48 protein-coding genes, 9 tRNA genes, 1 other RNA gene and 3 pseudogenes (1 of these 61 running past the window's edge) are annotated in these 56753 nt (G+C 71.2%); 36 read left to right on the forward strand and 25 right to left on the reverse strand.

Going from position 1 to position 56753, the window contains the following annotated elements; genetic code table 11:
- Nucleotides 1–190 carry the final stretch of an IclR family transcriptional regulator gene (locus IA22_RS0108075; protein ID WP_015578018.1) on the forward strand. 572 nt of this gene lie to the left of the window's left edge, so 190 of the gene's 762 nt are visible here — the last part of the coding sequence; the start codon falls outside the window, past its left edge; it ends in the stop codon at nucleotides 188–190.
- A 73-nt stretch (nucleotides 191–263) separates the two neighbouring features.
- On the opposite strand, the pseudogene IA22_RS0108080 reads toward IA22_RS0108075, so the two are convergent.
- A pseudogene (locus IA22_RS0108080) lies at nucleotides 264–599 on the reverse strand (acyl-CoA-like ligand-binding transcription factor); the annotation flags it as partial.
- On the opposite strand from IA22_RS0108080, the pseudogene IA22_RS0108085 reads away from it, so the two are divergent.
- From IA22_RS0108085 to IA22_RS0108100, 4 genes and pseudogenes are all read left to right on the forward strand, one after another.
- Nucleotides 598–1158: pseudogene (locus IA22_RS0108085) on the forward strand (Rossmann-fold NAD(P)-binding domain-containing protein); the annotation flags it as partial. The pseudogenes IA22_RS0108080 and IA22_RS0108085 overlap by 2 nt on opposite strands.
- A gap of 197 nt (nucleotides 1159–1355) precedes the next feature.
- Nucleotides 1356–1970 carry a VOC family protein gene (locus IA22_RS0108090; protein WP_014155078.1) on the forward strand — a complete coding sequence of 205 codons (615 nt, stop codon included), beginning with the start codon at nucleotides 1356–1358 and terminating at the stop codon, nucleotides 1968–1970.
- An 82-nt stretch (nucleotides 1971–2052) separates the two neighbouring features.
- Entirely contained in the window at nucleotides 2053–2502 is a 450-nt protein-coding gene (locus IA22_RS0108095; RefSeq protein ID WP_030123151.1) for a helix-turn-helix transcriptional regulator, read from the forward strand.
- A gap of 5 nt (nucleotides 2503–2507) precedes the next feature.
- Entirely contained in the window at nucleotides 2508–2918 is a 411-nt protein-coding gene (locus tag IA22_RS0108100; protein WP_030123152.1) for a VOC family protein, read from the forward strand.
- A gap of 55 nt (nucleotides 2919–2973) precedes the next feature.
- Here IA22_RS0108100 and IA22_RS0108105 read toward each other — a convergent pair whose 3' ends face one another.
- Nucleotides 2974–4098 carry a hypothetical protein gene (locus IA22_RS0108105; protein ID WP_015578023.1) on the reverse strand — a complete coding sequence of 375 codons (1125 nt, stop codon included), beginning with the start codon at nucleotides 4096–4098 and terminating at the stop codon, nucleotides 2974–2976.
- Nucleotides 4099–4382: 284 nt separating this feature from the next.
- Here IA22_RS0108105 and IA22_RS0108110 point away from each other — a divergent pair, with 284 nt between their 5' ends.
- Nucleotides 4383–4622, forward strand: a complete 240-nt coding sequence (locus tag IA22_RS0108110; RefSeq protein ID WP_015578024.1) for a hypothetical protein — start codon at nucleotides 4383–4385, stop codon at nucleotides 4620–4622.
- A 199-nt stretch (nucleotides 4623–4821) separates the two neighbouring features.
- Nucleotides 4822–5316: a DUF4234 domain-containing protein gene (locus IA22_RS0108115; protein WP_015578025.1), complete on the forward strand. Its 495-nt coding sequence runs from the start codon at nucleotides 4822–4824 to the stop codon at nucleotides 5314–5316.
- Between the two features lie 173 nt (nucleotides 5317–5489).
- On the opposite strand, the gene IA22_RS0108120 is transcribed toward IA22_RS0108115, so the two are convergent.
- Nucleotides 5490–5577: transfer RNA gene (locus IA22_RS0108120), tRNA-Ser, on the reverse strand.
- A gap of 133 nt (nucleotides 5578–5710) precedes the next feature.
- On the opposite strand from IA22_RS0108120, the gene ffs reads away from it, so the two are divergent.
- From ffs to IA22_RS0108145, 6 genes are all read left to right on the forward strand, one after another.
- Nucleotides 5711–5805: signal recognition particle sRNA small type (ffs, locus tag IA22_RS34915), an RNA gene on the forward strand.
- Nucleotides 5806–5884: 79 nt separating this feature from the next.
- On the forward strand, nucleotides 5885–8131 hold the full coding sequence (locus tag IA22_RS0108125) for a DNA polymerase III subunit gamma and tau (RefSeq protein WP_030123153.1): 2247 nt from the start codon (nucleotides 5885–5887) through the stop codon (nucleotides 8129–8131).
- Between the two features lie 173 nt (nucleotides 8132–8304).
- On the forward strand, nucleotides 8305–9558 hold the full coding sequence (gene purD / locus IA22_RS0108130; protein WP_030123154.1) for a phosphoribosylamine--glycine ligase: 1254 nt from the start codon (nucleotides 8305–8307) through the stop codon (nucleotides 9556–9558).
- 476 nt (nucleotides 9559–10034) lie between these two features.
- Entirely contained in the window at nucleotides 10035–11753 is a 1719-nt protein-coding gene (locus tag IA22_RS0108135; protein WP_030123155.1) for a M48 family metalloprotease, read from the forward strand.
- A gap of 217 nt (nucleotides 11754–11970) precedes the next feature.
- Nucleotides 11971–13434 (forward strand): N,N-dimethylformamidase beta subunit family domain-containing protein, encoded by a 1464-nt coding sequence (locus IA22_RS0108140; RefSeq protein ID WP_030123156.1) that lies wholly within the window; start codon nucleotides 11971–11973, stop codon nucleotides 13432–13434.
- Between the two features lie 130 nt (nucleotides 13435–13564).
- Nucleotides 13565–14491, forward strand: coding sequence for a phosphoribosylaminoimidazolesuccinocarboxamide synthase (locus IA22_RS0108145; RefSeq protein WP_030123157.1), 927 nt, complete (start codon nucleotides 13565–13567; stop codon nucleotides 14489–14491).
- Nucleotides 14492–14531: 40 nt separating this feature from the next.
- Here IA22_RS0108145 and IA22_RS0108150 read toward each other — a convergent pair.
- From IA22_RS0108150 to IA22_RS0108170, 5 genes are all read right to left on the reverse strand, one after another.
- Nucleotides 14532–14607, reverse strand: a tRNA-Gly gene (locus IA22_RS0108150).
- 473 nt (nucleotides 14608–15080) lie between these two features.
- Nucleotides 15081–16340, reverse strand: coding sequence for a sensor histidine kinase (locus IA22_RS0108155; protein WP_030123158.1), 1260 nt, complete (start codon nucleotides 16338–16340; stop codon nucleotides 15081–15083).
- A 167-nt stretch (nucleotides 16341–16507) separates the two neighbouring features.
- Nucleotides 16508–16580, reverse strand: a tRNA-Gly gene (locus IA22_RS0108160).
- A gap of 79 nt (nucleotides 16581–16659) precedes the next feature.
- Nucleotides 16660–16731 (reverse strand) — tRNA-Gly (locus tag IA22_RS0108165).
- Between the two features lie 152 nt (nucleotides 16732–16883).
- Nucleotides 16884–17219, reverse strand: a complete 336-nt coding sequence (locus IA22_RS0108170) for a histone-like nucleoid-structuring protein Lsr2 (protein ID WP_015578033.1) — start codon at nucleotides 17217–17219, stop codon at nucleotides 16884–16886.
- 385 nt (nucleotides 17220–17604) lie between these two features.
- Here IA22_RS0108170 and purS point away from each other — a divergent pair, with 385 nt between their 5' ends.
- The 7 genes from purS (at nucleotide 17605) to IA22_RS0108205 (ending at nucleotide 24552) form a co-directional block, all read left to right on the forward strand.
- Nucleotides 17605–17856 (forward strand): phosphoribosylformylglycinamidine synthase subunit PurS, encoded by a 252-nt coding sequence (gene purS, locus IA22_RS0108175; protein WP_014155066.1) that lies wholly within the window; start codon nucleotides 17605–17607, stop codon nucleotides 17854–17856.
- The gene (gene purQ, locus IA22_RS0108180; RefSeq protein ID WP_014155065.1) at nucleotides 17853–18533 is read left to right on the forward strand and encodes a phosphoribosylformylglycinamidine synthase subunit PurQ; all 681 of its coding nucleotides are present in this window, start codon (nucleotides 17853–17855) and stop codon (nucleotides 18531–18533) included. Before purS ends, purQ begins: the two co-directional genes overlap by 4 nt.
- Nucleotides 18530–20779, forward strand: a complete 2250-nt coding sequence (gene purL, locus IA22_RS33995; RefSeq protein WP_014155064.1) for a phosphoribosylformylglycinamidine synthase subunit PurL — start codon at nucleotides 18530–18532, stop codon at nucleotides 20777–20779. Before purQ ends, purL begins: the two co-directional genes overlap by 4 nt.
- 106 nt (nucleotides 20780–20885) lie before the next feature.
- The gene (locus IA22_RS0108190; protein WP_014155063.1) at nucleotides 20886–21410 is read left to right on the forward strand and encodes an ArsR/SmtB family transcription factor; all 525 of its coding nucleotides are present in this window, start codon (nucleotides 20886–20888) and stop codon (nucleotides 21408–21410) included.
- Between the two features lie 149 nt (nucleotides 21411–21559).
- Nucleotides 21560–22819: a hypothetical protein gene (locus IA22_RS37320; RefSeq protein ID WP_245229549.1), complete on the forward strand. Its 1260-nt coding sequence runs from the start codon at nucleotides 21560–21562 to the stop codon at nucleotides 22817–22819.
- Nucleotides 22820–22868: 49 nt separating this feature from the next.
- The gene (locus tag IA22_RS0108200; RefSeq protein ID WP_015578036.1) at nucleotides 22869–23669 is read left to right on the forward strand and encodes a maleylpyruvate isomerase family mycothiol-dependent enzyme; all 801 of its coding nucleotides are present in this window, start codon (nucleotides 22869–22871) and stop codon (nucleotides 23667–23669) included.
- Nucleotides 23670–23700: 31 nt separating this feature from the next.
- Nucleotides 23701–24552, forward strand: coding sequence for an META domain-containing protein (locus IA22_RS0108205; RefSeq protein ID WP_038271944.1), 852 nt, complete (start codon nucleotides 23701–23703; stop codon nucleotides 24550–24552).
- 66 nt (nucleotides 24553–24618) lie between these two features.
- On the opposite strand, the gene IA22_RS0108210 is transcribed toward IA22_RS0108205, so the two are convergent.
- Both IA22_RS0108210 and IA22_RS38205 read right to left on the reverse strand, forming a co-directional pair.
- On the reverse strand, nucleotides 24619–26073 hold the full coding sequence (locus IA22_RS0108210; RefSeq protein ID WP_030123161.1) for a sulfatase family protein: 1455 nt from the start codon (nucleotides 26071–26073) through the stop codon (nucleotides 24619–24621).
- Nucleotides 26074–26269: 196 nt separating this feature from the next.
- Nucleotides 26270–26362 carry a putative leader peptide gene (locus IA22_RS38205; protein ID WP_351329360.1) on the reverse strand — a complete coding sequence of 31 codons (93 nt, stop codon included), beginning with the start codon at nucleotides 26360–26362 and terminating at the stop codon, nucleotides 26270–26272.
- Between the two features lie 522 nt (nucleotides 26363–26884).
- On the opposite strand from IA22_RS38205, the gene purF reads away from it, so the two are divergent.
- Nucleotides 26885–28411, forward strand: a complete 1527-nt coding sequence (gene purF, locus IA22_RS0108215) for an amidophosphoribosyltransferase (protein WP_014155058.1) — start codon at nucleotides 26885–26887, stop codon at nucleotides 28409–28411.
- Nucleotides 28412–28471: 60 nt separating this feature from the next.
- The gene (gene purM / locus IA22_RS0108220) at nucleotides 28472–29545 is read left to right on the forward strand and encodes a phosphoribosylformylglycinamidine cyclo-ligase (RefSeq protein ID WP_015578038.1); all 1074 of its coding nucleotides are present in this window, start codon (nucleotides 28472–28474) and stop codon (nucleotides 29543–29545) included.
- 137 nt (nucleotides 29546–29682) lie between these two features.
- Here the strand turns inward: purM and IA22_RS0108225 are convergent, their stop codons facing one another.
- Both IA22_RS0108225 and IA22_RS0108230 read right to left on the reverse strand, forming a co-directional pair.
- Nucleotides 29683–29940, reverse strand: coding sequence for a DUF3073 domain-containing protein (locus IA22_RS0108225; RefSeq protein WP_014155056.1), 258 nt, complete (start codon nucleotides 29938–29940; stop codon nucleotides 29683–29685).
- Between the two features lie 342 nt (nucleotides 29941–30282).
- Nucleotides 30283–31374, reverse strand: coding sequence for a Leu/Phe/Val dehydrogenase (locus tag IA22_RS0108230; protein WP_014155055.1), 1092 nt, complete (start codon nucleotides 31372–31374; stop codon nucleotides 30283–30285).
- Between the two features lie 177 nt (nucleotides 31375–31551).
- On the opposite strand from IA22_RS0108230, the gene IA22_RS0108235 reads away from it, so the two are divergent.
- Together IA22_RS0108235 and bldC are read left to right on the forward strand one after the other, a co-directional pair.
- On the forward strand, nucleotides 31552–32394 hold the full coding sequence (locus IA22_RS0108235; RefSeq protein ID WP_030123162.1) for a DUF8083 family protein: 843 nt from the start codon (nucleotides 31552–31554) through the stop codon (nucleotides 32392–32394).
- Nucleotides 32395–33055: 661 nt separating this feature from the next.
- Nucleotides 33056–33262 (forward strand): developmental transcriptional regulator BldC, encoded by a 207-nt coding sequence (bldC, locus tag IA22_RS0108240; RefSeq protein WP_003949541.1) that lies wholly within the window; start codon nucleotides 33056–33058, stop codon nucleotides 33260–33262.
- 535 nt (nucleotides 33263–33797) lie between these two features.
- Here bldC and IA22_RS0108245 read toward each other — a convergent pair.
- The 3 genes from IA22_RS0108245 to hrpA all read right to left on the reverse strand — a co-directional run bounded on the left by IA22_RS0108245 (nucleotide 33798) and on the right by hrpA (nucleotide 38461).
- Nucleotides 33798–34169 (reverse strand): DUF6274 family protein, encoded by a 372-nt coding sequence (locus IA22_RS0108245; protein WP_030123163.1) that lies wholly within the window; start codon nucleotides 34167–34169, stop codon nucleotides 33798–33800.
- A gap of 144 nt (nucleotides 34170–34313) precedes the next feature.
- Nucleotides 34314–34388: transfer RNA gene (locus IA22_RS0108250), tRNA-Asp, on the reverse strand.
- A gap of 116 nt (nucleotides 34389–34504) precedes the next feature.
- Nucleotides 34505–38461 (reverse strand): ATP-dependent RNA helicase HrpA, encoded by a 3957-nt coding sequence (hrpA, locus tag IA22_RS0108255; protein ID WP_015578041.1) that lies wholly within the window; start codon nucleotides 38459–38461, stop codon nucleotides 34505–34507.
- A gap of 180 nt (nucleotides 38462–38641) precedes the next feature.
- Here hrpA and IA22_RS0108260 point away from each other — a divergent pair, with 180 nt between their 5' ends.
- Both IA22_RS0108260 and IA22_RS0108265 read left to right on the forward strand, forming a co-directional pair.
- On the forward strand, nucleotides 38642–39433 hold the full coding sequence (locus IA22_RS0108260) for a DsbA family protein (RefSeq protein WP_030123164.1): 792 nt from the start codon (nucleotides 38642–38644) through the stop codon (nucleotides 39431–39433).
- Nucleotides 39430–40272, forward strand: coding sequence for a cytochrome c biogenesis CcdA family protein (locus IA22_RS0108265; protein ID WP_106973243.1), 843 nt, complete (start codon nucleotides 39430–39432; stop codon nucleotides 40270–40272). The genes IA22_RS0108260 and IA22_RS0108265 overlap by 4 nt, the downstream gene beginning before the upstream one ends.
- A gap of 54 nt (nucleotides 40273–40326) precedes the next feature.
- Here IA22_RS0108265 and IA22_RS0108270 read toward each other — a convergent pair.
- The 4 genes from IA22_RS0108270 to IA22_RS0108285 form a co-directional block, all read right to left on the reverse strand.
- Nucleotides 40327–40403: transfer RNA gene (locus IA22_RS0108270), tRNA-Phe, on the reverse strand.
- A 22-nt stretch (nucleotides 40404–40425) separates the two neighbouring features.
- A tRNA-Asp gene (locus IA22_RS0108275) sits at nucleotides 40426–40500 on the reverse strand.
- A 39-nt stretch (nucleotides 40501–40539) separates the two neighbouring features.
- Nucleotides 40540–40612: transfer RNA gene (locus IA22_RS0108280), tRNA-Glu, on the reverse strand.
- A 136-nt stretch (nucleotides 40613–40748) separates the two neighbouring features.
- On the reverse strand, nucleotides 40749–42284 hold the full coding sequence (locus tag IA22_RS0108285) for a metallophosphoesterase family protein (RefSeq protein ID WP_030123166.1): 1536 nt from the start codon (nucleotides 42282–42284) through the stop codon (nucleotides 40749–40751).
- Between the two features lie 124 nt (nucleotides 42285–42408).
- Between IA22_RS0108285 and IA22_RS0108290 the strand changes: the two genes are divergently transcribed.
- The 7 genes and pseudogenes from IA22_RS0108290 (at nucleotide 42409) to IA22_RS0108320 (ending at nucleotide 48284) form a co-directional block, all read left to right on the forward strand.
- Nucleotides 42409–42762, forward strand: coding sequence for a metallopeptidase family protein (locus IA22_RS0108290; RefSeq protein ID WP_015578045.1), 354 nt, complete (start codon nucleotides 42409–42411; stop codon nucleotides 42760–42762).
- Entirely contained in the window at nucleotides 42759–43256 is a 498-nt protein-coding gene (gene crcB, locus IA22_RS0108295) for a fluoride efflux transporter CrcB (RefSeq protein ID WP_030123168.1), read from the forward strand. The genes IA22_RS0108290 and crcB (IA22_RS0108295) overlap by 4 nt, the downstream gene beginning before the upstream one ends.
- Complete coding sequence (gene crcB, locus IA22_RS0108300) at nucleotides 43253–43621, forward strand: fluoride efflux transporter CrcB (protein ID WP_014155046.1); 369 nt, start codon at nucleotides 43253–43255, stop codon at nucleotides 43619–43621. Before crcB (IA22_RS0108295) ends, crcB (IA22_RS0108300) begins: the two co-directional genes overlap by 4 nt.
- Before the next feature lie 135 nt (nucleotides 43622–43756).
- Nucleotides 43757–44314, forward strand: coding sequence for a hypothetical protein (locus IA22_RS0108305; RefSeq protein ID WP_014155045.1), 558 nt, complete (start codon nucleotides 43757–43759; stop codon nucleotides 44312–44314).
- Nucleotides 44315–44543: 229 nt separating this feature from the next.
- Nucleotides 44544–46459 (forward strand): annotated as a pseudogene (locus IA22_RS34005) (DEAD/DEAH box helicase).
- 103 nt (nucleotides 46460–46562) lie between these two features.
- Nucleotides 46563–48119, forward strand: coding sequence for an amino acid permease (locus tag IA22_RS0108315; RefSeq protein WP_014155043.1), 1557 nt, complete (start codon nucleotides 46563–46565; stop codon nucleotides 48117–48119).
- Between the two features lie 91 nt (nucleotides 48120–48210).
- Nucleotides 48211–48284, forward strand: a tRNA-Lys gene (locus IA22_RS0108320).
- A 419-nt stretch (nucleotides 48285–48703) separates the two neighbouring features.
- Here the strand turns inward: IA22_RS0108320 and IA22_RS0108330 are convergent.
- Nucleotides 48704–49021, reverse strand: a complete 318-nt coding sequence (locus IA22_RS0108330) for an SCO4225 family membrane protein (RefSeq protein WP_015578073.1) — start codon at nucleotides 49019–49021, stop codon at nucleotides 48704–48706.
- Nucleotides 49022–49185: 164 nt separating this feature from the next.
- Nucleotides 49186–49584 carry a VOC family protein gene (locus IA22_RS0108335; protein WP_014155016.1) on the reverse strand — a complete coding sequence of 133 codons (399 nt, stop codon included), beginning with the start codon at nucleotides 49582–49584 and terminating at the stop codon, nucleotides 49186–49188.
- Between the two features lie 129 nt (nucleotides 49585–49713).
- Between IA22_RS0108335 and IA22_RS0108340 the strand changes: the two genes are divergently transcribed.
- On the forward strand, nucleotides 49714–50709 hold the full coding sequence (locus IA22_RS0108340) for a helix-turn-helix transcriptional regulator (protein WP_030123169.1): 996 nt from the start codon (nucleotides 49714–49716) through the stop codon (nucleotides 50707–50709).
- 27 nt (nucleotides 50710–50736) lie between these two features.
- On the opposite strand, the gene IA22_RS0108345 is transcribed toward IA22_RS0108340, so the two are convergent.
- Nucleotides 50737–51192, reverse strand: a complete 456-nt coding sequence (locus IA22_RS0108345; protein WP_014155014.1) for a MarR family winged helix-turn-helix transcriptional regulator — start codon at nucleotides 51190–51192, stop codon at nucleotides 50737–50739.
- Between the two features lie 175 nt (nucleotides 51193–51367).
- Between IA22_RS0108345 and IA22_RS0108350 the strand changes: the two genes are divergently transcribed.
- Together IA22_RS0108350 and IA22_RS0108355 are read left to right on the forward strand one after the other, a co-directional pair.
- A complete protein-coding gene (locus IA22_RS0108350; RefSeq protein ID WP_030123171.1) occupies nucleotides 51368–52822 on the forward strand; it encodes an MFS transporter in 1455 nt (484 codons plus the stop codon).
- 427 nt (nucleotides 52823–53249) lie between these two features.
- Nucleotides 53250–54593, forward strand: a complete 1344-nt coding sequence (locus IA22_RS0108355) for an ABC transporter substrate-binding protein (RefSeq protein WP_014155012.1) — start codon at nucleotides 53250–53252, stop codon at nucleotides 54591–54593.
- A 20-nt stretch (nucleotides 54594–54613) separates the two neighbouring features.
- On the opposite strand, the gene IA22_RS0108360 is transcribed toward IA22_RS0108355, so the two are convergent.
- From IA22_RS0108360 to IA22_RS0108370, 3 genes are all read right to left on the reverse strand, one after another.
- Entirely contained in the window at nucleotides 54614–54835 is a 222-nt protein-coding gene (locus IA22_RS0108360) for a hypothetical protein (protein WP_014155011.1), read from the reverse strand.
- Between the two features lie 59 nt (nucleotides 54836–54894).
- Complete coding sequence (locus IA22_RS37080; protein ID WP_014155010.1) at nucleotides 54895–55047, reverse strand: hypothetical protein; 153 nt, start codon at nucleotides 55045–55047, stop codon at nucleotides 54895–54897.
- Nucleotides 55048–55254: 207 nt separating this feature from the next.
- Nucleotides 55255–56640 (reverse strand): FAD-binding oxidoreductase, encoded by a 1386-nt coding sequence (locus tag IA22_RS0108370; protein ID WP_030123173.1) that lies wholly within the window; start codon nucleotides 56638–56640, stop codon nucleotides 55255–55257.
- Nucleotides 56641–56753: the final 113 nt, after the last annotated feature.

Genomic DNA, 56753 nt, shown 5'->3' on the forward strand with positions numbered 1-56753 from the left:
GGTGGTCATGGACCGCGAGGAGTACGACCTCGGCACGGTGTGCATCGCGGTTCCCGTGTACAACGGCGCCACGCTCGGCTCGCTCGGCGTCTCGTTCCGGGCGGACCGGATGTACCGGACCAGTCAGTTCCGCGCGAGCCTGCTGTCGTCGGCGGACCGCGTGACCAGGCGCCTCTCCCTCGGGGGCTGACGCACGTCAGGTGTTACGCGGGCCCGCCCGGCCTCCGCGAGCGCCTGCGGACCGCCGCCTCCCGGGGCCGCGCCTACGAGCCGGGCCCGCCCCCGGCCACGGCCTTGAGTTCGTCCAGCAGCTCCCTCATCACGGGCGCCATCCCGCGTTCCTCGGAATCCTCGAGCCAGCGTTCGAAGCCGACCTTGAAGACGGCGATCCCCGCCTCGGCGGTCAGGCTCGCGGCCGGCTCCGGCACACCCCGTCGGCGCAGCGTCCCGGCGAGTGCGGCCGACAGCGACGCGAGCTTGATCAGCTCGCGTTCCCGGAGTTCCGCGTTCGCCGTGATAACGGCCTGACGCTTCCGCGCGTACGCGCGCCGGCCCTCGAACATCTCGGAGACCGCGTCGAGGCCCACGGCCAGCACCGGACGCGTGATCACCGAACGGGACAGGCCGATGATCGACGGCTCCCCGACCTCGGTACGGGCGGCCACGGCGGAGGCGGTGCTCGCCCTCGCCCCGCGCGACGTCCGCGCCTGTGTGGTGCGGCTCTCCCCCACCTGCCACGGCGAGGGCGACCACGGCTTCCTGGCGAGCCTGGTCGCCATGGCGCGCGCCCACGGAGTCTCCGGCTACCTCGGCGACGGCGCCAACCGCTGGCCGGCGGTCCACCGCCTGGACGCCGCTCGGCTGTTCCGGCTGGCCGTCGAGAAGGCGCCCGCCGGCTCGGTGCTGCACGGCGTCGCGGAGGAGGGCGTCGCGATCCGTGACGTCGCCGAGGTGATCGGCCGCCACCTCGGCGTGCCCGTGTCCTCGGTGGCCCCGGAGGACGCGGCCGGGCACTTCTCCTGGCTGGGCGGGTTCCTCGGGCTCGACGCCCCGGCCTCGCACACCCTGACGGGCGAACTGCTGGACTGGCAGCCGGTACACCCGGGCCTGATCGAGGACCTCGACAAGGGCCACTACTTCGCCGCTCCCGCCGCCTGAGCGGGCCGGCCGCCCGAGCTGCGGTGCGGGGCCGTCCTCCGGGCCGGTCCCGCACGGGCGAGGCCGGGCCCTCGGCCTGGCGGTCGCCCGGTGAGGCACGCCCCCGACGGGACCGTCCCGCCCGGCCCCGGTGCCGCGCCCCCTGACCGGTCAGGAATCGAGAAGCGCGTGACGCGCGGCCGCCATAGCTTCGTCACATGGCTTCCATCGCATCCGTCACCCTCGAGGTGGCCGACCCCACCGCCGCCGAACACTTCTACGCCGCCGCCTTCGGCCTGGGCCCCGAGCTCCGCGTGAGGGCCTCGGAGGCGCCGACGACGGGCTTCCGCGGCTTCACGCTGTCACTCACCGTCTCCCAGCCGTCCACGGTCGACTCCCTCGTCGACTCCGCGCTCGCGGCGGGTGCCTCGTCGGTGAAGCCGGTCAAGAAGTCCTTCTGGGGCTACGGAGGCGTCGTCCAGGCACCCGACGGGACGCTCTGGAAGATCGCCACCTCGGCCAAGAAGGACAAGGGTCCGGCCACCCGGGAGATCGACCGCTTCGTACTCCTCCTGGGAGCCGAGGACGTGCTCGCGAGCAAGCAGTTCTACGTCGACCGGGGCTTCACCGTGGGGAAGAGCTTCGGCCGGAAGTACGTCGAGTTCGACACCCCGTCGAGCCCCGTCACGCTGGCCCTCTACGGCCGTCGCGCCCTGGCCAAGGACGCCGGGGTGCCGCCGGACGGCACCGGATCGCACCGGATCGTGCTCGACAGCGACAACGGCCCCTTCTCCGACCCGGACGGCTTCGAGTGGGAGAAGCCGTCGCACTGACACACCCCGCAGCCGTCGCCCCGCCCCCGCCCGATGAGCGGAACGCACCCGGCGGGGGGAGCGACGTGGCACGATCGCACACGTGACGAGCAGACCGTCCGAGTCCCAGAACCTGCGTGACCTGGCGCTGCTGCGCCGGGTCCGCGACCGAATGGACCGGGAGTACGCCCAGCCCCTGGACGTCGAGGCGCTGGCCCGGGGGGTGAACATGTCGGCAGGGCACCTCAGCCGCCGGTTCCGGGCCGCCTACGGCGAGTCGCCGTACGGCTATCTGATGACGCGGCGCATCGAACGGGCCATGGCACTGCTGCGCAGGGGGGACCTCAGCGTCACCGACGTCTGCTTCGCGGTCGGCTGTTCGTCCCTGGGCACCTTCAGCACCCGCTTCACGGAGCTGGTCGGTATGCCGCCCAGTACGTACCGGCGCCGGGCGGTGAGCGGGACGGCGGGACTGCCGGCGTGCGTGGCGAAACAGGTGACCAGACCGGTCAGGAATCGAGAAGCCCGCGCCGCCGGACCGCCGCTAGCGTGACCTGCATGGACATCACCATTCACACGAGCGTCCTCCCGCACGACGACCCGGACGCCGCACTGGCCTTCTACCGCGACACCCTCGGATTCGAGGTCCGCAAGGACGTCGGGTCCGGCGCGATGCGCTGGATCACGGTCGGCCCCGCCGGTCAGCCCGGCACGTCGATCCTGCTGGCGCCGCCGGCCGTGGACCCCGGCATCACCGAGGACGAACGCCGCACCGTCGCCGAGATGATGGCCAAGGGCACCTACGGCTGGATCCTCCTGGCGACCCCGGACCTCGACGGCACCTTCGAGAAGGTGCAGGCAGGCGACGCCGAGGTCGTCCAGGAACCGACCGAGCAGCCGTACGGTGTCCGCGACTGCGCCTTCCGCGACCCCGCCGGCAACCTGATCCGCATCCAGGAACTGCGCTGAGCCCCCGGCCCCCTCCGCAGCCCGACCGGCTGCGGAGGGGGCCGTCCGGGCCCGGTCAGTCGGAAGCCGTTCCGGTGGGCGTCGTGGACCGCTCGATCAGGCCGTTGACCGTCTGGTCGCCGTGCGAGTCCATGGGCGTGGAGTAGTCGCCGACGGCCCAGAACTCGCCGGAGGCCCCGGCCGGCGCCAGATCGTAGAAGGTGTACGAGGGCCACCGGGTGTCCCCGTCGGGAGCCGGGGCCCCTGCCCCCTTGGTCCAGGTGGTGCCGTCGAAGTGCCAGAAGACCGCTTCGGACACGGCTGGTTCGGCCTGGTCGTTGCCCGTGACCCAGAGGCCGCCCCGCCCGTCGGGAGCGATCGCGTGGAGGTACAGGTCGGAGAGGCCTCCCGTGATGTCCTCCCAGGCGGTGCCGTTCCAGTGCGCGACGCTCGGCACCGGCGAGGCGCCGTCCGGGGCGTCGGCCCACCCGGCGACGTAGACGTCGTCCGGGGCCACGGCGGTGATCTTCGCGGTGTCCGTGCCGGTGCGTACGGGAGGCTGGTCCATCAGCGTCCAGGTCTCGCCGTCCCAGTGGTACGTCACCGGGTGGCCGCCCTTCACCGGGTACCGCATCCCGGTGGCGTAGGCGTCGTCCGCCGAGAGCGCGTCGATGTCCCTGATGTCGACGCCGGCCGGCAGCGCGAAGGTCTGCCATGCGCCGTCCGCGTAGGTGTAGAGCGCGTTGCCGCCCTTGAAGAGGCGGCCGGCGACGGCGTCGAGCGGCACCTCGGGCCAGGAGTCGTCCGCGGGGCCGGCCGCGGTGACGCTGTTCCAGCGCTCGCCGTCGTAGTGCACGAGGGCCTGGCTCCGCCCCACCGTGCCGTAGGCCCAGACGTCGTCGGCCGACACGGCGCTGACGGACGACCACTGCCAGACGTCCGGAAGCCCCGGAGCGGTGTCCTCGCTCCACTGCTCGCCGTCCCAGCGCATGATGACGCCGTAGCCGTCCTTGCGGCCGACCGCCCAGGCGAGATCGTCGTCGACCGAGGACACGGACATCAGGGATCCGGCCGGGCTGTTGCCGGAGAGGGAGACCTCCCAGCCGGAGACCTCGGCCGCACCGGCACCGCCGGCCATGAGAAGGGCGGAGGCGAGAGCGAGTGAGACGGCCGCGGTGCGCGTGAGGTGCCGTACATGCATCGGTGAGCGGTCCTTTGCGGTGAGAGAGCTTCCCCGGACGCCGACGAGGCCCGTGGCCGGCCGGCTAGGGACCAGACTTCCGGCGGCACCCGATGGTTGTAGGGGCCCGCGACCGGATGCGCACCTCCGGGGGACGGCTCACCCGACGACCGAACTGCCCCTGTCAGACGTTGGATCGCGAGGAAACCGGGCGGCCTTCTCCGCATCGGAAACCGAAGCGGATATTCCGGCCGTCGACCGCTACGATCCGCGCATGACCGGCACCCCGACGTGGCCCCTGCTCGGTGGGAGCGGTCGCGTCGGACGCGGCGGTCCACGCCTGGGACATCGCCGTGGCGACCGGCGGGCCCTCGCCGCTCACCGACGAACCGGCACGCCGTCCCGCTCCGGCGGCAGAGGAACTGGTCGAGCCGCTCCGGGGGTTCGCCCACGGCCCCGCCGTCGAGGCGGCTCCGGGTGTGGGTGACGCGACCGCGCTCCTCGACCACCTCGGGCGCGACGCGGGCCGGCGGCCGGGGAACTGACGGGTCCGGTGGGCCCTCGTTCGCCGGATGACCCGAACGTCCGGGCGTGGGAACGGGAGTTGGCCCCGCCTCGATCGTCGACGCATCATCACGTGGCGGATACGAAAGCGCCACGGAATCCACAACTCGCTTCACAATTCCTCCACTTACTGCAACGCTGCTCCGTCCGGAACCAGAACCAGTAGATGGAGCGCCTCACATGGCTGAAATCCAGCCCACCACCACCTCCGGCCCGAGTGCCGCCGCCCAGGCCGGAGGGGTGGTCGCGACCGGAACGCCCGGTACGGTCGGGCTGCCCGGACTGGCCATGAAGCGCCGCGGGCCCGTGGCGGTGTGGCTCGGTCTGCCGCTCGTCACGCTCGGGATCTACCAGCTGGTCTGGTACTACAAGATCCACAAGGAGCTGCAGCAGTTCGACCGGCGCCAGACCCTCAACCCCGGCGGAAGCGTGCTGGTCCTGATCTTCCTCGGATGGACCCTGATCGCTCCGCTGATCTCCTTCCGCAACACCGGCAGGGCCATAGCGGACGCCCAGCGGGCGGCCGGCCTGCAGGTGACGTGCAGCCCCGCCACCAGCATGTGGCTGGTCTTCGTCTTCGGCCTGAACACCTGGTACATGCAGCGCCAGCTCAACCTGGTCACCGACGCCTACCCGGGCGTCTCGGAGGGCACCCAGGTCCCCCTCGCCGCCTGAGAGGCCTGAACCCCGGGGCGGCCCCGCGAAGCGTCGCGGGGCCCCGGGGTGGTCCTGAGGCCCTGGCCCTCGCACCGTCCGGCAAGCGGCGAGCAGCGGTCAGCGGTTGGTCAACGTCGAAGGGCCCCACCGCAAGCGGTGGGGCCCTTCGACGTATTGCCCGGTGAGAGCAATGGCGGAGGATACGAGATTCGAACTCGTGAGGGGTTGCCCCCAACACGCTTTCCAAGCGTGCGCCCTAGGCCACTAGGCGAATCCTCCGCGGCAAACAATACAAGACGTTGGAGGGTGCTCGCGAACACGTTCCCCGGAGATCGTTCCGGACCGTCCTCCGGGGAGGGTCGGGCGGGGGAGCGGGTGGACGGCAGGGGGCTGGGATCGGTTAAGGTGGGCGTCAGCCCCTCACGTGGCGCTATCTGACTGAACTCCCCCAGGGCCGGAAGGCAGCAAGGGTAGGTTGGCTCTGGCGGGTGCGTGGGGGGCCCTTGCGTGTCCGGGGTGGGTCTCCCGCCGGGCGCGCGGTCCGGGGCGGGACCGGTTGTCGGTGCGCCCCGATAACCTCGTAGGTGTGTCGTCCCTTGCGCTCTACCGCCGCTATCGCCCCGAGTCCTTCGCCGAGGTCATCGGTCAGGAGCATGTCACTGACCCGTTGCAGCAGGCCCTGCGGAACAACCGGGTCAACCACGCGTACCTCTTCAGCGGGCCGCGCGGCTGTGGAAAGACGACCAGTGCGCGCATCCTCGCCCGCTGCCTGAACTGCGAGCAGGGCCCGACACCCACCCCCTGCGGGGAGTGCCAGTCCTGCCAGGACCTCGCGCGCAACGGGCCGGGTTCGATCGACGTCATCGAGATCGACGCCGCGTCGCACGGTGGCGTGGACGATGCCCGTGACCTGCGGGAAAAGGCCTTTTTCGGCCCTGCGTCGAGCCGGTACAAGATCTACATCATCGACGAGGCCCACATGGTCACCCCGGCAGGGTTCAACGCCCTGCTGAAGGTGGTCGAGGAGCCGCCGGAGCACCTCAAGTTCATCTTCGCGACCACCGAGCCCGAGAAGGTCATCGGCACGATCCGGTCGCGTACGCACCACTACCCCTTCCGGCTGGTCCCGCCCGGGACGCTGCGCGGTTATCTCGCCGAGGTGTGCGGCAAGGAAGGCAGCGTCGTCGAGGACGGCGTGCTGCCGCTCGTGGTGCGGGCGGGTGCGGGATCCGTGCGTGACTCGATGTCCGTGATGGACCAGCTGCTGGCCGGCGCGGGCGACGACGGTGTGACATACGCCATGGCGACCTCGCTCCTCGGCTACACGGACGGATCCCTGCTGGACTCCGTCGTCGATGCCTTCGCCGCGGGTGACGGGGCGGCGGCCTTCGAGGTCGTGGACCGGGTGATCGAGGGCGGCAACGACCCCCGGCGCTTCGTCGCGGACCTGCTTGAGCGGCTGCGCGACCTGGTGATCCTGGCCGCCGTGCCGGACGCGGGGGACAAGGGGCTCATCGACGCGCCGGCCGACGTGGTGGAGCGGATGCAGGCCCAGGCGTCCGTCTTCGGCGCCGCGGAGCTGAGCCGCGCCGCCGATCTGGTCAACGAGGGGCTCACGGAGATGCGCGGGGCGACCTCGCCCCGGCTCCAGGTGGAGCTGATCTGCGCCCGGGTGCTGCTGCCCGGCGCCTTCGACGACGAGCGTTCGCTCCAGGCCCGGCTGGACCGGCTGGAGCGCGGAGCCTCCTTCGCCGCGGCCGGGTCCGGCCCCGCCATGGGGTACGTGCCGGGGCCGGAGGCCCATGGAGCCGGTGTCGGGATGCCCGCCGGAGGCGCCGGCGGCGTCGGAGGCCCCGCCGCTGCCCGGGCCGCGGAGGCGGCGGCAGCCCCGGAATTCCAGCAGCCCCAGCCCCAGCAGCAGCCCCAGCAGCCCCAACCCCAGCAGGCGGTCCCGCAGGAAGCGGCCCAGCCCCAGCCCCCGCAGGCGCCGGCACCGGCAGGCCAGCGCCCCGGCGCCTGGCCCTCGGCGGCCGGTGCGGGCAGTGGCGTGGCCGGTCCCGGGAGTGGCGCGGCCGGTGCGGAACCGGCGCGCAGGCCGGGAGGCTGGCCGACCGCCTCCGCACCCGGTGGCGGCGTACCGCAGACCTCCGCGCCCGCCGTGGCCTCCGCCCCCGCTGCCCCGGCTCCCGCCCCAGCCGCGCAGGCTCCCGCCCCCGGCGGCCAGAGCATGGCGCAGGGTGCGGCCCAGGTACGGAACATGTGGCCGGACATCCTCGACGCGGTGAAGAACCGACGCCGGTTCACCTGGATCCTGCTCAGCCAGAACGCCCAGGTCACCGGCTTCGACGGCAGCACCCTGCAGATCGGCTTCCTCAACGCCGGTGCTCGTGACACCTTCACGAGCAGCGGCAGTGAAGAGGTGCTCAAGCAGGCCCTCGCCGAGCAGTTCAACGCCAAGTGGCGCGTCGACGCCGTCGTCGACCCGTCGGGAGGCGGCGGCCAGGCCCCGCAGACCGGCGGCGGTGGGGGCAGGCCCCCGGCCGCTCCGTACCAGCCCGCACCCGCGCCTCCGCCCCCGGCTCCGTCGTACGAGTCCCGGCCTGCCGCCCCTGAGCCGGCCCCGCAGCCCGCTCAGCAGCCCCCACCGCGGCAGTCCGGCCGGCCCGAGCCCTCTTCGTACGAGCGCGCCCCCGAGCCGTCGCGGGCCGTCGCGCCCGAGGACGACACCGCCGAGGCGGACGACCCCGACCTGGTCGACTCCGCGCTCTCCGGTCATGACCTGATCGTCCGTGAGCTGGGTGCCACGGTCGTCGAGGAGTTCACCAACGAATAGGGGCCCGAGCCCCGGGAGCCGGGAGCCGACCCGAGCCCTGGGAGCCGGCCCGAGTCCCGGGCGCCGATCGTGCCCTTCCCACCGGCCGTCCCTGCCGTCCCTGCCGGCCCGCGGGCTGTCCACGGAGCGGCGCCCGTCGAGGCCCCCGGCCACCGGCGGCTAGGCTGCACCCCGTGAAGGTCCTCGTCATCGGCGGCGGCGCCCGCGAACACGCCCTGTGCCGCTCTCTGTCCCTCGACCCCGATGTCACCGCTCTGTACTGCGCCCCCGGCAACGCCGGTATCGCAGAGGTGGCCGAACTGCACCCGGTCGACGCACTCGACGGTGACGCCGTCGCGCGCCTCGCCACCGAGCTGGGCGCCGAGCTGGTGGTCGTCGGCCCGGAGGCGCCGCTCGTCGCCGGTGTCGCCGACGCCGTGCGCGCGGCCGGCATCCCCTGCTTCGGCCCCTCGCGCGAGGCCGCCCTGCTGGAGGGCTCCAAGGCGTTCGCCAAGGACGTCATGGCCGGGGCCAACGTCCCGACCGCCCGTAGCTACGTCTGCACGACGCCCGCCGAGATCGACGAGGCCCTGGACGCCTTCGGCGCTCCGTACGTCGTCAAGGACGACGGTCTCGCGGCCGGCAAGGGCGTCGTCGTCACGGACGACGTCGAAGCCGCGCGTGCCCACGCCCTGGCCTGCGACCGCGTGGTCATCGAGGAGTTCCTCGACGGCCCCGAGGTGAGCCTCTTCGCGATCACCGACGGCACCACGGTGCTGCCCCTCCAGCCCGCCCAGGACTTCAAGCGCGCCCTCGACGGCGACGAGGGCCCGAACACCGGTGGCATGGGCGCCTACTCCCCGCTTCCGTGGGCGGATCCGAAGCTGGTCGACGAGGTCATGCAGACCGTCCTGCAGCCGACCGTCGACGAGCTGCGCCGACGCGGTACGCCGTTCTCCGGACTGCTGTACGCCGGTCTCGCCATCACCTCGCGCGGTGTGCGGGTCATCGAGTTCAACGCCCGCTTCGGTGACCCCGAGACCCAGGTGGTCCTGGCCCGGCTGAAGACGCCGCTCGCGGGGGTCCTGCTCGGTTCCGCCAACGGCACCCTGGACCTCGTACCCGCGCTGAACTGGCGTGACGACGCCGCCGTCACCGTGGTCATCGCCTCGCACAACTACCCCGGCACGCCCCGCACGGGAGACCCGATCGAGGGCCTCGCCGATGTGGTGGAGAAGGATGCGCCGGACGCCTTCGTCCTGCACGCCGGCACCCGGCAGGACGGCGACGCCGTCCTCAGCGCCGGAGGCCGCGTGCTCTCCGTCACGGCGACCGGCAAGGACCTCACGCAGGCCCGGGAGCGTGCCTACACCGCCGTCGGCCGGATCCGGCTCGACGGCTCCCAGCACCGCACGGACATCGCCCGCAAGGCCGCCGAAGAGGCCTGAGGCCCGAGCCCGCTCGACCCACCGCGGTGTCCGGCCCCGCCGGTCTGTCCGCCGCCCCTGTGCCCGGCCCTCCACGGAGGTGCCGGGCACAGGCGCGTCCGGGGCGGCCCGCACGCCGGACGAAGAGGCCGTTCCCGCGCCCGTCCGTGGCCAGTCCCACGAGTGCCGGGGCCCGCCCCTGCCCCCGTGCCCGGAACCGCAACGTCCCGGGACCACGTGCCCGGGACCGCCCCCGGGCCGCAGAAGGGGGCCGCGGTACCACCGAACGGCTGGACAGCGGCCCGTCAGCAGCTTTGACCAAAGCCATTCCATCGGGTGACGACTCGGCCATCCGGATGACGCCCGCCGAGGCCCCAACTAGGGTGCGGCGCAAGCGTTCGGGCACTTGGCCCACCGACATTGCGATGTCGGTGACGGGTGCCACAGTGGGGGAGTGACCAACACCGTCGCGGGGGCAGAGGGGGTGACCTACGACCGTGTCCGGTACCGGTTCGGTTGAGGAGCTGGGTGCGCACGCAGCGCGGGCCAGGGCCGTGGCTCTTTTGCGCATCCGCAGCAGAGCCACAGCCCTGGCGATCCTGCCGGCGGCCGCCTCGGTCGTGCTGCTCGTCGCGGTGGCCCAGGGGCACATCGGTCCAGGCGTCTGGTCCACGGTCAGCTGGGCGGTGACGGCCTGCGCCGTCGTGGTCCTGCTCGTCGCCGCCGCGGTCGCCCTGGCCGTGTCGCGGGCGAGGCCGGCGGTCAGTCCGACCGTGCCCCTCACCGAGGCCGCGGCCCCCGACCTCTACCGCCTGGTCCGGGACCTGGCCGACCGGCTGGACGTCCCCGCGCCGTCGGCCATAGAGCTCACCCCGGACTGCGACAGCTGGCTGGAGGACCGTACGCACCCCGCCGCCCGGCCGCCGGTGAAGGACGTCGCGGGGCAGCCCGGGATCAGGCGGGGCCGTCGGATCCCGGCGGCCCCCGTCCTGGTGATCGGGTCCCCCTTCCTGTGGTGGATGAGGGTCGCCGAGCTGCGCGCGGTCCTCGCCCCGGTCGTGGCGGGCACCGGGCCTTCCGCCCACCCGGACATAGCCGCCGCCCGTCGCTTCGTCCGCGGCCTCGACGCCGCTGTCGCCGACGCCGCCCTGCCCGGGCAGGGATTCGTACGCAGGATCCCCACGGCCTTCGTCGGGTGGATCGCCAAGGTGCTGCTGCGCGGCTGCCGCGGGCACGCGGCGGAGATGGAGCGCTGCGTCGCCGCCGCCGCGTCGGGGCGCGCCCACGAGGTGGACTACGGGCTGCGGATCGCCGCCCAGGAGCAGGTCGGCCTCGCCTACGCGGGCTGGGACCGCCTGCTGACCAGGGTCGCGCTGCCGGCCTGGCGGATGGGGCGCTGGCCCTCCCGGCTCGACGCGGGCGTCGTCTCCGCGCTCACGGAGCTGTCGAGGCGCGACCGGCTGGCGGAGGGCTTCACCTCCCGGCTGGGTGAGCGCCCCGCCTGCGATCTGATCGAGGAGCCGGGCGCGGCCGACGAGGCCGCCTCGCTGCTCGCGGCCCGGCTCTTCCACGGAGGGCCCGCCGAGCCCGGTCCCGGCTGGTCCCCGGTCGACTGGCAGCAGTATCCGGACGAGGTCGTGGACCGGAAATGGCGTACGGAGGCCGCGCGTCTGCACCGGGTGCTCGACGCCATGGGGGTGGCGGCCAGTGTGTCCGTAGGGAGCCCGGGAGCGCCGGGGGCCGACGGCGTCCCCACGCTCGCCCGGGTGATCGGCCACCTCGCGGCGCCGGGCGCCGACAGCGAGGCGCTGGCGGCCGGGATCGGCGCCGCCGTCGCCCGCGAGGAGGAGCGGACGGCACCGAGGCCCGGGACCGGCGTCGCGGCGGACGGCGTGCCGGCTGCGGCGGGAACCGACCCCCTCGACCTCTGGGGGTCCGTCCCGCTCCCGCTCTTCCCCCTCCAGCCCCCTCGTACGGGCGCGGAGCTGCTCGCCGACCACGTCGTGGCGATGGTCTGCTGCGCCGCCGTGGACACGGCGGGGGCCGCACCCGGGCTCGACTGGCTCGACGGTCCCGCGCTGCTGGTCGACGGCGGTCGCAGGTCGGACCTCGGCGCCCCGGTGCTCAGCCTCGTCGAGGACGGGGACGCGGAGCCGCTGCTCTCCTGGCTCAGCGCGGTCGGCGTGCGGACCGACAAACCCGTACGCCTGGGCTGAGAGGTGCGCGTGGGCGGAAAGTGCACCTGAGGTGCACGGTCGTCCGTCCACTTAGGTGGCGAAATGCGTCAGATGTCCCGGCAATACCCGGAAGATCGGGCTTCGTTCACATCAATTAGCGACGAACGGTGACGGAGTGCGTGCGTAATGTGATGTGCTGGGTTCGCGTCGGTAGGCGGCGCACCGGAGGTTTCGGGGGACGAGGGAGGGGAGCGGGATGGGGGCGGAGCATATCCGGCGCTGGGAATCGGGTGCCCTCGCGCATGCCGTGAGCGACCCTTTCGGACAGGGCCCGCTGCCTTGGCTGCGCGGCAGTGAGAACTACTTCGACGACACCGGCCAGGTCGTCCCCTGGTACGCCGACGCCGCCCTGGGCCGCAGCGGCACCGGAGGCGGCACGCGCGCGGCCGACGACGTCCGCCAGCAGATCAAGGGCTTCGCCTCACCCGGGGCGGCGGCGCCCGGCGAGGCGATCGACTTCCACATCACCGTGGACCCGCCCCAGCAGTTCTCCGTCGACATCTACCGCATCGGACACTATGCGGGCGACGGCGCCGCGAAGATCACCACCAGCCCGCGGCTCTCCGGCATCGTCCAGCCGGCGCCGATGGCCGTGGAGCGCACGGTCTCCTGTCACCACTGGTGGCTCTCCTGGCGGCTGCAGATCCCGGCCTACTGGTCGGTCGGCGCCTACGTCGCCGTGCTCACCACCGCCGACGGCCACCGCTCGCACGTCCCCTTCACGGTCCGCGACGACCACCCGGCGGACCTGCTGCTCCTCCTCCCCGACGTCACCTGGCAGGCCTACAACCTCTACCCGGAGGACGGCCGCACCGGCGCGAGCCTCTACCACGCGTGGGACGAGCAGGGCAGGCTGCTGGGCGAGGAGGACGCCGCGGTCACCGTCTCCTTCGACCGCCCCTACGCGGGCGCCGGCCTGCCTCTGCACGTCGGCCACGCCTACGACTTCATCCGCTGGGCCGAGCGCTACGGCTACGACCTCGCGTACGCCGACGCCCGTGACCTGCACGCCGGCCGGGTCGACCCCGGCCGGTACCGGGGCCTGGTCTTCCCCGGACACGACGAGTACTGGTCGGTGCCGATGCGCCGTACCACCGAGCTCGCCCGGGACACGGGCACCTCGCTCGTCTTCCTCTCGGCGAACACCATGTACTGGCAGGTCGGCCTCGGTCCGTCGCCCTCGGGTGTCCCCGACCGTCTGCTCACCTGCCGCAAGCGCCGAGGGCCGGGGAAGTCCGCGCTGTGGCGTGAGATCGACCGCCCCGAGCAGCAACTGTTGGGCATCCAGTACGTGGGCCGGGTCCCCGAACCCCACCCCCTGGTCGTGCGGAACGCGAGCCACTGGCTCTGGGAGGCCACGGGCGCGGCCGAGGGCGACGAGATCGACGGACTGGTCGCCGGAGAGGCCGACCGCTACTTCCCGCGCACGACGCTCCCCGAGCACGAGAGCCGCATGCTTCTCGCGCACTCCCCCTACGCCGACGGCGACGGCGCGACCCGGCACCAGGAGACCTCGCTGTACCGCGCCCCGTCGGGCGCGCTCGTCTTCGCGTCGGGCACGTTCGCGTGGTCCCCGGCCCTGGACCGACCCGGCCACGTGGACCCCCGCATCCAGCGGGCCACGGCCAATCTCCTCGACCGGATCTGCAAGAGGGACTGAGCGGGCGCGTACGCGGACACGGAGGCGGAGGGCCGGGAGTCGCCCGTCCGCAGTGCGACCCCTGGCGCCGCGGACCTTTCGCATGCGGGACAATCGGAACCACTCCTGGATCAACCTACGCGGAGGCAGCGTGTCCGGTTTCGTAGAAAAGCCCGAGCCCGTGCAGGTGCCGGGTCTCACCCATCTGCACACCGGCAAGGTGCGCGACCTGTACCGGAACGAGGCGGGCGACCTCGTGATGGTCGCCAGCGACCGCATCTCCGCCTACGACTGGGTCCTGCCCACCGAGATCCCGGACAAGGGCCGCGTGCTCACCCAGCTGTCGCTGTGGTGGTTCGACCAGCTCGCCGATCTCGTCCCCAACCACGTGCTGTCGGCGGAGCTCCCCGCCGGGGCACCCGCCGACTGGGCCGGCCGCACCCTGATCTGCCGTTCGCTGCGGATGGTCCAGGTCGAGTGCGTGGCGCGGGGTTACCTCGCGGGCTCCGGCCTGGCCGAGTACGACGCCGACCGGACGGTGTGCGGCATCGGTCTGCCCGAGGGGCTCGTCGACGGCTCCGAGCTCCCGGGGCCGATCTTCACCCCGGCCACGAAGGCCGCGGTCGGCGATCACGACGAGAACGTCTCGTACGAGGAGGTCGCCCGCGAGGTCGGCCCCGAGACGGCGGCCCTGCTGCGACGCACGACGCTGGACGTCTACAGCCGCGCCCGGGACATCGCCCGGGAGCGCGGGATCATCCTCGCCGACACGAAGTTCGAGTTCGGCTTCGCGCCCACCGAGGACGGCGGCGAGGAGCTGATCCTCGCGGACGAGGTGCTGACGCCGGACTCCTCCCGCTTCTGGCCGGCCGAGATCTGGGAGCCGGGCAAGGCGCAGCCCTCCTACGACAAGCAGTTCGTGCGTGACTGGCTGACCTCGCCGGCCTCCGGCTGGGACCGGCACGGCGAGCAGCCGCCCCCGCCGCTGCCGCAGGCCATCGTGGACGCGACCCGGGCCAAGTACCTGGAGGCGTACGAACTCCTGACGGGCCTGAACTGGTCGGACCGGGAGCGGTGACAGCAGAAGGCCCCGGTCACGAGGACCGGGGCCTTCTTCATGGAGCGGACGACCAGGTTCGAACTGGCGACCTCAACCTTGGCAAGGTTGCGCTCTACCAACTGAGCTACGTCCGCAAGCGCCGCAGCGCGATGCCTACTATACCCAACCTCTCTCCCCCGAGAGACCCACTGGTGCGTGAGGGAGCTCCGTACCGGGTCCGAAGACGGCCGCAGGCAGGTGGCTGCGCACCGTTCCGCGCCACCCGACGTCGGCTTCGCGGCGGCGCCCCGTCCTCTGCCGGCGCCCACGCCTCGGCCCTCGCACGGTCCGACAAGGGCCCCTGGCGAGGGTCGCGTCCGCCGCCAACCAGGTTTCCACGTAACGGTTTCCGGCGTGCACCGTACGGACGATCCCGGTCGGCCGCCGCGCGCCGACCGTCCGACTGACGAGCGCCCGGACACCGCCCACGGCACGCGCTTCGGACATCCCCGGCCGGCCGTGACCCGTCATGACCGTGGCCCGGCGGCAGGGCGGTCCGGTCCGCAGGGATGTGGCGACCTTCACACCGTCCGTGCCCGGCGCCTCCGGGCCGAGGGCGGCGACCGCGTCAGTCCTTCTCCTGGGGAGAGGGCTCGGTGCTCCGCGGCGAGGGCAGCGGGATCGCCGCGGTCAGACGGAAGAGGCCCTCGCCCGTCGGCCCCGCCTCCAGCGAGCCGCCGACCGCTGCCAGTCGTTCCCGGAGGCCGTGGAGCCCCGAGCCGCCGCCGGAGACCACGGCCGTGCCCGGCGGCGCACCGTCGTTCTCCACCACCAGACGGGCGCTGTCCGGCGCGGTCTCCAGCCGGATGGCGCACCGCTGCGGATTGCCGTGCCGCAGCACGTTGGTGGCGGCCTCCCGCACGGCCCAGCCGAGCGCCGACTGCACGGGAGCGGGCAGCCGCCCGCCGTCGCCCTGGACGGCGCACTCGATTCCGGCTGCCCGCAAGACCCCCCGGGCTCCCAGCAGTTCTGTCCGGAGGTCAGCCTTCCGGTACCCCCGTACGACGTCGCGGACCTCCTGCTGGGAGGTGCGCGCGATGCGCTGGACCTCCACCATCTGGTCCATGGCCGCGGGCTGTCCGCGCTGCGCCAGCTCCACGGCGAGTTCGCTCTTCAGCGCGATCACCGCCAGGTTCCGGCCCAGGACGTCATGCATGTCCCGCCCGAACCGCAGCCGCTCCTCGGCGACGGCCAGCCGCGTCTTCACCTCCTGGGCGTCGCGGAGCCGGGACATCACGCCCAGCGACCACGCGGAGATCCGCACGGTCACCGCGATCAGCCCGATGGTGAAGGTCATCCCCAGGAGGGTCTGGGCCACGAAGGCTCCGCTGCCGCCGGCCAGCGCGGCGCCTCCGCCCGCACCCGCCGCCACGGCGGTCAGGGCCACGGGGGACATCCACAAGGGAGTGATCAGGACGAGGGAGGTGCCGAACGGCAGGACCGCCGCGGACAGGGCCAGCGGCAGCTCGGGAAACTCCTCGGGGCCGGTGTGGGCGCCGAGGCCGAGCAGTCCCGCGATGCTCGCCAGCATCAGGGCGGCCCCGAGTGCGGCCGGCCTCCGGTCCACGGGCCGGTGGCCCAGATAGCTCTCCAGGCCACGAGCCACCAGCGGAGTCGCGCAGAATCCCTGGGCGAGCCCGATCAGGACCGTTCCGGCGATCAGGGCGACGGGGGCGTCGGATGCCCGCACGGGGCGCGTCAGGGGCAGCAGCACCTGCGGCACGATCGACATCCACACCAAGCAGTGGAGGGTGCCGCGCGTGTAGAGGTCCATCTTGTCGAACCCGTCACGCCGCTGCCATCGGTGCACCTGTGCCCGTACCCACACGGTCGCGCTCCCCCCTCGTCCCGGCCGGACCTCCCGGCCCAGGACCTCCGCCGGATCACGGTCGCGACCCCTGCGCAGTGTCATCACCGCGCATGACACACGTCATGCGCCGATATCCGGAAACGCCAAAGGCCCCGGTCGAAATCGACCGGGGCCTTTGAATCAAGAGCGGACGACCAGGTTCGAACTGGCGACCTCAACCTTGGCAAGGTTGCGCTCTACCAACTGAGCTACGTCCGCATTGCCGCCACTCGGCTTTCACCGGTGGAGCGCTCACTACTCTACCTGATCCACTGAGTGGTCCGGTAAGGCGGTGCAGAGCGGGTGACAGGAATTGCACACTGCGCCTTCCTCCTGGAAGGAGGATGTTCTACTACTGAACTACACCCGCACGCTGCGTCGGACCCGGCTTTTCGGCCTTGCCCTTCGGCGTGCTCCAGACTCTAGCCGACCTGCAGGGGTGTTGTGCAAGTCGGCTCCCCGGGGCATCCCTCGGGCGGGAGGCGGGCCATTGAGCGGAACGGAACATTCCGGGCGGAGGTCTCAACTGGCGGCGTCGAACGCCTCGTAGACCTTCTTGGGGATCCGGCCGCGCGCCGGCACCTCCATCCGGTGCGAGCGGGCCCAGGCGCGCACGGCCGCGGGATCCGGTGCCAGCGACGTGTGGTGGTACGAGACCGGGGCCCCGCCTCGCTTGCCGGTATTTGTCTGCTTTCGGCCGGCCGCCACGTACGGAGCCAGCGTCGTACGCAGTTTCTTTGCATTGGCGGGATTGAGGTCGATCTCGTACGACTTCCCGTCCAGGGCGAAGGTGACCGTTTCCGCCGCTTCTCCCCCGTCGATGTCGTCGGAGAGCGTAACCACTACGCGCTGAGCCACGGATATCGGTCCTTTCCTTCGGCATCGTCGCGCCTGACATGCGTCGATGCCGGCCTTCCGGCGGCTGGGCGGATACGGATCGACTGCTGTCGACTGTTCCGGGGCAATCGTGCTTTCCCGCGTATTCATTTGTACAGCGGTGGGAGCCGCATTGTGAAGCCCGGCCAATTACATCCGCGTGTTGCCGTCGTGTGTCCGCGTGCAATCCGGATGAAGATTTTTTCCCAGGATTTTCCCTGGGCGGCGTTGCCGCCGATATCTCGCCGTGATCAGGGCGAGGCGATATCTACCCGCGTAGAATTTCTGGCCAGGTACGCTGAGTGGACCCGCGGGGATCTGGGGAACCCCTCGGAGACACAGCCGCACCACACCACCGGGAGTGCCAGTGGCACGCGTCGTAGTCGACGTCATGCTCAAGCCGGAGATCCTCGACCCGCAGGGACAGGCTGTGCAGCGCGCACTGCCCCGTCTCGGCTTCGACGGAATCGCGGACGTTCGTCAGGGAAAGCGTTTCGAGCTCGAGGTCGAGGGGCCGGTCGACGACGCCGCCCTCGCCCGCATTAACGAGATCGCCGAGACCTTCCTCGCCAACACGGTCATCGAGGACTTCACCGTCACGGTGGAGGAGGAGAAGTGACCACCCGTATCGGAGTCGTCACTTTTCCCGGCACGCTCGACGACCAGGACAGCCTGCGGGCCGTGCGGATCGCGGGTGCCGAACCCGTATCCCTCTGGCACCGCGACAAGGACCTCCACCAGGTCGACGCGGTCATCCTGGCGGGCGGATTCAGTTACGGCGACTATCTGCGCGCCGGCGCCATCTCGCGTTTCTCGCCGGTGATGGAGACCGTCATCGAGCAGGCGAAGGCCGGTCTGCCGGTCCTCGGTATCTGCAACGGTTTCCAGATCCTGACCGAGGCACACCTGCTGCCCGGGGCGATGCTGCGCAACAACCACCTCCACTTCATCTGCCGCGACCAGAAGCTGCGGGTGGAGAACGCGGAGACGGCCTGGACCTCGGACTACACGGCGGGCCAGGAGATCTCCGTACCGCTGAAGAACGTGGACGGCCGGTACACCGCCGACGAGCGCACGCTCGACGAGCTGGAGGCCGAGGGCCGCGTCGCCTTCCGTTACGCCGACGTCAATCCGAACGGCTCGCTGCGCGACATCGCCGGCATCACCAACGCCGCGGGCAACATCGTCGGTCTGATGCCGCACCCGGAGCACGCCGTCGAACCTCTGATCGGCACCGGTCGCACCGACGGCCTGGGTTTCTTCACCTCGATCATCAAGAAGCTGGTCAACGCATGAGCCTGGACACGGTCAAGCACGCGGCCGAAACCCCGGACGCCGGACAGCCCTGGAAGGAGCTCGGCCTCAAGGAGGACGAGTACGCCCGGATCCGCGAGATCCTGGGCCGCCGTCCCACCGGCGCCGAGCTCGCCATGTACTCCGTGATGTGGTCGGAACACTGCTCCTACAAGAGCAGCAAGGTCCACCTCAAGCAGTTCGGCGAGAAGGTCCCCGCCAACGACGCGATGCTCGTCGGCATCGGCGAGAACGCCGGTGTGGTCGACGTCGGCCAGGGTTACGCGGTCACCTTCAAGGTCGAGTCGCACAACCACCCCTCGTACATCGAGCCCTACCAGGGCGCGGCCACCGGCGTCGGCGGCATCGTCCGCGACATCCTCGCCATGGGCGCCCGCCCGATCGCGGTCGTCGACCCGCTGCGCTTCGGTGCGGCCGACCACCCCGACACCCGCCGCGTCCTGCCGGGCATCGTCGCGGGCATCGGCGGTTACGGAAACTGCCTGGGCCTGCCGAACATCGGCGGCGAGGTCGTCTTCGACGCCTGCTACCAGGGCAACCCGCTCGTCAACGCCGGCTGCATCGGCGTGATGAAGCACGAGGACATCCACCTGGCGCAGGCCTCCGGCCCCGGCAACAAGGTGATCCTCTACGGCGCCCGCACGGGTGGCGACGGCATCGGCGGCGTCTCCGTGCTCGCCTCGGAGACCTTCGACGACACCAAGCCCGCCAAGCGGCCCGCCGTCCAGGTCGGCGACCCGTTCCAGGAGAAGCTCCTCATCGAGTGCACCCTGGAGATCTTCAAGGAGAAGCTGGTCGCGGGCATCCAGGACCTCGGCGGTGCCGGGCTCTCCTGCGCCACCAGCGAGCTGGCCTCCGCGGGTTCCGGCGGTATGCGCGTCGAGCTGGACACCGTGCCGCTGCGCGACTCCTCCCTCTCGCCCGAGGAAATCCTCATGAGCGAGTCGCAGGAGCGCATGTGCGCGATCGTCGAACCGCAGCACGTGGACCGCTTCATGGAGATCTGCGAGAAGTGGGACGTCATCGCCACCGTCATCGGTGAGGTGACCGAGGGCTCGCAGCTGGAGATCTTCTGGCACGGCGAGCAGATCGTCGACGTACCGCCGCGGTCCGTGGCCCACGAGGGCCCGACCTACCACCGGCCGTTCGCCCGGCCGTCCTGGCAGGACGCGCTCCAGGCGGACGACGCCGGGGCGCTGGCCCGTCCGGCGAACGGCGCGGAGCTGCGCGAGCAGGTCCTGAAGCTGGTCGGCTCCCCGAACCAGGCCTCCAAGTCCTGGATCACCGACCAGTACGACCGCTTCGTGCAGGGCAACACGGTGCTCGCGATGCCCGAGGACGCCGGCATGGTCCGGATCGACGAGAAGTCGAACCTGGGCGTGGCCATGGCGACCGACGGCAACGGCCGCTACGCCAAGCTCGACCCGTACACGGGCGCGCAGTTGGCGCTCGCGGAGTCCTACCGCAACGTCGCCGCTTCCGGTGCCAAGCCGCTGGCCATCTCCGACTGCCTGAACTTCGGCTCGCCCGAGGACCCGGACGTCATGTGGCAGTTCGCCGAGGCCACCCGCGGGCTTGCCGACGGCTGCCTGGAGCTGGGCACCCCGGTCACCGGCGGCAACGTGTCGCTGTACAACCAGACCGGTGAGACGGCGATCCACCCGACGCCCGTCGTGGCCGTCCTCGGTGTGATCGACGACGTCACCCGGCGCACCCCGGTCGCGTTCGCCGAGGAGGGCCAGCTGCTCTACCTCCTGGGCGACACCCATGAGGAGTTCGGCGGCTCGGCCTGGTCCGAGGTCGTCCACCAGCACCTCGGCGGGATGCCGCCGAAGGTCGACCTGGGCCGCGAGAAGCTGCTCGGCGAGATCCTGATCTCGGGTTCCCGCGACGGCATGATCGACGCGGCGCACGACCTGTCCGACGGCGGTCTGATCCAGGCGGTCACCGAGTCCTGCCTGCGCGGCGGGAAGGGTGCCCGGCTGGTCGTCCCCGACGGCCTGGACGCGTTCACCTTCCTGTTCTCGGAGTCGGCCGGCCGTGCGGTCGTCTCGATTCCGCGCAGCGAGGAACTCCGCTTCAACGACATGTGCGGCGCGCGGGGTCTTCCCGTCGCCCGGATCGGTGTCGTGGACGGCGACGAGATCGAGATCCAGGGCGAGTTCAGCATCCCGCTGAGCGAGCTGCGCACGGCGCACGAAGGGACCCTGGAGGGTCTGTTCGCCTGATTTCCGCCCGTACCGAAGCCCCCGTCCGGGTCGACCGGACGGGGGCTTCGGCGTTCTCCCACGAAACAGTTGAGTGATGTTACGTAATTACGTAAGGTTGGGTCCTGTGAAGCTTGAGGAGCGCGTCGCCGAGCTGGAGCGCCGCCTCGCGGTGCTGGAGCGGGCGGCGGAGGGCGACAGGCCCGGTCTGGACGACGGTGACTTCTGGGCGCTGGACGGGCTCAAGGAGCAGCTCGAACAGGTCGGGGAGGCCGCCGCCGACGGCGGGGTGCTGTTCACGGGTGCGGTGAGGCTCCCGGCCGGTGAGCACTACGAGTGGCAGTACGGCGCCCTCACCGGAGGGCTGCTCGGCACCGAGGAGGAGCGCCCCGACTGGGCGGAGGCCGCCGAGCCGCTGGCCGCGCTGGGCCACCCCGTCCGGCTGCGGCTGCTCCGCGAGATCCTCGGCGGCTGCCGCACGGCCGCCGAGCTGGCCGGACTGGACGACATGGGTACGACAGGCCAGATCTACCACCATCTGCGCCTGCTGACCGGCGCGGGCTGGCTGCATACGACGGGGCGCGGGCGCTACGAGGTGCCGGGTTCCCGCGTGGTGCCGTTGCTGGTGGTGCTCACGGCCGCCCGCCCCTGACTCCCGCCCGCCGGAGCCCAGCGACCCCGTGTCCTGGGGGTGTTTTCGGTGTGCCCCGTGACAGTGCGACCTCGGTGGCCGAGGAGGCCGTCGGCAGTGACTGATAGCTTGCGGGGCGCCAGGCCAGGCCGAGTTGACGGGGGTCGATGATGGACGACGGCACGCGCGCCGAAGCGGATGTCCCGCCGGGCCGGGGGCGTCTGCGAGGGGCTCTGAACACGGTGTTCGTGCTGGTCGCCGTGGCGGGGATCGGTCTCAGCCTCTGGGCGCTCGTCAGCGATGTGCTCGACCTGCGCACGCGGGCCGAGAGCCGTGAGCGCATAGAGGAGGGGTGCGGCGGTCTCGTCGACCCCGACCGGGTGCTCGCTCTGAACGGGGGCGTCGACCAGGTGGCACTCTCCGACCGCCACCGCATCAGCACCGAGCGGACCGACAGCAGCTGTGTCGTCTACCGGGTGGGCGAACCGAGGTCGGCGTACGGGCGCTTCTCGCTCGACCTCACCCTGTACCCGGCCAACCCCAACGCCGACGAGCACCAGGTGGACGCGGAGCACGAGCCCTTCGACTACTTCACCGCCGAGGACAGGGACGACGTCACCGCCGCCGCGCAGTACACGCTGCCGCATCCGCTGGGGGACGGCGGGCTGGGGGAGTACGACGCCGACACGGTGACGGTCAGGGCCCTCTGCGCCGACGGGGGCGGGGTCTCCTCCGTCAGGGCCGAGGTCACCGCCCTGTACGACGGACCCGTCACGTCCGGCGACCGCCGCGAGCTCGCCGCTCTGGGACGCCAGGCGGCGGAGCGGGCCGCGGCGGAGACGGGCTGCCGGGCCGAGATCCCCGCCGTGCCCTCCGCGCTCCCCGAGCCGAGGACCACCCTCGTCGCCGCCGCGGAGGCGGGCGGCACCTGTGCCTGGTACGGACGGCACACCGCCGCCCACGGACAGGGCGAGCTCCCCGACCGGGCGCTCGCCGCGCCGGCCGGAAAGGCCGGCGCCCACGACTCCTGCCTGCTGGCGATGAGCCCGGAGGGGACCGAGAGGATCTGGCCGGCCTACGAGAAGAGCCACCCGGACAGCGCTGATCTCGACAGGATGCTGACCCTGCGTCCGCTGTGGATGCAGACGGACACCCTGGTGGGTGACGGCACCAGGGGGCTGCGGAGCAGTGCGGTGAACAGGACCCCGGTCCTGCCCGGGACCGCGGGATCGGCCGACGGCATCTGGTGGGCCTCCTCCGTCTGCGACGGCAGGCCGGCCCTGCACCTGATGCACGTCTCCTTCCCGTACGACGACATCCTCCGGGACCGGCTGGAGCCCCTGTTCCGTGCCTACGTCGAGGACGCCACCACGCGCCGGGGCTGCACCGGTGTCACCTTCCCCGCCGCCTCGGCCTTCGCCGGGCCCTGAACCTCCGTGCGCGGGGCCCCTGTCACAGGCGCCCGTTAGTCTCGCCTCCATGCCCCCGGCCAAGAAGCGCCCGCGCGCCTACGACCTCAGCCGGACCCGTACGGCGGTCCTGGCACAGTTCGCCCACGTACGGGCCGCGGTTCGCGCCCTGACGCCCGGGCAGTTGTCCGGTCCGTCCGGGCTGGGGGAGTGGACCGTACGGGACCTCGCGGCGCACGTGACCACGGTGCTGGAACGGACCAGCGGAGAGCTGGAGCGTCCGGAGCCGTCCGGTGGCACACCGCAGCTCACCCTGCTGGAGTGGCCCGCCTCCACGGCAGTGCAGGCCGAGGGGATCGCGGACGACGCCAGGGCCCTGGCCGCGGCACGGCCCCGGCTCGACGCGCTCTACGAGGAGACGGCCGAACGGTTCGCCCGGCTCGTCGCCGACGTCCCGGGCGAGCGGCTCGTCACGACTCGTGCGGGCACCATGCGGCTCGGCGACTTCCTGGTCACCCGGACCGTCGAACTCGTCGTGCACAGCGACGATCTCCACCGGGCGACGGGCCTGGACGTCCCGTACGACCGCCAGGCGCTCGCCGCCTGCACCCGGCTGCTCGCCGACGCGCTCGCCGACAAGGCGCCCGGTGGCTCGGTCGAGGTGCGCGTCCCGCCCTTCGCCGTCGTGCAGTGCATCGGGGGTCCCAAGCACACCCGGGGCACCCCGCCCAATGTCGTCGAGACGGATCCGCTCACCTGGCTCCGGCTGGCGACCGGGCGTACCCGGTGGGCGGAGGCGGTCGAGGACGCGCTGGTCAGCGCCAGCGGCGAGCGGGCCGACCTCGCCCCGCTGCTCCCGCTGACGGGCTGAACGGAACCGGATCGGCCGGTCGTTCCGTCCCATGGCCATGCGCACACAACGTATGCCTGTCAGCGCCCTTGCCGTCCTGACCGCCTTCACCCTCGCCGCCTGTGGTACGGAGTCGGGCTCCGGAGCGGGATCCGGGGACTCCGGGGACGGCAGCGGCACCGTACGCACCGAACCGGCCGTGACCGGTGTCCACTGGAACGTGTCGTCCCTGACCGCCGGCGGAACGAAGACCGCCGCACCCGAGGGCACCCACATCGAGATCGACTCCGAGGGCAAGGCCACGGGCAGCCTCGGCTGCAACCGGTTCACCGCCGATGTCCGCCTCGACGGCGACAAGGTCACCGTCGGGCGGAGCACCAGCACCGGGATGGCCTGCGCGAAGGAGGCCCAGCAGTTCGAGACCGCGATGGGCAAGGCCTTCCAGGGCGAGCTCACGGCCGCCGTGGCGGGGAAGGGCCAGGCGAGGACCCTGACCCTGACCACCGCGCGGGGCGACTCCATCGCCCTCACCGCCGAGCCCCCGGCCCCGCTCACCGGCACCGCCTGGAAGGTCACCGGACTCGTGTCCGGCAGCGCCGCCTCCTCCGTGCCGGCCGGCACGGAGGACAAGGCACACCTCACCTTCGGCGAGGACGGTTCGGTGGAGGGGAACCTCGGCTGCAACTCCTTCCACGGCAAGGCGACGGTCTCCGGCTCCACGATCACCTTCGGTCCGCTCGCCTCCACCCGGAAGATGTGCCCCGGCCCGGAGATGAAGCTGGAACGGGCGCTGCTCGGTGTACTGAAGGGGAAGACGTCGTACGAGATCGATCACCGTTCCCTGTCCATCGAGGCGAAGAGCGGCGAAGGTCTGGACGCGTCGGCCCCGGCCGCCAAGGGCTGATCCCGCGGGCGCCTCCGATCCGCCGGGGCGTCACGTGGAGCACCGGGGGACCGGGGGCGAGCGGTTTCAGGGGGTGGTGGGGTACGGGAGCAGACCCGCGTCCGTCCTCTCCCAGGAGGCCCGCAGCTCGGCCAGCCGCTCCGGCTCGGCCTTCGCGCGGTCGGCCTGTTCACGCAGGTCGTCGGCCAGGTTGAACAACTGGTCGGTCCCGCTCCTCCCCCGGTAGTACTTCCAGTCCCCGCGTCGCAGCGCCCGCTCGCCGCGCACCCGCCAGAACAGGTCGCGTTCTCCCGGCGTCTCGCCCCGCAGCAGGTATCCGGCGAGGCTCACACCGTCCAGCGGGTGCGCGGGGTCGGGCCGCGCCCCGCCGAGCTCCAGCAGGGTCGCCGTCCAGTCGGGTGAGAAGACCGGGAGGTCGCTGACCTGGTTCGCCTCGATGCGTGCCGGCCAGCGCAGCACCGAGGGGACCCGGATTCCGCCCTCCTGGAGGGAGCTCTTGTTGCCGGACAGCGGCCAGTTGTAGGAGAAGCGCTCACCGCCGTTGTCGCTGGCGAAGAAGACGAGGGTGTCCTCCTCCTGCCCCGACCGCTTCAGGGCCCGCAGCACCTCGCCGACCGAGCGGTCCAGGTCCTCGACCATCTGCGTGTACTTCTCGACGGAGCCCGCGTCGGCGTTCCGGAGGGCGGACCTGTCACCGGCCTTGATCCGGCGGACGATCTCGGCACCGGCCTCCGTGTCGCCGTCGGCGATCCACGGCCAGTGCGGGGTGGTGAAGTTCAGGTTGAGCAGCCACGGCCGGTCGTGGTCGCGCCGTACGTACTCGCTCGCCCGCTCCGTCAGCACCTGGGTGTAGTACCGCAGGTCCTTGTACTCGGCATCCCCTTCGTACAGGTCGTACTCGCCGGCCAGGCCGAGCTTGGAGTAGTACTCCAGGGCTCCGCCGAAGTTGCCGAAGAACTCGTCCCAGCCCGATCTGGTCGGGCTGTGGTCGGGCAGGTACCCGCAGTGCCACTTGCCGATCAGGGCGGTCGAGTAGCCGGCTCCGCGCAGCAGGGACGCCAGCGTCGGATGGGTCGGATCCAGACCCACCGACCTGTCCGCGATGGGCTCGGCCAGCCCGCCCTTCGTACGCCCGGGGTAGCGGCCCGTGTAGAGGCTGAAGCGGGTGGGCGAGCAGGTGGCGGAGCCGGAGTAGGCGTCCGTGAACCGCACGCCCTGGCGCCCGAGCCGGTCCAGGTGGGGGGTGCGGATGTGCGGTGCCCCGTAGGAGGAGAGATCCGCCCAGCCGAGGTCGTCGCCGAGGATGAACAGGATGTTGGGACGGCGTGCGTGCTTTCCGCGGGCGGCACGGAACGGGCGCTCCCGCGTCACCTCGTCGGGGGACCTCCCGGAAGCGGCGGCTGTCCGCGTCCCGACGGCCGCGGTGGCGGCGGTCGCCCCCACGGCGGTGGTGAAGGCACGGCGGCTCAGCGGCGGACCGATCGGATCATTCGAATCTACATTCGAATTGCGAGAGGGCATGAGGTCTCCTGGGCGGGCGGGCCTCGAGCGCCGTGCGGACGGCGCGGCGCGAGGGGGATGGGTGGGGCCGGCCCCGTCGGTCCGAGGTGCACAGGGGGACGCACCCGGTCACGAAGGGGGGGAGGAGGAGATGCGGACGTGCGCGCGTGCCGGATTCCGGGGCGGAGGCCCTGCGGGATGTTCCGGGAGGCGGCGGTCAGGCGCAGCGACAGAGAGCGCTCGCGACACGTCCCAGATCGACGTGGCGGCGCTCCACGAGCGTGACCGTACGGTCACCGGGGGGCTGCATGGGGAAGGAGCCTGCCAACGGGGCATGGGCCTGTCAACGGTGGTCTCGGACTGCGGACAACCGGCCCCGCGTGCCTCCGGATCCGCCCCGAAGGCCTCCGGAGCCGACGTGGTCGCGATGCGGGCCGGCCGGCCCGGCCGGACCGAACGGGGCCGGCGGGAACCCGCTGAGCGCCCCGCGAGGGCCTTCGCAGGGGTCCGGCGGTGTGAGGCTCGCCACGAAACGAGCGTTCGGCCACGCCCCGCCCACGGGGTCGGCCCGGCTCACCGAGGGCCACGGCCGGGGCGATTCCGGTGCGGGGGTGCCTACTTGCCGGACCGGCCGGTAACCGCCCGTCATCCCGGGCATCGGCGGCCCGGAGGCCTTCCGCGCCGACGCGCGCCCTCCGCCCATGATCACCCGCAGTGACCGTCCGACCTCGGCCCGGGCCGTCGCGGGGAGCGCTCCCTCGCCCCGTCACGGGTGCCGGCCGGGCTGTCACCCAATTCGGACCGGTGGTCGATCTCCCCTACACTCGGTGGCGTGCCTCGTGGTGATGGACGACTCAACCACGACCTGCTCCCCGGAGAGAAAGGCCCCCAGGACGCTTGCGGCGTCTTCGGTGTCTGGGCTCCGGGTGAAGAGGTCGCCAAGCTCACCTATTTCGGACTGTATGCCCTGCAGCACCGTGGACAGGAGTCCGCGGGCATCGCAGTGAGCAACGGGTCCCAGATCCTGGTCTTCAAGGACATGGGACTGGTCTCGCAGGTCTTCGACGAAACGTCTCTGGGATCGCTCCAGGGCCATATCGCGGTCGGTCATGCCCGCTACTCCACCACCGGTGCCTCGGTGTGGGAGAACGCGCAGCCGACATTCCGTGCCACCGCGCACGGCTCGATCGCCCTGGGTCACAACGGCAACCTGGTCAACACGGCCCAGCTCGCCGAGATGGTCGCCGACCTTCCTCGCAAGGACGGCCGTGCCACCCAGGTCGCGGCGACGAACGACACCGATCTGGTGACCGCTCTGCTCGCCGGCCAGAGAGACGACGACGACAAGCCGCTCACCATCGAGGAGGCCGCCGCCAAGGTGCTTCCCGAGGTCAAGGGCGCCTTCTCGCTCGTCTTCATGGACGAGCACACGCTCTACGCGGCCCGTGACCCGCAGGGCATCCGCCCGCTGGTCCTCGGCCGCCTCGAGCGTGGCTGGGTGGTGGCCTCCGAGTCCGCCGCCCTGGACATCTGCGGTGCCAGCTACGTCCGCGAGATCGAGCCGGGCGAGCTCGTCGCCATCGACGAGAACGGCCTGCGCACCTCCCGCTTCGCAGAAGCGAAGCCCAAGGGCTGTGTCTTCGAGTACGTCTACCTGGCCCGCCCCGACACCGACATCGCCGGTCGGAACGTCTATCTCTCGCGTGTGGAGATGGGCCGGAAGCTGGCGGCCGAGGCCCCCGTCGACGCCGATCTGGTCATAGCGACGCCGGAATCGGGGACCCCCGCGGCCATCGGTTACGCGGAGGCGAGCGGAATTCCGTTCGGATCCGGTCTGGTCAAGAACGCCTACGTCGGCCGGACCTTCATCCAGCCCTCGCAGACCATTCGCCAGCTGGGCATCCGGCTGAAGCTCAATCCCCTCAAGGAAGTCATCAAGGGCAAGCGCCTGGTGGTCGTCGACGACTCGATCGTCCGCGGCAACACCCAGCGCGCCCTGGTGAGGATGCTCCGTGAGGCGGGTGCCGCCGAGATCCACATCCGGATCTCCTCCCCGCCCGTGAAGTGGCCCTGCTTCTTCGGCATCGACTTCGCGACGCGTGCCGAGCTGATCGCCAACGGCATGTCCGTGGACGAGATCGGCACCTCCATGGGGGCCGACTCCCTCGCGTACATCTCGCTCGACGCGATGGTCGAGGCGACGACGATCGCCAAGCCGAACCTGTGCCGCGCCTGCTTCGACGGCGAATACCCGATGGAGCTCCCGGACCCGGAACTGCTCGGCAAGCAGCTGCTGGAGACCGAGCTGGCGGCCGGCCCCGCCGCGACCGCGGCGGCGGACGCGCTGCGTCGTCCGTGACCCGGACCGACCGGCTGCCTCCCCACCAGCCCCGTATTCCCACACGAAAGATCCCGGGCCATGTCTGAGACAACAGGTGCTTCCTACGCTGCGGCGGGCGTCGACATCGAAGCCGGTGACCGCGCCGTCGAGCTGATGAAGGAGTGGGTGAAGAAGACGCAGCGCCCCGAGGTCGCGGGCCTCGGCGGCCTCGGCGGTTTCGCCGGCCTCTTCGACGCCTCGGCACTCAAGCGTTACGAGCGCCCGCTGCTCGCCTCCGCCACCGACGGCGTCGGCACGAAGGTCGACCTGGCCCGGCAGATGGGCGTCTACGACACCATCGGGCACGACCTCGTCGGCATGGTGGTCGACGACCTGGTCGTCTGCGGCGCGGAGCCGCTCTTCATGACCGACTACATCTGCGTGGGCAAGGTGCACCCCGAGCGTGTCGCGGCCATCGTGAAGGGCATCGCCGAGGGCTGCGTCCTCGCCGGCTGCGCCCTGGTCGGCGGAGAGACGGCCGAGCACCCGGGCCTGCTGGGTCCGGACGACTTCGACGTCGCGGGTGCCGGTACCGGTGTGGTCGAAGCCGACCTCCTGCTGGGCCCGGACCGTATCCGTAAGGGTGACGCCGTGATCGCCATGGCGTCGTCCGGTCTTCACTCGAACGGGTACTCGCTCGTGCGCCACGTGGTCTTCGACCGGGCCGGGTGGACCCTGGACCGGCAGGTCGAGGAGTTCGGCAGGACGCTCGGCGAGGAGCTCCTGGAGCCCACCAGGATCTACTCCCTGGACTGCCTGGCACTGACCCGCACGACCGAGGTGCACGGCTTCAGCCATGTCACCGGCGGTGGTCTGGCCAACAACCTGGCCCGGGTGATCCCGGACGCCCTGCACGCCACGGTCGACCGTTCCACGTGGACGCCCGGCGCCGTGTTCGACCTGGTCGGCAAGGCCGGACAGGTCGAACAGCTGGAGCTGGAGAAGACGCTCAACATGGGCGTCGGCATGATCGCCGTCGTCCCCGCCGACTCGGTGGACGCGGCCCTGACGACGCTGGCCGACCGGGGTGTCGACTCCTGGGTCGCCGGTGAGATCACCGAGCGCGGCGACCACACCACGGGCGCCGAGCTGACCGGCAGCTACGCACGGTAGGACGCCAAGACCGCCGGTCCGGCACACCACCGGACCGGCGGAAACGCGACGCGGGGGCGTCGCGCGGGCGCCCCGGGTCCGGACAACACAGAACCCGGTCCGGGCGGGCCCGGACCGGGTTCTGTGTCAGCGCGAGGTCAAGCGCCGCGGCGCTGTGACGACGGACCGGACTGGTCGTCCTCGTCCGCGTCCTCGTCGTCGTTGTACAGATCCGCGTACTGTGCGTACGGGTCATCTTCCTCGTCGTCGTCCTCGAACGGCTCGGCGTTCGGTGGTTGACTCGAAGGCGATGCGCCCAGCTCATTGGCCAGACGCGACAGGTCAGTCCCGCCGCTGCTGTACTTCAGCTGGCGGGCGACCTTGGTCTGCTTGGCCTTTGCCCGGCCGCGCCCCATGGCTCGACCCCCTCGGTGACGGGGCTCGACGGCCCCAGAGTCTTGACACGCGTTCATGTTTCAGGACGGACTCCCAGCTGAGAGACCGCGCCCGTGGCTTTAACGGTACCTGCTTCCTTGGCCATACGGTACGCCGCCCGCATCACGTGCCGCTGCGCAGGACCGAAGAGGAGCCCGTCCTCGCTGGTCAACCCTGATTTTAACCTCTTGTGGACGGGCGACCCGCCGACCGGAGTGAGTCTTGTCTCCTTACGGGCCGTCGGCCGCCTCCCGCCCGTGCCGGCCCCCGCCACGGGGCTCGCTCACAGCTCGGTGACGGGTACCGGACATCTCGGCGACGTGTCAGGGGCGACGGGCATCCGCCATCCGCTGCTCCGCGATCCGGTCGGCCGCCGCAGCCGGCGGAATCCCATCAGCCTTCGCACGTGCGAATATGGCCAGCGTGGTGTCGAAGATCTTCGTCGCCTTCGCCTTGCACCGGTCGAAGTCGAAACCGTTCAGTTCGTCGGCGACCTGGATGACGCCACCGGCGTTCACCACGTAGTCCGGTGCGTACAGAACCGATCGGTCGGCCAGGTCCTTCTCGACGCCCGGGTGGGCGAGCTGGTTGTTGGCCGCGCCGCACACCACCTTGGCGGTGAGCACCGGCACGGTCTCGTCGTTCAGCGCGCCGCCGAGCGCGCACGGGGCGTAGATGTCGAGCCCCTCGGTGCGGATCAGGGCGTCGGTGTCTGCGGCGACGGAGACCTCGGGGTGCAGGTCGGTGATCCTGCGTACCGACTCCTCGCGCACGTCCGTCACGACGACCTCGGCACCGTCGCTCAGCAGGTGCTGGACCAGGTGGTGGCCGACCTTGCCCACGCCCGCGACACCGACCTTGCGACCGCGCAGTGTCGGGTCTCCCCAGAGGTGCTGGGCGGAGGCCCGCATCCCCTGGAAGACGCCGAACGCGGTGAGGACGGAGGAGTCGCCGGCGCCGCCGTTCTCGGGGGAGCGGCCGGTGGTCCAGCGGCACTCACGGGCGACCACGTCCATGTCGGCGACGTAGGTGCCGACATCACAGGCGGTCACGTAGCGTCCGCCGAGGGAGGCCACGAACCGGCCGTAGGCCAGGAGCAGTTCCTCGGTCTTGACCAGGGCGGGGTCGCCGATGATCACGGCCTTGCCGCCACCGTGGTCGAGACCGGCCATGGCGTTCTTGTAGGACATGCCGCGCGACAGGTTCAGCGCGTCCGCGACGGCCTCCTCCTCGGAGGCGTAGGGGTAGAAGCGGGTCCCGCCGAGGGCCGGGCCCAGGGCGGTGGAGTGGAGGGCGATCACGGCCTTGAGACCGCTGGCGCGGTCCTGGCAGATCACGACCTGCTCGTGGCCGCCCTGATCCGAGTGGAACAGGGTGCGGAGCACGTCGACGGGCACGCCGGTCACATCGGTCACTGTGGTGACTCCCAAGTACGAAGCGGCGGAAGACCCTCCTGAAGGTGGGGAGGGTCCCGGACCGACCGGCACCCGGCCGGTCGACTGGGCAAGAGCGTAAGTCCTCGTGACGGGTAGATCTGTTCCCCTCCCCGGCATCACCCCCCTGTGGAGTACGGCCGTGACACGATCTACCGCATGTCGGTGGTGTCTTCGGTGCTCGTCCCTTACGCGTCCTACCTGCGGGTGTACGAGCCGCTCGCCGCCTTCGGTGAACCCGAGCGGGGTCACTGGACGCGCTACGCCCGGCGCGTGGACCTCCCCACGGCCCAGGACGAACTGCGCGGCTCGCTGGCCGGCCTGGTCCCCACCCCTCCGGTGGCGGTTCCGGTGCACGAGAGCGGGGACGCCTTCGTCGCGGTGGTCGACGGGGCGATCGTCGTCTGCCCGTGGCGGACCCGGATGCGCGGGTGGCTGGCAATGAGTGAACTGGGGGGTCTGTTTCCAGCCACTGTGCTGGACGCGGTGCTGCCTCCGGTGGTGCGGGGCCAGGCGACGGCGGACTACGAACGGTGGGCCGAGCGGAACCCCGACGCACGCCCCTGGATCCGGACCACGGTGTGGCACGTGCCGGTGCGCTGGTTCGTGCTGTTCGACGACGAGGAACGGGAGTGCGTGACCGACGGTGGCGCGGAGGGCCGGATGCTGCGCTACCGGACCCCGATGGTGCAGGCACGGCGCAGGCTGGCCAGAGCGCTGCGGACCCTGCGGGAGACCGTGGACGAAGGGCCGCTGACCGAGGGGCTGGTGGAGGTCGGGCGCTGGCTGGAGGAGTTCCACCCGCGCGCCATGGTCGAGTTGGACTACGGCGGCCTGGTGCACGCCCTGAGCTCCGAGCGGCTCGCGGGTGACCGGTCGGCCGCGGACGTGGCCGAGGGCATCGCGGCGCTGCGTTCCGGGGACCACGACGCGGCGGGTGTCGCCTACGGGCGTCTCGCCGAACGATGGCGAGCGGTACGCGACCTACAATCCTCCAACTAGCCCGAAGCGGTGCCAATGGCGACGCATCGGAGCATAGAGGTGCTATCAGCAGGGAAGAGACATCCTGTGAGGTGTCCGACATCCAGCGGCACCGAGGGAGTCCGGCGGAGGTGAACGGAGATGTCCTGAGGGCAACTGACGGGCCGTGAACCAGAGCCAGGTGTGACGCGTGTGACAGGCGGGGCGAGAATCGGTAGTTGGGGCGTTGGGACCTACGTCCCGAACCGGGCCTTTGCCTCAAGCGTGACGGACAGCACTAACGGGGCCCTTGCGCCCTTCCCTACTCCTCATGCCAAAATAGGACAAGGAGTCCGGGGAGGACTCTGTCCGTCCAACTATGGGCGGAATGCTCAGCATTGCACGCTATGGGGGGTCTGATGACTTCTGGTGACTCCTGATTGTCCTGTGACTGATCGTTACTGGGGCGTGACTGTCCGCTATGGCATGGTCCATCGGCTTCCGTCGCTGATGAACACCTGGGAGGGCAATTCCATCGGTTTGGCCGACGTGGCTGGACGGATGGTGTAGTTGTAGTGCCGAGGACAAGCCGTTCGTCCTATAACCGACTCGGCCCGCGTCCGCCATTTCGGGCAACGCGGGTCAAGGTGCAGAATTTAGAGGAAAGAACCGAGAAGGTTCGGTTCTCCCGAGGAGGCCGCTCATGACCGCTCGCACCCCTGATGCCGAGCCGCTGCTGACCCCGGCTGAGGTCGCCACGATGTTCCGCGTGGACCCGAAGACGGTCACCCGTTGGGCGAAGGCTGGCAAGCTCACGTCCATCCGTACGCTCGGTGGACATCGCCGGTACCGCGAGGCAGAGGTCCGCGCACTGCTTGCGGGTATTCCGCAGCAGCGCAGCGAGGCCTGACACACCCCTGTCGCCGCAGCCACAACAGGGCGCCGAAGGGTCCCCCAACCCCCGGTGATCCCACCCATAGCTCCACACGACGGGTGCCCGCCCCAACGGGCTCCATGCCTGTGACATGCGGGTACGTCGTTCGATCGCGCTGGACTCCGCCGGGTCCAGCGCGATCTTTTTGTGTCCGGTGGGGAGTTCCGGACGGCATCCCGCCGATGCCCGCTGCGGGACCGGAGTCGCCTGGACGGTTCGCGTGGCCGCCCGAACCTCCCGACGGGTCGGTTTGCCGGGAGGGCGCGTGCGACTGTGGGCGGGGTTGTTCGGGCCTGTTCGCCCGGGTCCCTGACGTCGTGGGCCGGCTCGGGTGGAACGGTCCGGGATGTACTTCCGGGGCAGTGCAATTGCACATATTAAATTCGCCAGTTGTAGGAAGCGCGTAAAGTACCACCTGCGAAAAAATGTTTCGGTGACTCGCGTCACACCGGCGTGGTGCTGCCACCTATGAGCCTGTCACCGCACGGGGGCGGCTGGCTGCGGCAGATGGTCATGTCGCGGGGGGACTTTCGTCCCCGGGGTAAGGGTCGGGATGCCCCCGGGGGCCGTCCCCGGCGGGGTCCGGGCGGAGATCCTCGGCGGGCCCGGAGTCGGCCGTCCGGGGCCGGGTGGTGACGGGTGGGGCCCCGACGGCCCCCGCAGGGGCTCCGGAGGCCGTGTGCGGAGCCGGCGGCGGGTCGGCCGCATCGCCGGACTCCTCGGGCCTGTGCGGCTCCTGTGGGGCCGTCAGGGGCTCCATGGCGAGCCGCAGCAGGCGGTGGCAGATCGGACAGTGGCGGGTGAGGTGGCGGTAGCCGGAGGCGGCCGCCAGGTGGGCGCGCAGCAGCGCGCGGGTCTCGTGCCTTTCCGTGGGCGCAGGCATGCGTGCGGCCTCCCCGTGGACCCGGCCGCCCGGCGTCGAGGGAAACAGGGGCGGACTCCGTCCTTACGGAGTTACCCGCGCCGGGAGCGCGACGTCAAGACGCGCGAAAGCCCGGATCCAGGGGATCCGGGCTTTCGTCTACTGCGGTCCTGACGGGATTTGAACCCGCGGCCTCCACCTTGACAGGGTGGCGAGCACTCCAAACTGCTCCACAGGACCTTGTTTTCGCTGCCTGCCTTGCGGCCTGCTGCGAAGCAAGACTGTACAGGAGGTCCGGCTGCCAGGTCGAACTCACTCGGAGTGCGGGTTCCGTTACAGCCCGGCGGGAGGTCCGCTCACGGTGCGGCCGCGTCGATCGCCTTCACGATCCGCTTGTCCGAGACGGGCTGCGCGGTGCCCAGCGCGTGCGCGAAGTAGCTCACGCGCAGCTCCTCGATCATCCAGCGGATGTCCAGCACCGCCTTGGGCACGGGCCGCCCCTGCGGGAGCTGTTCGAGCAGCCAGGCGTATTCGTCCTGCATCTCGTGGACCTTCTCCATGCGCGTGGTGTCGCGCTGGACGTTCGTCGGCATCTGCTGGAGCCGGCGGTCCTCGGCGACCAGATAGCGCATCAGGTCGGGCAGCCTGGGCAGCCCGGTCGCGGTGACGAACCCGGGAGGGACGAGGCGGGCCAGGTGGTCCCGCACGTCGGTGACGTTGTTGATCAGGACCAGGCTGTTCGTCGCCTTCAGCCGCCGCTCGCACGCCTGCCAGGCCGCCAGGATCTGCTGCACCTGCCCGATCGTGCGGACCGTGAGGTCCACGAGGTCGGCGCGGACCTTGTCGTACAGCTTCCGGAACGACGCCTCGTCCCAGGCAGGGCCGCCGTGGGCGGCGATCAGCCGGTCGGCCGCCGCCGTCGCGCAGTCGTCGAACAGCGCCTGGATGGAGCCGTGCGGATTGCGGGACAGTGCCAGCTTCTGCTGATTGGTGAGCTTGTCCGAGGCGAACTTGGCGGGGTTCACCGGGATGTTCAGCAGGATCAGCCTGCGGGTGCCGCGCCACATCGCCTGCTGCTGTTCGGCCTCCGTGTCGAAGAGCCGTACGGCGACGGTCGTTCCCTGGTCGACGAGTGCCGGGTACGCCTTCACCGGCTGACCGGCGCGGCGGGTCTCGAAGACGCGGTTCAGGGTGCCGATCGTCCAGTCGGTGAGGCCCGAACGCTCGATGGACTCCCCGGAGGGCCCCGCGGTGGCCGCGGCGGCCTTGGAGAGGGCCTGGCGGGCCTTGGGGCGCAGCTGGACCTTCAGCGCCTCCAGGTCCTTGTCCTCGGCGACCTTGCGGCGCCGCTCGTCGGTGACCCGGAAAGTGATCTTCAGGTGGTCCGGCACCCGGGAGAGGTCGAAGTCGTCCGCCGTGACCGGTACGCCGACCATCCGCTGGAGTTCACGGGCGAGCGTGAGCGGAAGCGGCTCCTGGAGGGGGACGGCGCGGTCGAGGAACTTCGTCGCGTAGTTCGGGGCCGGGACGTAGTGCCGGCGGATCGGCTTGGGCAGCGAGCGGATGAGCTCGGTGACCACCTCTTCGCGCAGGCCCGGGATCTGCCAGTCGAAGCCCTCGGAGGTGACCTGGTTGAGGACCTGGAGCGGGATGTGGACGGTGACACCGTCGGCGTCCGCGCCCGGCTCGAACTGGTAGGTCACCCGGAATTTGAGCTTCCCCTGGCGCCAGGAGTCGGGGTAGTCGTCCTTGGTGACGGCCCCGGCCTTCTCGTTGATGAGCATGGAGCGCTCGAAGTCGAGCGCGTCGGGCTCGTCCCGGCGCTTGTGCTTCCACCAGGAGTCGAAGTGCGCCCCCGAGACGACGTGCTCCGGGATCCGCCGGTCGTAGAAGTCGAAGAGCGTCTCGTCGTCCACGAGGATGTCGCGGCGCCGGGCCCGGTGCTCCAGCTCCTCGACCTCACCCAGCAGTTTGCGGTTGTCGTGGAAGAACTGGTGGTGCGTGCGCCAGTCACCCTCGACCAGGGCGTTGCGGATGAACAGGTCGCGCGACGCCTCCTGGTCGATGCGGCCGAAATTGATCTTGCGCTGGGCGACGATCGGTACGCCGTAGAGCGTGACCCGCTCGTACGCCATGACCGCGGCCTGGTCCTTCTCCCAGTGCGGCTCGCTGTAGGTGCGCTTCAGCAGGTGCTGGGCGAGCGGCTCGATCCACTCCGGTTCGACCTTCGCGTTGACGCGCGCCCACAGCCGGGACGTCTCGACCAGCTCGGCCGACATCACGAAGCGGGGCTGCTTCTTGAACAGCGCGGAGCCAGGGAAGATCGCGAACTTCGCGCTGCGGGCACCCAGGTACTCGTTCTTCTCGGTGTCCTTCAGCCCGATGTGCGACAGGAGGCCGGCCAGCAGCGAGGTGTGCACCGCCTGCTCCGGGACGCCCTCGTCACCCTTGGGCTCCTCGACGGTGATGCCCATCTGCTTGGCGACCGTGCGCAGCTGGGCGTAGATGTCCTGCCACTCGCGGATCCGCAGGAAGTTGAGGTACTCCTGCTTGCACATCCGGCGGAAGCTGGAGGAGCCGCGCTCTTTCTGCTGCTCACGGATGTAGCGCCACAGGTTCAGGAACGCCAGGAAGTCCGACGTCTCGTCCTTGAAGCGGGCGTGGTTCTGGTCGGCCTGGGTCTGCTTCTCCGAGGGACGCTCGCGCGGGTCCTGGATGGAGAGCGCCGCCGCGATGACCATGACCTCGCGGGCACAGCCGTTCTTGTCGGCCTCGAGGACCATGCGGGCCAGGCGCGGGTCCACCGGCAGCTGGGAGAGCTTGCGGCCGAGCGGGGTCAGCCGCTGCCCCCGCTTCCCCTCCTCGGGGGACTTCTCCGCCGTCTCCAGCGCGCCGAGCTCCTGGAGCAGCTGCACGCCGTCCCGGATGTTCCTGTGGTCCGGCGGGTCGATGAAGGGGAACTTCTCGATGTCGCCGAGGCCGGCCGCGGTCATCTGGAGGATGACGGAGGCGAGGTTGGTCCGCAGGATCTCCGGATCGGTGAACTCCGGGCGGGTCAGGAAGTCGTCCTCGGAGTACAGCCGGATGCAGATGCCGTCCGACGTACGGCCGCAGCGGCCCTTGCGCTGGTTGGCGCTGGCCTGCGAGATCCGCTCGATCGGCAGCCGCTGGACCTTGGTGCGGTGGCTGTAGCGGGAGATGCGTGCGTTGCCCGGGTCGATCACGTACTTGATGCCGGGGACGGTCAGCGAGGTCTCCGCGACGTTCGTCGCCAGGACGATCCGGCGCCCCGTGTGGCGCTGGAACACGCGGTGCTGCTCGGCGTGCGAGAGGCGCGCGTAGAGGGGGAGCACCTCGGTGTGTCTGAGGTTGCGCTTGTTCAGGGCGTCCGCGGTGTCGCGGATCTCCCGCTCGCCCGAGAGGAAGACCAGGACGTCGCCGGGGGCCTCGTGGTCCAGTTCGTCCACTGCGTCGCAGATGGCGGTGATCTGGTCGCGGTCGGAGTCCGCGGTGTCGTCGTCGGCCCCTTCCAGCAGAGGCCGGTAGCGCACCTCCACCGGATACGTCCGGCCGCTGACCTCCACGATCGGGGCCTCGCCGAAGTGCTTGGCGAAGCGTTCCGGGTCGATGGTCGCCGAGGTGATGACGACCTTCAGGTCGGGGCGCTTGGGCAGCAGCCGGGCCAGGTACCCCAGCAGGAAGTCGATGTTCAGCGACCGCTCGTGGGCCTCGTCGATGATGATCGTGTCGTAGGCGAGGAGCTCGCGGTCCGTCTGGATCTCGGCGAGCAGGATGCCGTCCGTCATCAGCTTCACGAAGGTCGCGTCCGGATTCACCTGATCGGTGAACCGCACCTTCCAGCCGACCGCCTCGCCCAGCGGGGTCTTCAGCTCGTCCGCGACTCGCTCGGCGACCGTGCGCGCCGCGATCCGGCGGGGCTGGGTGTGCCCGATCATGCCCCGGACGCCGCGCCCCAGCTCCATGCAGATCTTGGGGATCTGCGTGGTCTTGCCCGAGCCCGTCTCACCGGCGACGATCACGACCTGGTGGTCGCGTATCGCCTCCAGGATCTCGTCCTTCTTCTGGCTGACCGGCAGCTGCTCCGGGTACGACAGCGCGGGCATCCGCGCGGAGCGCCCCGCGAGCCGCTCGGATGCCTTCGCGGCCTCGGCGGAGATCTCGTCCAGAACGGACTGGCGGGCCTCCGGCTTACGGATGCGCCGGGCACCCTCGAGACGGCGGCCGAGCCTGTGCGCGTCGCGGAGCGAGAGCTGCCCGAGCTGGGACTGGAGATCGGCGAAGGAAGTAGACATACGGACACCAGGATCTCACCCGCGCGTGAGGAGTGGCGAACGTATTTCGGTCCGGGCCTCGTCACACCGCTCTCGGTGGACCCGACCCTCCGGCCGGCGCGGTCACCGAGAGGGAGTGATCGATCGCAGCGCGTAGCATTCCGTCAGCTGATCATCCGTCCCCCGTGCACGGAGCGCCGCATGCCCACACCCCCTCGCCCCTCGCCCGCCGCGAAGAAGCCCGCCGCGAAGAAGCCCTCCTCGAAGAAGCCGGTGATCTTCGGCGCCGTCGTCGTGCTCGCGGCTGGACTTCTCGGCTTCGTCTCCTACCGGGCGACCGCCCCGGACGGATCCGCCTCGGGCACCCCGGCCGCCGTCACGGCCACCGAGGAGGACCCCGACGTCTACCGGGAACTGGCCGGACTCGCCCGACGCGACGCGGGCGACAAGCAGGCGCAGGGCCGCACCGACGCCCCTGTCGTCCTCATCGAGTACGCCGACTTCCAGTGCGGCTACTGCGGGAAGTTCGCCCGGGACACCGAACCCGAACTGATCAAGAGATACGTCGGCGACGGCACCCTGCGCATCGAGTGGCGCAACTTCCCGATCTTCGGCGACGCGTCCGAGGCCGCCGCCCGGGCCTCCTGGGCGGCGGGCCGGCAGGGCCGGTTCTGGGCCTTCCACCGGGCCGCGTACGCCGAGGACGCCAAGGAGAAGGGCTTCGGGAAGGACCGCCTCAGGGCCCTCGCCCGGCAGGCCGGGGTGAAGGACCTCGACCGCTTCACCCGTGACGCCGGCAGCGCGGCGGCCACCGAAGCGGTCGGCGTCGACCGGCAGGAGGCGTACAGGATCGGCGCCACGTCCACCCCCTCCTTCCTCGTCAACGGCCGCCCCCTGGCCGGCGCCCAGCCCACGGCCGTCTTCACCCAGGCCATCGAGGCCGCCGCGGCCGAGGAAGCGAATGTGGGCAACGCCGGGGACCCGGCGAAGTGATGCCGGACATCGGCTACTTCGCGGCCCTGCTCGGCGGTCTGCTCGCCCTGGTCAGCCCGTGCAGCGCCCTGCTGCTCCCGGCCTTCTTCGCGTACTCCGTCGGCTCCGCCTCACGGCTCCTGGCCCGCACGGGCGTCTTCTACGCCGGGCTCGCCACCACCCTCGTCCCGCTCGGCGCCGCGGGTTCGTACGCCGGGCGGCTCTTCTACGGGCACCGTGACGCGCTCGTCCTCGGCGCGGGCTGGCTGATCATCGGGCTCGGTCTCGCCCAGATCGCCGGACTGGGCTTCGCGTCCCGGAGGATCGCGGCACTCAGCGGCCGGATCCGGCCCACGACCGCCGTCTCCGTCTACGCCCTGGGCGCGGTCTACGGACTGGCGGGCTTCTGCGCGGGCCCGAGCCTCGGGAGTGTCCTCACGGTGGCGGCCGTCAGCGGCAGTCCCCTCTACGGCGGACTGCTGCTCGCCGTCTACGCCTTGGGCATGGCCGCTCCGCTGTTCGTGCTCGCCCTGCTCTGGGAACGCTTCGACCTCGGCCACCGGGCCTGGCTGCGCGGCAGGCCGCTGCGCCTCGGCCGCTTCGTGACGCACAGCACCTCGCTGGTCTCCGGCCTCTTCTTCATCGGACTCGGGGCGCTGTTCCTCGTGTACGACGGGACGACCGCGCTGCCCGGACTCCTGGACGTGGACGAGTCGTTCGCCGTCGAGCAGTGGGCCCGGCGGGTCGGGGAGCGGGTGCCGGACCCGGCGGCCCTGGCAGCGGGGGTGGCGGCCGTGCTGCTCGGACTGACCGTGCACACGGTCCGGCGACGCCGGTCCGGCCGGGCGGAAGCCGGCTGAGCAGGGCCGAGGCGGACACGACGAAGGCCCCGTCCTGGGGACGGGGCCTTCGGGTGGTGGCTGGGGCCGGGATCGAACCGGCGACCTATCGCTTTTCAGGCGATCGCTCGTACCAACTGAGCTACCCAGCCACGCAGCTCATACGGGCTGCAGCGGTCCTGACGGGATTTGAACCCGCGGCCTCCACCTTGACAGGGTGGCGAGCACTCCAAACTGCTCCACAGGACCTAGCTAATGTGCGAGACAAGTCTCGCACACGGTAAAGCGTGCCCCCAACGGGATTCGAACCCGTGCTACCGCCTTGAAAGGGCGGCGTCCTGGGCCACTAGACGATGAGGGCTAAGGGCCCACCTGCGCGCTTTCCAGCGCGTCGGGGACGTGAGAAGCATATGGGATGCGGGGAGGTATCGCCAAAACGGTTTGGCCTCCCCTCCGGATCGGGCCGGGGTTCGCGGGCCTGATCCGGACGAGAGGCCTTACGGCGAGGGCGTCGGGACGCTCGGGGAGGGGGACGGGCTCTTCAGGTTCTCCTCCGGGAGATGGCGGCTCACCTCTGCCGTCGTGAGGCCGAGACCGCCGAGGGTGATCTCGTCCCAGGCCTGCAGATGCCGGGTGGGGCGGTCCAGGTAGAGCACCGAGGCGCGTACCTTCTCGGGCTTCTGGTTCTGTACGGCGCGCAGGCCGCCGCCGCCCGTGGAGCCCTCGACCTTCAGCCGCGTACCGAACGGCAGCAGTTGGTTGACCCGGTGGTGCACATGGCCGGCCAGGACCAGCGGAACCGTTCCGTCCGTCTCCCGCGCCGCGTTCGGGTCGTGCGCCACGGCGATGTCCACCGGAGTGCCCGCCCGCTTCTGGTCGCGCAGGGCCGAGGCGAGGCGCATGCCGGCCAGCTGCTCGGAGGCCTTGCCGCCGGTCGGACGCGAGCGGTCCGGGGTGAACTGCGGGTCGCCGGTCCCCGCGATCCTCAGCCCGGCCAGGCTCACCGCGTCGCCCTCGTCCAGGACGTAGGCGTTCCTCGTCTTCGCCAGATAGGCCTGGGTCTGCTTCGAGTCGTGGTTGCCCCTGACCCAGACATAGGGCGCGCCGAGGTTGCGGACCGGGTCCAGGAAGCCGTTCTCGGCGGCCGTGCCGTGGTCCATCGTGTCGCCGGAGTCGATGATCACGTCGATCTCGTACTGCTCGACGAGCGAGGCGATGATGTGCCAGGCGGCCGGGTTGAGATGGATGTCGGAGACGTGCAGGACGCGGATGGTCGCGGGGTCCGGCTGGTACACGGGCAGCGTGGACGTGGCGTCGTACAGCTTGGTGACGTTGGTGACCAGGCGGGCGAGTTCCTGCTGGTAGACGTCGAACTCGGTGACGATCGAGCGGGCGTCGCCGACGACCGACGGGGCGCTGGACAGGAGCCCGGAGAACTTCGGCTCCAGGACGGACTTCGGGTTCCAGGTGGCGTACGCGCTGACGCCCGAGGCGGCCAGCAGCACCAGGGCGAGGCCACCGGCGGCCAGGGCGCGGCGCGGGCGCCGGTAGACGACGAGGCCGAGGGCGGTGGCGCCGGAGACCACGGCCACGCAGGAGCGGACGGCGAGCTCGCGGGTGCCGGAGGCGACGTCGCCGGTGACCTCGTCCTGCAGACCGGAGAGGCGTTCGGGGTGCTTGACCAGGGCCTGCGAGCGCTCCGGGTCCAGCTGGTCCACGTCCACGTCCAGACGGACCGGGGCGTGGTGGGATTCCAGTTCCAGGGCGCCGAGCGGTGACACGTTGATCTTGGTCCCGCCGCTCACCGAGGGCCGCAGGGTCATGGTGGTGTCCATGGGCCCCACCGGCGTACGCACACTGCCGACGACCAGCAGCCCGAGCCAGGCGCCCAGCACGACCACCGCCAGCAGGCCGAGCGCGCGCTTCCAGGGGTGCGGGGTCGGGGCGAGCCCTCCGACGGTCGCGGCGGCGCGCGGACGGGAGCGGAAGAGGCGGCGGACACGGACGGCTGCGGCGTGGAACGGGCGTGCCATTGGGCGCGTATGCCCCGTTCGGGCGGTGGACATGCGGGGCCGCGGGGAGGCGTGGGCCGGGCGGGTGGCCCACGGGCCGGGTGCGGCCCGCCCCTCCCGGATCCGCGTACGTGACAATGGCGGTGTGCTGGAGATGACGCGCGAGGAGTTCGAAGAGCTGGTGAGCCTGGCTCTTGACCGTGTCCCGCCGGAGCTGATGCGGCTGATGGACAACGTCGCGGTGTTCGTGGAGGAGGAGCCGGAGGACCCGGAGGACCGGGAGCTCCTCGGCCTCTACGAGGGGACGCCGCTCACCGAGCGCGGCGAGTGGTACGCCGGGGTGCTGCCCGACCGGATCACCATCTACCGGGGGCCGACGCTGCGGATGTGCGAGACCCGCGAGGACGTGGTCGCCGAGACCGAGATCACCGTGGTCCACGAGATCGCCCACCACTTCGGCATCGACGACGAGCGGCTCCACGAGCTGGGGTACGGGTGAGCACCCAGGACCCGCCGCCCCACCGGCCGTCCGTCGACCCGGACGTCGACCTGTCCGTGCCCGCGCAGCGTGCCGAGACCGCGGGTTCCGGCCGGTGGCGGGTCCTGGCGGTGATCGCCGCGGGCGGCGCCCTGGGATCGGCGGCGCGGTACGCGGCCTCGCTCGCCTGGCCGGCGGCCGAGGGCGGTTTCCCCTGGGCGGTCTTCACCGTCAACGTGACGGGCTGCGCCCTGATCGGTGTGCTGATGGTGCTGGTCGCGGAGCGGGGCACGGTCACGCACCCCCTGGTGCGGCCGTTCCTGGGGGTCGGGGTGCTCGGCGGGTTCACCACGTTCTCGACGTACGCCGCCGACGTGTCGAAGCTGCTGGCCAGTCAGGAAGTGGTGACGGCCATGGGGTACGCGGCGGGCACGGCCGTGGTGGCGCTCGCCGCGGTGTGGGGTGCGGCCGTGCTCACCCGGGCGGTCGTGGACGGACGGCGGAGGGCGTCGTGAACTGGCTGCTGGTCGTCCTCGGGGGCGCCGTCGGGGCGCCGCTGCGCTATCTGACGGACCGTGCGGTGCAGGCGCGGCACGGCGCAGGGCTGCCGTACGTCTTCCCGTGGGGGACGTTCACGGTGAACGCGGCCGGCAGCCTGCTGCTCGGTGTGCTGACCGGCGCCACGGTGTCCGCCCCTGTCCACGCGTTGCTGGGGACGGGCCTGTGCGGGGCGCTGACGACGTATTCGACGTTCTCGTACGAGACGCTGCGGCTGGCCGAGGAGGGCCGCGGCTTCCTCGCCGGGGCGAACGTGCTGGCATCCCTGCTGGTGGGGCTCGGGGCGGTCTTCCTCGGGGCGGAACTGGCCGGGGGCTTCTGAGCCGTCCGGGAGGGCGGTCGGGGAGGGCGGTCCGGGATACCGGGGCGTGTCCGGGCGTGTCCCCGGTGGGGGCATGGGAGTTGGACACATCGCTCCCGCGTTCCCGCCCTTCCTCTCCTCCCCGGAGGTCCACCCGTGCGCCAGTTGTCCGCCCGCGTCCGCTGGGCAGCCGTCACCGCGCTGACGGTCGCCGCGTCCACAGGCTGTGTGAGCGTCGGCGACGACGCCGGGAAGCCCGCCCCTTCGCGTTCCGCCGACCGCAAGGGCGCGTCCGCCCTGCCGGACGGGGACACCGTGTCCGGCACCGGCAGGTCCGGCTCCGGCGGTGGCCGCGCCGAGGCGCAGTCCGACCGGGGAGCGTCGCGCAAGCCGGATGCGAAGGCCTCGGGCCGTGGCCCGTCGGCGGAACCGGGCAGGGCGGTGCCGGTGCCCGCCGGCCCCGGTACCCCGGAGCCCTCCCGGGGCGGCCCCCTGCCCACCCCGGAGCCGAGCGCCCCGGGCCCGGGTGAGCCGCCGCCCCCGCCGGTCGTCCCCGAGGAGCCCCCGGCCTCGCCCGAGCCGGAGCCCTCGTCGCCGCCGGAGCAGCCCTCGGCCTCGCCGGCGGCGCAGACCCACACGGACGCGGCGGGGATGCCGGAGCGGGTCGGGACGTGGCCCACTCCGCGGGTGTCACCGCAGGTCGCACCGGTGTGAGGGGGGTCGGTTTGCGCGATGGGGGGGAGGGTGCGTATGGTAGTAGATCGCTTGATCCCATTGCCCGGCGCCGACACAGAAGAGCGCCGTGTGGCGCGTACTCTCCCTTGCCGTGGCTGGACCGCATTGAGGCGGTCGAAATTGCGAAAACACGGAGTTACGGGCGCGTGCCGAGACTCCGGAAGGTTTCGCATTTCGCATGTCAATTTCCAGTTCTGACCACACCGTCATGCCCGAGAACGACGTCGAGAACATCGAGGTCGTCGAGGCCGCCGAAGCCGTAGTGGCCCAGGCCGACGAGACCCCCGTCGCGGACACCTCCGCCGCGGACACCGCCGAAGAGGCCGCGGAGGACGCCGAGCCGAGCGTCACCTTCGCCGATCTCGGACTGCCCGAGGGCGTCGTCCGCAAGCTCGCGCAGAACGGTGTGACCACCCCCTTCCCGATCCAGGCCGCGACCATCCCGGACGCCCTGGCCGGCAAGGACATCCTGGGCCGTGGCCGCACCGGCTCCGGCAAGACGCTCTCCTTCGGTCTGCCGACCCTGGCCGCACTGGCCGGCGGGCACACCGAGAAGAAGAAGCCCCGCGCGATCATCCTCACGCCGACCCGTGAGCTCGCCATGCAGGTCGCGGACGCGCTGCAGCCCTACGGCGACGTGCTCGGCCTGAAGATGAAGGTCGTCTGCGGCGGTACGTCGATGGGCAACCAGATCTACGCGCTGGAGCGCGGTGTCGACGTCCTCGTCGCCACCCCGGGCCGGCTGCGCGACATCATCAACCGTGGCGCCTGCTCCCTGGAGAACGTCCAGGTCGCGGTCCTCGACGAGGCCGACCAGATGTCGGACCTGGGCTTCCTGCCCGAGGTCACCGAGCTGCTCGACCAGATCCCCGGTGGCGGCCAGCGCATGCTCTTCTCCGCCACGATGGAGAACGAGATCGGCACGCTCGTCAAGCGCTACCTGAGCAACCCGGTCACCCACGAGGTCGACAGCGCGCAGGGCAACGTCTCGACCATGTCGCACCACGTCCTCGTCGTGAAGCCGAAGGACAAGGCGCCGGTCACGGCCGCGATCGCCGCCCGCAAGGGCCGCACGATCATCTTCGTCCGCACCCAGCTGGGCGCCGACCGCATCGCCGAGCAGCTCATCGAGTCCGGCGTGAAGGCCGACGCGCTGCACGGCGGCATGACGCAGGGCGCCCGTACCCGCGTCCTCGAGGACTTCAAGAAGGGCTACGTCAACGCCCTGGTCGCCACCGACGTCGCCGCCCGCGGCATCCACGTCGACGGCATCGACCTCGTCCTGAACGTGGACCCGGCCGGCGACCACAAGGACTACCTGCACCGCTCGGGCCGTACCGCGCGTGCCGGCCGCTCCGGTGTCGTCGTCTCGCTGGCGCTTCCGCACCAGCGCCGCCAGATCTTCCGCCTGATGGAGGACGCGGGCGTCGACGCCTCGCGCCACATCGTGCAGGGCGCGGGCGTCTTCGAGCCCGAGGTCGCCGAGATCACGGGCGCCCGTTCGCTGACCGAGGTCCAGGCCGACTCCGCGAACAACGCGGCCAAGCAGGCCGAGCGTGAGGCCGCCGACCTCACCAAGCAGCTGGAGCGCGTCCAGCGCCGTGCCGTCGAGCTGCGCGAGGAGGCCGACCGTCTGGTCGCCCGTGCCGCCCGCGAGCGGGGCGACGACCCGGAGGCGGCGGTGGCGGAGGTCGCTGCCGAGGCCGAGGCCGCGCTCGTCGCCGCTTCCGTCCCCGAACAGCCGGCCGCACGCGAGGACCGTCGCGACGACCGGGGTAACTACGCCCGTCGTGACGACCGTGGCGACCGCCGTGACGACCGTGGCGGCTACCGCGGCGGCAACGACCGCGTCGGTGAGCGCAGCGGCCGTCCCTCCGGTGGCAGCGGCTACCGCGGCAGCAACGACCGTCCGTCGTTCCGCAGCAGCGGCGACCGTCGTGACGACCGTCCGTCCGGTGGCTTCCGCTCCGGTGGCGGCGACCGTCGTGACGACCGTGGCGGCCGTTCCTTCGAGCGTCGTCGCACGGTCGTCGTGACGACCACCGCGGTGGCACCGGCACGGGTACCGGCACCGGCACCTTCGGCCGCCGTGACGACAAGCCGCGCTGGAAGCGCAACGGCTGAGTCCGGCTGACCGACTGAGCGGTCCTCGGGGCCCGTACGGCACTTCGGTGCGGTACGGGCCCCGAGGCGTTTCCGGCGAGCCCCCGAGGGCATCGCTGGGGGCATGACAAACGACGAAGCGGTGGCCGCCGAGCCACCACCGGACGCCCTCCAGGGCCCGCCGGCCGCCCTCTCCGACGAGCAGCGGCTGGCCGAACTCGGCTACACCCAGGTGCTCGCGCGCCGGATGTCCGCCTTCTCCAACTACGCGGTCTCCTTCACGATCATCTCGGTTCTCTCCGGCTGTCTGACGCTGTACCTCTTCGGCATGAACACCGGCGGGCCCGCCGTCATCACCTGGGGCTGGATCGGCGTCGGGCTGATGACGCTGTTCGTCGGGCTGGCCATGGCGGAGATCTGCTCGGCGTACCCGACGTCCGCGGGGCTCTACTTCTGGGCCCACCGCCTCGCCCCGCCGCGCTCGGCGGCCGCCTGGGCCTGGTTCGCCGGCTGGTTCAACGTGCTCGGACAGGTCGCCGTCACCGCCGGCATCGACTTCGGGGCGGCGTCGTTCCTCGGGGCGTACCTGAACCTCCAGTTCGGCTTCGAGGTCACCCCCGGCCGGACGATCCTGCTCTTCGCGGCGATCCTGGTCCTCCACGGTCTGCTGAACACCTTCGGTGTCGGCATCGTCGCCTTCCTCAACAACGTCAGCGTGTGGTGGCACGTGGTCGGGGTCGCCGTCATCGTGGGCGCGCTCACCTTCGTGCCGGACTCGCACCGGTCGGCGTCGTACGTCTTCACCGAGTTCGTCAACAACACCGGCTGGGGCAGCGGCTTCTACGTCGTGATGATCGGCCTGCTGATGGCGCAGTACACCTTCACCGGGTACGACGCGTCCGCCCATATGACGGAGGAGACCCACGACGCCGCCGTGGCGGGCCCGCGCGGCATCGTGCAGTCCATCTGGACGTCCTGGATCGCCGGGTTCGTGCTCCTGCTGGGCTTCACCTTCGCCATCCAGTCGTACGACGGCGCCCTGAACTCCCCGACCGGTGCCCCGCCCGCCCAGATCCTGCTGGACGCGCTCGGCGCCACCACGGGCAAGCTCCTGCTGCTCGTCGTGATCGGGGCCCAGCTCTTCTGCGGCATGGCCTCCGTGACCGCCAACAGCCGCATGATCTACGCCTTCTCGCGCGACGGGGCGCTGCCCTTCTCCCGGGTCTGGCACACGGTCAGCCCCCGCACCCGCACGCCCGTCGCGGCGGTCTGGCTGGCCGCTCTCGGCGCCCTGGCCCTCGGCCTGCCGTACCTGATCAACGTCACGGCGTACGCCGCGGTGACCTCCATCGCGGTCATCGGCCTCTACATCGCCTACGTCATCCCCACCCTGCTCAGACTGCTGCGCGGTGACGACTTCGTCCGGGGCCCCTGGCACCTGGGCCGCTGGTCCCGGCCCGTCGGGATCGTCGCGGTGACCTGGGTCGGAGTGATCACGGTGCTCTTCATGCTGCCCCAGGTGTCCCCGGTCACCTGGGAGAGCTTCAACTACGCGCCGCTGGCCGTGCTGGTGGTGCTCGGCTTCGCCGCCGTGTGGTGGCTGGTCTCGGCCCGCCACTGGTTCCTCAAGCCGACCGCGGCCGATCACAAGCGCACGATCCCGGACGAATCCGCGGACTGACCGGCCCCATCCCGCCCACGACAGGGCCCGGCACCGATACCCGATCGGCTGCCGGGCCCGGGGCAGCTATGCTCGGGGGGTGATCGATCCGGGGCCGTTAGCTCAATTGGTCAGAGCAGCGGACTTTTAATCCGTTGGTTGTGGGTTCGAGTCCCACACGGCCTACCGACCGCAGGGCGCGGGGATGACCCCCCGACCTGCGACTGAGCGCCCCGTCCGGCCGAAGCCGGGCGGGGCGCTCAGTCGTGTCCGGACGGGGCGCGTCGGCGGGTGTGGCCCGTGCCCCGAGCCGTCCGTGCCTCGCCACCACGGTGAGGGGATCCGGTCAGCCGATCGTCCGCAGCACCAGCCGCACCACGGTCATGAGGCCTCGCCCGATCCAGCCGAGCAGCCCCAGTTCCGCGGCCAGTTCGGCGGCATCCACGGCCGTCTCCGCCCGGTCCGCGGATTCGGAACGGCACCGGGGGCAGGAGCGGGGTCGGCGGCGCTTCCGCGCCCCGCACTTCTCGCACTTCGCCATGGCCTCACGCCTCGTTCGCGCGGGCGCCGTGGTCGGCGCCCGGGTATCGGTCGATGATGCTTGCTCAGGCGGTGGCGGTGCGTGCGGTCCGGCCGCGCAGCCAGCGGTACGCGGCACCGAGCGCCAGCGCCTGGACGACGGCTCCGACGGCGACGCCCGCGAAGGCCAGGGAGCCGGGGAGGGCCGTGAACAGCATAGAGGTCGGGGCGGTCACGATGAACAGCCAGACCCCGGCGAGACTGGCGTCCGCCCGCTCGACGAGAAGCGCGTCCAGCACGACCCACACGCCGACTGCGGCCACGGCGGCCAGGTAGCCCAGGGCGACGGGGTTCAGCAGGTGGTGACGAAGGGACTGGGGCAGGGTACGCGGCGAGGCAGCCATGTCTAACTCCGATGTGAGGAAACCGTGTTGCTCGGTGTGAGACACACGATGCCGTCGGGGCGGCGGCTGCGGCATGAGTACTCATACCCATGTTCGTATGGTGACGCCCTGCTCGGTCTCATCGGGTGCTTCGGCCTCACCGGGTAGGTAGCGGTCGTCCCGTCTCAGCGTGCGAACTTCGCGACGGCCGCAGGGGTGACGGGGGTGAAGAAGTTGACCAGGTTGCCGTCCGGGTCCCGGAACAGCAGCGAGCGGTTGCCCCACGGCATCGTGGTGGGCTCCGCCACGACCTCGGTGACGTAGCCGGTGAGATCGCGGTGCACGCGGTCCACGTCGTCGACGAGGAACTCGGTGATCACGCTGTGGTTCTCCGCCGGGCGGGCGGAGCCGGGGGCGAAGAGGGGGACGGTGCGGGTGCTCGCGATCGCCAGGGTGGCGGCGGGCGTCCTGAGTTCGGCGAAGTCGTCGTTGGCCCACTCCGCCCGCACCTGAGTGACGTGCTCGTAGAACGCGACGAGGCGTGCGACGTCACTGGTGATGATGCGGATCGAGACGAAGTTCATGAGGGTCTCCCCGGTCGTGCCGGCGTTCGTGCCGGCGTCGCGCCGGTGGTGTACCGGCGTCGTGCACCTCGGAGGCTAGGAGAGATAGTGGACAGTATTCGTCCTGTAAGCGGTCCTAGGCTTGTGTCCATGACCCGACCCGCCGGACGTGTGCTGACCCTCCTGGAGCTGCTGCAGTCGGGCGGCACCCGCACGGTGGCCGAGCTCGCCGACCGGCTCGGCGTCGACGGGCGGACCGTGCGGCGGTACGTGGAGCAGCTGATCGACCTCGATGTGCCCGTGGAGTCGGTGCGGGGCCGGTACGGCGGGTACAGGCTCGGCGCCGGGTACCGCCTGCCGCCCCTCATGCTGAGTGACGACGAGGCGCTGGCCGTGCTGCTCGGCCTCGTGGCGGGCCGCCGGGCGGCGCCGACGGGGGCGGGGCACACGGCGAGCGAGACGGCGTCCGCCAAGATCCGGCGCGTGCTGCCCGGGCATCTCGCCGGCCGGCTCGACGCGCTTCTCGAATCCCTGGCCTTCACGGACGGCCCCGGTGAGGCAGCCGTCCCGGACACCGGGGTCCTGCTCACGATCGCCGACGCGGTGCGTCACGGCCGGCCGGTCTCGATGAGATACACCGGCGGCGACGGCCGGCGCGGTGAACGCACCCTGCACGCCTACGGGATCGTCGCCCACGCGGGCCGGTGGTACGTCACCGGCAGGGACGCCGGGATCGGCGAGGACCGGACCTTCCGGCTAGACCGCATCACCGATGCGCGGGCTCTCCCCGGATCGTTCGAGGTGCCCGCGGGTACCGATCCTGCCGCGCGCCTGCTGTCGGGGTTCGCCACGGCCGGGTACCGGCACGAGGTGACCCTGCGGATCCAGGGAACGGCCGAGCAGATCAGGGCCCGCCTTCCCGCAGCCGTCGCGATCCTGGAGGCGGAGGAAGGGCCCGCGGCCGACGGTGACCCGACGCCCGGACGCTGGTGGCGTGTCGGTGTCCGGGCGGAGCGGCTCGACTGGCTGCCCCCGGTGCTGGCCGCGCTCGACCGGCCCTTCGTCATCGAGCGCCCCGACGAACTGCGCGACCTCGTCGCCGCGCTCGCCGACCGCCTCGCGTCGTCCGCCCGCCGGAACCCGTGAGGAACGCGGCGCCCTCCGGCCGCCGGCTCAGGGGCGCGGCCAGGGGCGGCCGCCGATGCGCTCGATGTCGGAGTTGAAACGCCGCAGGTAGCCGGCGAAGGCGGAGATGTCCTCGTCGGCCCAGTCGGCCATGACGCGCTCCAGGGAGCTGACCATGCCCTCGCGTTCCGCGTCGAGGGTCCTCGCCCCCTCCTCCGTGATGCGGAACTTGCGGGCCATGCCGCCGTCCGGATCGGGGATGCGCTCCACGAAGCCGGCGCGCATGACCGCGGCGGTCTGCCGGTTGAGGGTGGACACGTCGAGGTCGAAGGCCTCGCTGAGCTCACCGACGGACATGGGGCCCTGCACGCGGATACGGCTGAGCAGGACGTACGCGCTGCGCTCCAGGAGGCCGTCCTTGCGGCGTCCCTTTCTGTGGGTCAGCAGGCCGTGCCGGCTGAGCAGCATCTGCTCGTACTCGACCTCATGCGTTGCCCTCTTCATCGCGGGCACCTCCTGCTTCCTGCCGGGCGGGCCGGTGTGTCGTCGTGCCGTGGTGCGTGCCGACTTCATCGTATGTTTGCCAAGACTTGCATAAACCACATGACATGCATGATGCAATGCATGTGTACGATACCAATCCTCCATCGAACCGACCGGATAGCCGAGGACCCGAGATATGGACACGTCCCAGCCCACAGCCCGCACAGGCGGTGTGATCACGACGCTGGCGCTGGCCGGCACCGTCGCCGCCGTGATGCAGACGCTGGTGACCCCGCTGATCGCGGAGCTGCCGCGGATCCTGGACACCTCGTCCTCGAACGCCGCCTGGGTGGTCACGGTCACCCTCCTGGTCGCGGGTGTGTGCGTGCCGGTCACCGGCCGGCTCGGTGACCTCCTCGGCAAGCGCCGCATGCTGCTGGCCTGCGCGGTTCCGCTGATCGTCGGGTCCGTCGTCTGCGCACTGGCCTCCTCCGTGGTGCCGATGATCGTCGGGCGTGGTCTTCAGGGCATGGGCATGGGCATGGTGCCGCTGGGTATCGCGCTCCTGCGTGACGTGGTGCCCTACGAGAAGCTCAGCGGCTCCATCGCCCTCGTCAGCGCCTCCATGGGCATCGGCGGCGCCCTCGGCCTGCCGATCTCCGCGGCCGTAGCCGAGTACGCCAGCTGGCGCGTGCTGTTCTGGGGTTCCGCGGTCCTGGCCGTGATGATCGCCGTGCTCATCTACGTCTTCGTCCCGGACGTCCCGGCCGGGGCCAAGGGGCAGCGCTTCGACGCCCCCGGCGCGATCGGGCTCGCCATCGGCCTGGTGTCCCTCCTGCTGGCGATCTCCAAGGGCGCCGACTGGGGCTGGGGTTCGGGCACCACGCTCGGCCTGTTCGCGGTCGCGGTCGTGGCGCTCGGCACCTGGGGCTTCTACGAGCTGCGTACCCGTGACCCGCTCGTCGACCTGCGGACCACCGCCCGGCCGCGTGTGCTGCTCACCAACATCTCGTCGATCCTGGTCGGCGTCGGCATGTACTCCTTCATGCTCATCGCCCCGCAGCTGCTGCAGTTCCCCGAGGCCACGGGGTACGGCCTGGGGCAGTCGATGCTGGCCGCGGGCCTCTGGATGGCCCCCGGCGGCGTGATGATGATGATCGTCTCCCCGCTCGGCGGGAAGCTGATCAACGCACGCGGCCCCAAGATCGCCCTCGTGCTCGGTGCCCTCGTGATCTCCCTCGGCTACGGCCTCTCGCTCTTCCTGATGGGCTCCGCCTGGGGCCTCATGGTCGTCGGAATCGTCATCAACAGCGGCGTCGGCCTGGCCTACGGCGCGATGCCCGCCCTGATCATGAGCTCCGTCCCGCTCTCGGAGACCGCCGCGGCCAACGGCTTCAACACCCTGATGCGTTCGCTGGGCACCACCATCGGCTCGGCGGTCATCGGCGTAGTGCTGGCGCAGATGACCATGAACCTCGGCGGCTTCTCGCTCGCCTCCGAGGACGGGTTCCGCGTCGGCCTGATGATCGGCTGCGGGGTCGCCCTCGTCGCCGCCGCGGTCGCCGCGCTGATCCCGGGCCTCGTCCGTCCGGCCGCCGACGGCGACCGGACCGGGCCCTCCACGACGGACAAGGTCACCGTCGAAGCCTGACCGCGACAGCCGGGAGCGCCCCGGTCGTCGGAACGCGCGTTCCGACGACCGGGGCGCTCCCGCGTTCCCGGCCCCGAGAAGTTTCTGCTGCACGGGCATTGACCGGGGGAGTGGGCCGATTTACGTTCTTCGCGTTGCCCTTCGTATGTCATATATGAGACGCGATATGAGAGCCGAGCGCCCCATGCAGCCAGCCCCGAGCCCTCTTGCCCGGCGCCCCCGTCACCGCGGGAGACGCTGAGGCTCCCACCCGTCCGCCCCCGTCCGCCCGTCCCCCCTGACTCGCGCCGGCCCACCGGTTTCCTCCGGCTCCGCAGGACCGCCGGAGCACTTGCTTCCCCGAAGCACCTCCACCCCGCACGGTTCACGCCGCGGCGCCCTGCTGCCCGGCGTCCCGCCGGTGAGCACTCAGAGAAGAGAGCAGACCATGATCAAGCCCCGCAACAGCCGTCTCGCCGCAGCGATCTCCCTGGTGTCCGCCCTGGCCCTCACCGCCACCGCCTGCGGCGACGACGGGAGCGGCATGACCGGCGCGAAGGGTGCCGAGGGCCCGGGAACCGGGAAGATCGTGTTCTGGGACGAGAACGGCGGCGTCCGCACGGCGATCTGGAAGGAGATCATCGCCGACTTCGAGAAGGCCAACCCGGACATCGACGTGCAGTACGTGGGCATCGCCTCCACCGAGGCCCAGTCCAAGTACGACACCGCCATCCAGGGCGGCGGCCTGCCGGACGTCGGGGGCGTGGGCGCCGCGATGGTTGCCGGGATCACCGCGCAGGACGCCCTGGAGCCGCTCGACGACCGGATCGCGGAGAGCTCCCTCAAGGGCAAGCTCAACGATGCGATGGTCGAGAACGTGCGCAGCGCCGCCGGCCGGGACGAGCTGTACACGGTGCCGATCTCCGCCACCAACGGCGTCCTGTACTACCGGACGGACCTGTTCGAGAAGGCCGGGCTCGACGAGCCGGACACCTGGGACGAGTTCTACGGGGCCGCCGCGAAGCTGACGGACAAGAAGAAGAACCAGTTCGGCTACACCATCCGCGGCGGCCCGGGTTCCATCGCCCAGGCACTGGACGCGATGTACGGGCAGTCCGGCATCGACTCGTTCTGGGACGAGTCAGGGACGAGGACGACGGTCAACGACCCGAAGAACGTCGCGGCGCTGGAGAAGTACGTCGGGCTGTACAAGAAGTCCACCCCGGAGGCCGACCTCAACAACGACTTCACCAAGATGGTCGCCCAGTTCGACTCCGGCGGCATCGCCATGCTCAACCACAACCTGGGCTCCTACCAGGACCACGTGAGTTCGCTCGGTACCGACAAGTTCCGTGGCATCCCGCAGCCGGAACTCGCCGACGGGACCCGGGTGATGGTCTCCAACCCGGTCTCGGGCCTCGGTCTGCTCAAGTCGTCCGAGAACAAGGCGGCGGCCTGGAAGTTCATCGAGTTCGCCGCGTCCCACGCCTCGAACTCCAAGTTCAGCGAGTCCGCCGGCCTGATCCCGGCGAACAAGGAAGCGGCCGAGGACCCCTGGCTCGACAAGGCCGAGACCACGAAGCTCGGCGCCGAGGCGCTGTTCTCGGGCAACACCAAGATCGTCCAGCTCCCCTACTACCTGCCGGACTGGAACACCTTGTCCAAGGCCGACAGCGAGCCGGGCTTCCAGAAGGTGATGCTCGGCAAGACGAGTGCCAAGGACTTCCTGGACACGCTCGCCGAGAACCTCGACGAGGCCCAGGCGGAGTGGAAGGAACAGCAGCAGGGCTGATCCGGGGCGGGGCCTGGACCCTAGTCCAGGCCCTCCTCCCGCAGTTGGTACATCAGGAGGAACGTCCGGTAGGTCTCCGAGGACACGTCCAGGCACACGTCCGGCCGGTTGGTCCACGTGGAGAGGTTGTCGAGGGCCCGCCGGCAGGCGGCCTCGGTCTCCGTCCTGGACGGGATGTTCGAGATGAACGCGGCGATCAGCAGGACCACTGCGAGGACGACCACGCCGATACGGATGCGCATGGTCTCCCAACGACCGGCCGGCCGGGCCGGTCACTCGGGGCAGGTCACGGGCTCCCGGATCACTCCGACTCGTCGGTGAACGGCGGCAGGTCGGGCTCGATGAACAGGCCCGCGTACTGCGGCGAGGGCAGCGGGGCCGCGGCGCCCGTGTCGACGGTGGTGGTCGCGCTGTCGGCGTGCCGCTGGATCGTGCGGGAGGGCATGTCGGTCATGTCGGCTGTCCTGTACGTAGGTGTGGTGAGAGCCCCGTGACCGAGCCGCCGCGTCGATGCCGCGCCGGTCCCGACCGGTACGGCGACGATGTGCCGCTACCGGTCCCGCGCCGCTCCGGGGGCGTCCGGATCATCTGTGCGGCGGTGTATGCAGACTGTAACCCTCCCGGCACGGCTTTCCGCAGGTATTCCGGGCCCGGCGTCATGTCAGTGCGGCGGCGCGGGCTCGATGTTCTGGTTTGCGTGGAACAGGTTGTGCGGATCGTACGTCCGCTTGGCCTCGGAGAGCCGGTCGTAATGGCCCCGGTAGGTGGCCTTGACCCGGTCCTGGGACTCGTCGGTGCCGATGAAGTTCACGTAGCCGCCGCCCATGGAGTGCGGGTGCAGCGCTTCCCAGTAGCCGACGGCCCACTCCCGCAGCGCCGCCGCGTTGGCCGGGTCGGGGTCGATGCCGGCGATGACGCCGGACCAGTGTGCGTCGCGGTAGGCCCACGCGGTGTCGTCCGGGCCGACACGGCCCGCGGCCCCGTCGACCGGGTACAGGTGCATGGTCGACAGGCCGGTGGGGAGCCTCTCGGCGAAGGAGGCGTGCACGTCGACGGCGTCGTCCGTGATCCGGTCGAAGAAGTCGCCCCGCCAGTACCACTGGAGGCCGGCCGGCATCAGCGCGTCGAACATGCTCTGCAGGGCCGGGTAGGGCATCGGCGTCGTGAAGTGGAAGGCGGGCGTACCGGGTTCGTTCACGACGGCGAGGGTCTCGCCCAGCGCTTCCGGGTCCGCCGTCGAGGACCAGACGACCCCGCACATCTTCCGGCCGTGGATCTCCTCGGGGAAGGGCGGGCCCGGCGGGACCGTCAGCGAGGCGAAGAAGCCGTAGAGGTCGTCCGGCGCCTGCGGCAGGAAGTCGCGGTACCAGCGGATGACGTCGTGGAAGAGCTCCAGGGGCCACAGGGTGACGGCGACACCCACCGTGTCCACGGGGTGCAGCTCGAAGTCGAAGGACGTGACGACGCCGAAGTTGCCGCCGCCGCCCCGGAGCGCCCAGAACAGGTCGGAGTGCTCACTCGGGTTGGCCGAGACGAAGGTGCCGTCGGCCAGGACCACGTCCGCGGAGACCAGGTTGTCCACGGAGAGGCCGTACTTGCGGGTCAGGTAGCCGTGTCCGCCACCGAGGGTGAGCCCGCCGATCCCAGTCGTGGACATGATCCCCGCCGGGGTGGCGAGTCCGAACGCGTGGGTGGCGTGGTCGAAGTCACCCAGCGTCGCACCTCCGTCGGCCTGGGCGGTCTGGGTGGCCGGGTCGACCCGCACGCCGCGCATGGGGGAGAGGTCCAGGGTGACCGCGCCGTCGGAGAGGCCCAGTCCGGGGCCGCTGTGTCCACCGCCCCGGACCGCCACGTCCAGGTCGTTCGCGCGGATGAACTTCACGGCCTCGATGACGTCCGCCGTGTCGCGGCACATGACCACGGCCGACGGTTTCTTGTCGATCATGGCGTTGTAGACCGTACGGGCCTGCCCGTACGCCTGGTCGTCCGGGCCGATGACCGGTCCGCGCAGAGCGGTTCGCATCGTCTCGAGGAGGGCGCCGTCCATGATCGTCTCCTAGCGCGCACATGCGTCCGGGCCTGCTCCTGTACCACCCGTCGCGGAGGGGTTCACCGGTCGGCGCCGGCACCCGGGGGCGCCGGGCGGACGGGACGGACGCC

It is taken from the genome of Kitasatospora papulosa, assembly GCF_000717245.1.
GTDB lineage: Bacteria > Actinomycetota > Actinomycetes > Streptomycetales > Streptomycetaceae > Streptomyces > Streptomyces papulosus.

Coding starts and splice junctions, on each gene's coding strand:
- IA22_RS0108235 (WP_030123162.1), top strand. CDS start 31,552: ATGTCGGTGGTGTCTTCGGTGCTCGTCCCTTACGCGTCCTACCTGCGG.
- IA22_RS0108340 (WP_030123169.1), top strand. CDS start 49,714: ATGACCCGACCCGCCGGACGTGTGCTGACCCTCCTGGAGCTGCTGCAG.
- IA22_RS37080 (WP_014155010.1), bottom strand. CDS start 55,047: ATGACCGACATGCCCTCCCGCACGATCCAGCGGCACGCCGACAGCGCG.
- IA22_RS0108260 (WP_030123164.1), top strand. CDS start 38,642: ATGCCCACACCCCCTCGCCCCTCGCCCGCCGCGAAGAAGCCCGCCGCG.
- IA22_RS0108205 (WP_038271944.1), top strand. CDS start 23,701: ATGGCCATGCGCACACAACGTATGCCTGTCAGCGCCCTTGCCGTCCTG.
- IA22_RS37320 (WP_245229549.1), top strand. CDS start 21,560: ATGGACGACGGCACGCGCGCCGAAGCGGATGTCCCGCCGGGCCGGGGG.
- IA22_RS0108200 (WP_015578036.1), top strand. CDS start 22,869: ATGCCCCCGGCCAAGAAGCGCCCGCGCGCCTACGACCTCAGCCGGACC.
- bldC (WP_003949541.1), top strand. CDS start 33,056: ATGACCGCTCGCACCCCTGATGCCGAGCCGCTGCTGACCCCGGCTGAG.
- IA22_RS0108355 (WP_014155012.1), top strand. CDS start 53,250: ATGATCAAGCCCCGCAACAGCCGTCTCGCCGCAGCGATCTCCCTGGTG.
- IA22_RS38205 (WP_351329360.1), bottom strand. CDS start 26,362: ATGCAGCCCCCCGGTGACCGTACGGTCACGCTCGTGGAGCGCCGCCAC.
- IA22_RS0108370 (WP_030123173.1), bottom strand. CDS start 56,640: ATGGACGGCGCCCTCCTCGAGACGATGCGAACCGCTCTGCGCGGACCG.
- IA22_RS0108285 (WP_030123166.1), bottom strand. CDS start 42,284: ATGGCACGCCCGTTCCACGCCGCAGCCGTCCGTGTCCGCCGCCTCTTC.
- IA22_RS0108335 (WP_014155016.1), bottom strand. CDS start 49,584: ATGAACTTCGTCTCGATCCGCATCATCACCAGTGACGTCGCACGCCTC.
- IA22_RS0108105 (WP_015578023.1), bottom strand. CDS start 4,098: ATGCATGTACGGCACCTCACGCGCACCGCGGCCGTCTCACTCGCTCTC.
- IA22_RS0108360 (WP_014155011.1), bottom strand. CDS start 54,835: ATGCGCATCCGTATCGGCGTGGTCGTCCTCGCAGTGGTCCTGCTGATC.
- IA22_RS0108330 (WP_015578073.1), bottom strand. CDS start 49,021: ATGGCTGCCTCGCCGCGTACCCTGCCCCAGTCCCTTCGTCACCACCTG.
- purL (WP_014155064.1), top strand. CDS start 18,530: ATGAGCCTGGACACGGTCAAGCACGCGGCCGAAACCCCGGACGCCGGA.
- IA22_RS0108100 (WP_030123152.1), top strand. CDS start 2,508: ATGGACATCACCATTCACACGAGCGTCCTCCCGCACGACGACCCGGAC.
- IA22_RS0108245 (WP_030123163.1), bottom strand. CDS start 34,169: ATGCCTGCGCCCACGGAAAGGCACGAGACCCGCGCGCTGCTGCGCGCC.
- IA22_RS0108350 (WP_030123171.1), top strand. CDS start 51,368: ATGGACACGTCCCAGCCCACAGCCCGCACAGGCGGTGTGATCACGACG.
- IA22_RS0108140 (WP_030123156.1), top strand. CDS start 11,971: ATGGGGGCGGAGCATATCCGGCGCTGGGAATCGGGTGCCCTCGCGCAT.
- IA22_RS0108225 (WP_014155056.1), bottom strand. CDS start 29,940: ATGGGGCGCGGCCGGGCAAAGGCCAAGCAGACCAAGGTCGCCCGCCAG.
- IA22_RS0108315 (WP_014155043.1), top strand. CDS start 46,563: ATGACAAACGACGAAGCGGTGGCCGCCGAGCCACCACCGGACGCCCTC.
- IA22_RS0108345 (WP_014155014.1), bottom strand. CDS start 51,192: ATGAAGAGGGCAACGCATGAGGTCGAGTACGAGCAGATGCTGCTCAGC.
- IA22_RS0108090 (WP_014155078.1), top strand. CDS start 1,356: ATGGCTTCCATCGCATCCGTCACCCTCGAGGTGGCCGACCCCACCGCC.
- IA22_RS0108115 (WP_015578025.1), top strand. CDS start 4,822: ATGGCTGAAATCCAGCCCACCACCACCTCCGGCCCGAGTGCCGCCGCC.
- hrpA (WP_015578041.1), bottom strand. CDS start 38,461: ATGTCTACTTCCTTCGCCGATCTCCAGTCCCAGCTCGGGCAGCTCTCG.
- purM (WP_015578038.1), top strand. CDS start 28,472: ATGTCTGAGACAACAGGTGCTTCCTACGCTGCGGCGGGCGTCGACATC.
- IA22_RS0108210 (WP_030123161.1), bottom strand. CDS start 26,073: ATGCCCTCTCGCAATTCGAATGTAGATTCGAATGATCCGATCGGTCCG.